Source organism: Hwangdonia sp. (genome assembly GCF_048381975.1).
Taxonomy (GTDB): Bacteria; Bacteroidota; Bacteroidia; order Flavobacteriales; family Flavobacteriaceae; genus Hwangdonia; species Hwangdonia seohaensis.
In genome coordinates this window covers 1-57,671 of the sequence record NZ_JBLWYT010000006.1, presented here as the reverse complement: position 1 = coordinate 57,671, position 57,671 = coordinate 1, and the positions used below count along the sequence as shown (strand labels likewise).

The following is a 57,671-nucleotide window of genomic DNA, read 5'->3' as shown; positions in this document are numbered from 1 at the left end:
CTTTTGCTGATTTTTGTTTTGCAAACCATTTGGCTGTATATAAAAGAGCTTGCCGGTAAAGATTTGGATATGGTTGTGGTTTTTAAGTTTCTGGCGTATTTTATGCCTAAGCTAATTCCGCTGGTTATACCGCTCACCATACTCTTATCGTCCATCATGGTGTTTGGTAGTTTTGCCGAGAATTATGAGTTTGCCGCCATGAAATCGACCGGGATTTCCCTGCAACGCGCCATGTCGGGACTTAGCATATTTATTGTGGTTTTGGGCTTTACTACTTTTATGTTTTCCAATAACGTTATTCCGTGGGCCGAATACAACTCGCTCAACTTACGAAAAAACATTGCGAAACTTAAACCTGCAATGCTTTTGGCCGAAGGGCAATTTAACGAAGTTGGCGATTACAACATTAAATTTGCAAGTAAAAGCGGTGATAAGGGGCAATATCTTAACGATGTTATTATCCATATTAAAGGCCAAGGTGCAGACAGCCGTACCAATTCACAAATGATAAAATCTGTTTCTGGAGAACTTATAGGTAAAGAAACCTCAAATGTTTTAAAGCTTATTTTATCCGACGGAAATTATTATAATGATATTTATCGTAAAAAACCTGAAGAAAGAAACAAGCAGCCTTTTGCCAAAAGTACATTTGAAAAATACACCATTAATATTGATTTATCGCAAATCAACGACAATGTAGATATTGATGCCAAATCGGATTCCGACAAATACAACATGCTTAATTTAAGCGAATTAAATTATACTATTGACTCGCTTACAAAAAAAAGAAACTCAGCACACAAAACGCTTTCTAAAAGCCTGTACCAACGCACTAATATTACGAGGCTAAAAAACATAGATGTTCCTAAATCAAAAGTAAAACCTAAAAGCGATTCCATTTACAGCGGCGAAATATTGGATTTATTTGAAACCAAAAACAAATCGCAGCTTCTCGATTTAGCGTTAAGAAACATTAAAAGCACGAAGCAGATTATTGAATCGAAACAACTTGAACAGAAATTTGCAAAAAGCAATTACAATAAGCATATTGTGTCCTTTCACGAAAAACTGGCACTCGGGTTTGCATGCGTTATTCTATTTTTTGTTGGCGCCCCACTTGGTGCTTTAATACGTAAAGGAGGTATTGGCTTGCCAATGGTAATTGCCATCGTACTATTTTTAGCCTATCATTTTATTGGGATTTTTGCTATAAACAGTGCAAAAAGTGGTGATTTTAACCCTATACTTGCCAGTTGGTTTTCTACGCTTGTTATGTTTCCGCTGGGTCTGTTTTTAACTAAAAGAGCTACAGAGGATAAAGGCTTGTTTGAAATGGGCAATATTATTGAACCATTGAAAAAAATATTCAATATTAAGCCAAAGGACAGTGTTAGCTACAAGTTTCTTTCTAAATATTCAAATGAAGAATTAATTAACGTTGTTAAGCAATATGAATCCCTCGGGCATAGTGAAAATACACGTTACGAAGCCATTAAAACCTTAAATGCAAGAGGTGTTAACATTGATGAAATGAGAAACCAGGGCGTATCAATCCGTACAGCTTTTGATGCCTCAAAAACCATGTTCAACAATTACATAGCGCATTCAAAATTCGCTATCGTATTATACGGTATTGGGGTTGTTCTTTTAGTATTGTTCTTTGTTTTTAAAAACAACAAAATGCCATCGTTACAGGCGGCATCCATCCAACTTAGCGCGGTTGCTTTGTTTTTATTCATCATTTATTATTTAAAATCCATTTTTAATTTAAACCGTTTTTATAGCCACATCAATAAAAAAGTAAAGATGCCACATATTATCCTTTTAATAATTGGCGTGCCTTTATATATGCTGGTTTATCCTTTTTTAAATGTGAAAATTAACGAGGACTTAAAACAAAATTGTTTAGATAGTTTAAAATAAGCAATATCTTTGCACCATGATTTTAGAACCTATGACCACAAATAAAACTTCGGAATTTAAACTGAATACCATCCACGAAGCTATAGACGATATACGAAACGGCAAAGTTATTATTGTTGTTGATGACGAAAACCGTGAAAACGAAGGTGATTTTGTGGCTGCCGCCGATAAGGTTACGCCACAGATGATAAATTTTATGGCAACCCACGGCAGAGGGCTTATTTGTACACCACTTACCGAAAACCGCTGCAAAGAACTGGAACTTAATATGATGGTGCACAATAACACGGACCCGATGGAAACAGCGTTTACGGTATCGGTAGATTTAAGAGGCAACGGCGTAAGTACAGGGATTTCAGCCAGCGATAGAGCAAAAACGGTTAAGGCGTTAATAGACCCCAATACAAAACCTTTTGAGTTGGGCAGACCCGGACATATATTTCCATTAGTAGCCAAAGAAGGAGGCGTTTTACGACGCACGGGACACACCGAAGCCGCCATAGATTTTGCACGTTTGGCTGGTTTAAAACCTGCTGGCGTTATTGTTGAAATAATGAATGAAGATGGCACCATGGCGCGCTTACCTCAGCTTATGGAAGTGTCCAAAAAGCTTGATTTAAAAATTGTATCGATTGAAGATTTGGTGGCGTACAGAATGCAACACGACTCGCTAATCGATAAAAAAGAAGATTTTCAGATAGAAACTCGTTTTGGAAGTTTTCGTTTAAGAGCGTACCAACAAACCACCAACGATCAAGTACACATAGCTTTAACCAAAGGACAATGGAAAGATAACGAACCCGTACTTACCAGAATTAATTCCACGTTAATTAACAACGATATACTTGGAACACTTACCAATAATATTGATAAGCAATTGGACAATATGTTTAAGCTTATTAACAACAATGGCAAGGGTGCTATTCTGTTTATAAATCAAGAATCGCAGTCTATGAATATTTTAAAGCGTTTGTCTTTTTTGAAGGAAAACCAGAGTCCGAATAAAATTTCAAAAGCACCAAAAATAAACATGGACAATCGCGATTTTGGTATCGGTGCCCAAATTCTGCACGACTTAAATATCCATAAGTTAAACTTGATGTCCAACACAGAACAGACCAAACGCGTGGGCTTGATTGGTTATGGTTTGGAGATTGTAAGCTACGTTAAATATTAAAAAGGAAGCCAATACCGTTAAGTATTAAACTTCCTTTTCCTCAATTAATAGCTGTCTTAAAAACTATTTTACCACTATTTTTTTGGATGCACTTTTATCGTTATTATACACTTTTAGAATATAAATTCCAGACTGTAAGCTTTCAATATTTAATGCTTTGGAGCTGTTAGAGGATTGTAATACTTTTTTACCTAAAACGTTATATAATTCCACTTTATCAATAGCTATTTTGGAAGCTATATGTATAACATCTGAAGCTGGGTTCGGGTATAATTTAAAACTGTCTTTAAGAAAAGAATCCGTACTTAAGGATACAGCAAGAGAATAGTCCATTTCCTCTTTATAATAAGGTTCCCACGCGTTGGCAACCCAACTGTACCAAATATATTCTGTTTTATTATCGTTACCGTCATAGATGCTTAATTCCCTATCGGAGTTTACAAATATAGACCCGTTCCAACTTTGTTGGATGTACTCTGTTTCTAGTGATCCTGAATACGTCGTTAAATATCTTTCAAGCAAATCCCAACCGCTTCCATTGTACGTTTCAACAACCAGTTCCGTTCTCAGTCCATTTGTATATGTTGCCGTGTCGCGTTCATCCAAATCCCACATATTCGTTGTTGTGTTCCAAACACTGGAAATTATTTGTGTTGGCAATCCTGACGTATAAGTGACCTCTAACTTATCTTCATTTACCCAAGCAGTTGTATCCCAATTTTGATAGGTAAATTTAATAACATTCGACCCCGAGTACTCATACAACACTCTATACGCATTTTCGTATAGTAGGGTAATAGCATTGTATGATTGGTCTATTTCTTCTATTAAATTATTCGATAAATCATATAAGAAAATGGTTTGACTTGTGTTTTCCCATTGCAATGTAATGCCATTCCATATTTGTCCTACATCTAAAATAATGTCATTATTAGCATTGTAGGTTTTAACATCTTGATAGGTTAACATCATCCCAGGCATGTTAAATCCTTGCAAAAGTGTTTCTTTTGTACCACCGTTGGCATAGATAAACTGCTCGGTAAGGTTATGCTCCCAATCTGATGCAAACGCATCCCATGCATAAATTCGTTTTTCATCAACTTTATAGGTTTGCGAAAAACTGGTGAAACATATAATAAAAGTAAAAATAAACGTTGGAATGTGTAAAAGTCGCTTCATAATTAATAGCTTTAAATGGATTATACAAATGCCTTGAAATAAATTAAAAAGGAGAGCTTTTTTAATTTAATCTATAAAATCTAAATACAATCAAGGTTAAAAACAACCCTCAATTGCTCTAAAATCTGCTATTAATCAATTATTATGCAATAAGTTGCACCAACTAAAGATATAAATAATTATTAAAAATCCTATTAAAATTATTTTTAAGTTATTGAATTTCCTAGCTCACCCACTTCATCATTAACGCACAGGCAAACGCTGCATAAGTTCCTAAAGCATAACCCAATACAGCCAACAGGACACCAACTGGCGCCAACGATGGATGGAAAGCACCGGCAACCACAGGCGCAGAAGCAGCGCCACCAATATTGGCTTTTGAGCCCACTGCCAAAAAGAAATAAGGTGCTTTTATAATTTTAGCAACAATAAATAGTAAGGCTACGTGAATAATCATCCACACAAAGCCAATGGCAAATAAACTGATATTTTCCACAATCGCGTTCAAATTCATTTTCATGCCTATGGCTGCCACTAAAATGTAAATGAATACCGTTCCTATTTTACTGGCTCCGGCACCTTCGTAACTTTTCATTTTTGTAAACGATAGAAAAACACCAACCGTTGTTGCCGTAATAATGAGCCAGAAAAACGAACTTCCAAGTCCGAAATCAACTAAAACCGGCGCATTTTCCTTTATCCAAACACTTAAATTATCGCCTACTAAATGCCCTATGGAAGTCACACCAAAACCAATTCCCAAAAGAATCATAAAATCATTGAAAGAAGGTACTCTAGCCGTTTCCAAGCTAAATTTTTCCATCTTGTTTTTTAGTGTGGTGATAGACGAATTATCAGCTTTAAAATACTTGTCTATTTTATCGGACTTAGCAACACCAAGCAACAAGAATACCATCCAAACTTCGGCGACCAAAACATCTACTACGGCCATAATACTAAACAGGCTATCGCCAACTTCCCACTGTTCTTTCATGGCCAATTGGTTGGCGCCACCACCAATCCAACTTCCTGCAACGGTAGATAGGCCTTTCCATAATTCGGTGCCTTCAACAGAGGTTAAAATATCTGGTGCCACAAACTTAAAAAACAAAATGGCCAACGGCCCGCCAATCATAACGCCAACGGTTGCTGTTAAAAACATAATTAAGGCTTTTGAACCGAGTTTGAACACGCCTTTTAAATCGATGCTCATAGTTAAAAGCACCAATGAAGCGGGCAGTAAAAATCGAGAAGCCACATAATACAAATTACTACCACCAATAAATTGCGAATACTCCGATGGTTTTATATGATTTACCATTGCATATTCCTTTAAGGTATGCAAATTGGTAACGCCGTCTAAATTGCCGTAAATAGATTGCAGGTGTATTATGGTTGCCGAAACATCAATCCATTTATCGGCAATTAAGCCTACTGAACTTAATATGGACGGAATAAAATAGCACAATAAAAGCGCGGGAATAATGCTGTAAAATTTTGAAAAACGAGGTAAACTAGATGAGTAAAATATTAGGGCCAGTGTTACGGATAAAACACCAAAAATAATGGTGTCGTTTGCAAATAAAGGAACGTCGCTGCTTATTTCTGCTAAATTCATAAAGGGTTGTATAGTTAAAGTGTTTAAAAATATGTGTTTTGTTTAATACTCCTGATTGAAATGGCGTTTAAAAAATCTCCAAACTGCCTTTACCTTCTCTAATAATAATAGGTTCGTCTTCGGATAAATCAATAACCGTTGAGGCTTCATTATCGCCATAACCACCATCAATTACCAAATCGACTAAGTTACTCCATTTTTCCAATATTAATTCAGGATCGGTGGTGTATTCCAAAACTTCGTCTTCATCATGGATAGACGTCGATATAATGGGGTTGCCCAACCGCTTAACAATATCTAAAGCAATATTGTTATTTGGCACTCGAATACCCACTGTTTTGCGCTTTTTAAAAGGATTTGGAAGTGATTTCCCTCCGGGAAGAACAAAGGTATATGGCCCAGGGAGCGCACGTTTTAGAATTTTAAAAGTTGTTGTATCTATTTGTTTTACATAATCGCTTAGGTTGCTTAAATCGTGGCAAACAAACGAGAAATTGGCTTTTTCAAGTTTTACTTGCTTAATTTTCGCAACACGTTCCAAAGCTTTTATATTGGTAATATCGCAGCCCAAACCGTACACGGTATCGGTGGGATAAATTATTAGGCCGCCGCGTTTTAAAACAGCTACCACTTTTTCAATCGCTTTCGGATTGGGATTTTCTTCATATATTCTTAAAAACTCAGCCATAATAACTATCTTGTAATTACGTTTACAAAGTAAATATTATTTTTATAACGAAACCAATAGGATTAAAATAATCTTTAAAACCAAGCAAAAATGATTCTTTTTTCCGCCTAGGTTTTATGTTATGAAAAAACAAACATAACCCATGAATGCACTTAAATCTACTTTTTTAATTCTGATTATAACTTTGGTTGCCTTTAGTTGTTCGAATGAAACAGCAACCGAAGACCCAATAACAAGTTTAGACCCTTCAAAATATTATGAGGAATTAAATATTTCTTACGGCGAGGATGCCGACCAAAAATTCGATTTATATCTGCCCGCCAATAGAACGGCCAATACCAAATTGATGGTTTTAGTGCACGGTGGCGGTTGGTCTGCTGGTGATAAAGCTGAAATGAATCCCATAAAAGATTTGCTACGTCAGGATTTTCCTAACCTAGCCATTGTAAATATCAATTACAGATTGGCAGATGAAAACAACAACCCCTACCCGATGCAAATGGAGGATATTACAACCATCATCAATCATTTAAAAGACAATAAAATAAATTACACCATTTCTGAAGCTATCGGATTTATAGGCACGAGTGCGGGTGGGCATTTATCGTTGCTTTGGAGTTACGCTTTTGATGCCAATACCAATGTAAATATGGTGTGCAGTATTGTGGGACCAACAAATTTAACAGACCCAGCATATTTAAATAATACCAACCCCGTTTTACAGGAATTGTTGGATTTGTACGGCGCAAATGCAACAACGGATTTTTTAGAAGAAGTTAGCCCATTCCATCAAGCTACGGTTTTATCACCTCCAACTATTTTGTTTTATGGCGGACAAGACCCGTTAATACCTACTACACAGGGCACCGATATGCGCGATAAGTTACAAAGCTTGGGCGTTACGCACGAGTTTACTTTATACCCAAATGCGGGACATGGTTGGATTGGATTGGAATTATTGGACACTTGGGTAAAACTTAAAGTTTTCATAAATAACCATTTGTAAACAACCTACCTTGAAGCCAGCTCACGAGCTTTAGTGGAAAAATGCAATAGGTTTAGAACAAACCCCGGAATATTTTAATCTCGATTATCGAGTAAAAATTGTAACATTTCGCGAGTATATTAGTCTTAATAATATGCTAAGGCTTCTTTTATTTATATCGATTTTCACCTTGAATTGCCATTTGGTTTTTGCAACCCATGGCATAAAAAAATCTATTCTCTTTACTAAAGCCGAAATTTTAAATGAATATACCACCAGAATTCCGTTTAAACTCGTCGATCATTTAATCGTGGTTGAAGCTGAATTATTAAACAAAAAAGGCAACTTCATTATTGATACAGGCTCTGAAACCTTAATATTAAACAGCGGCCATTTCCCGAACATGTACGCCAATAACCGCAAATACAAAGAAACTTCCGGTGTTTTGGAAGCCATCGACTACTCCTACGAAAAACAAGTTAAAGAGTTTGTATTGCAAAACTTTAGGTTAGAAAACAAAAGCTCCGATGTTATCGATTTATCGCATATCGAGCACAGCAAAAAAATCAAGCTTTTGGGTATTATTGGCTATAACATCTTAAAAGATTACGAGATTTTTGTCGATATGCACTTAAACCAAATCACGTTAACAAAAGTAGATGCCAATGGAAACAAGCTGGATAAACAGGTGTATTTGGAAAAAATAGTGGATAGCGTCAATTTCAAACTAAAAAAGCACACCATTGTTTTAAACAGCACCATCAATAATCAAAAACTAAAATTTGGTTTGGATACCGCGGCGGAATTCAATCAAATAAGTAAAAACGTCAACAAAAAAGTGCTAAAATATTTTATTCCTAAAAAACGATTGACCTTAATTGGCGCGAGCAATAAAAAAATTGAGGTTATGGCAGGAAAATTGCATCGTGTTAAATTAAACGAAACCATTTATTTTGGCCCCATGTTAACGGTTTTAACCAACTTAAATAAAATGAACGATGCTTTTGGCACCGATTTGGATGGCATTTTTGGCTACGAATTTTTTGCACAAAAAAGAACCATTATCAACTATCAAAAAGAAAAATTATATTTTGTAGATTTCCCATTAAAAACCCAGTGAAAAAACTTATTGCACATATCGCCATTTTAGTTTTTGCTTTTATAAGTTTAAACACATACGCTCAAAAAGATAGCCTTAAAGGCTACAGAATTGAGGGCGATACCATTGTGTTTTCTTTTAATAAAAACGATTACCAAAAAGCAACTCACGATTTTGGCGGCAATAAACGCGATTTTGATGATTTGGAAATAGAAAATGTGGTGGTTTCGGGAGAGTTCAATAATTGGTCTAAAAACAAATGGTATATGACCAAAGTTGACGAAGACCGCTACGAACTGAGAAAAAGCATTCACGATTTTACCGATGAGTTTTCTTGGGAATTCAAATTCGTCATCAACAATGCCTATTGGGCAGAACCCTCGAAAAAAGATGGGAATATTTCCAAAGCCGTAAAAGATGGTCAGCGATTGCACGGGGTTTACAACCTAAAAATGTATGTGGCGTACCCCAACGAAAAAGGCAATGCGCACTTTAAATTAAAAGGTTTTAACAGTGCCAAAAAAGTAATTGTTACGGGTTCTTTTAATAAATGGAACGAAAATTTGTTTAAAATGAACAAGGTTGACGACGGTTGGGAACTCACCCTAAAAATAAAACCCGGCGTTTACGAATACCGTTTTATTGTGGATGGCCATTGGATGGAAGACCCCAATAATATTCATAAAGTGAGGAATGAATACGGCGAATACAATTCGCTAATCGATATAAAGGAATACACCGCCTTTAAATTGAGAGGCTACACCGAAGCCAAAAAAGTAGTGCTTTCGGGTTCGTTTAACAATTGGAACGAACACGAATTGGTTATGGAGAAAAAAGATTACGGTTGGAAATACGTATTGCCGCTTTCTGGGGGCAAACATCACTACAAGTTTATTGTGGATGGCAAATGGGTTTTAGACCCCAATAATGCCGTAAAAGAGTACGATGGCAACGGACATGTTAATTCGGTTTGTATGATTAAGTGATGATTATGTTTTTGATTAATTTCTTAAAAGCTATATTTGAAATTCATTATTTTTAATTAACAAAGACATGTTTTAATATTGAAAAAATATCATTACAAATACTTCATTTCAATATTTATTGTAATCGTTTTTTTTCATTTGATTTTATCAAACAATGAAAAAAGCCATATTTTAGTAACAATTGGCTTTACTGCTACCCTATTTTCTCTCTATCATTTTATGATATTTTTAAATAATCTAGCAAAGCCAAATGCTAGTAATAGCATAATCAGTCTTTTTACTACTCTGCTTTACATCAATATTATTTTAAAAATAAATTACCAATATTATAATTTTATTGCATCGGCACTTTTAATAATAACAGGAATAATTATTTTAAAAAAACTAGATAAAAATAAACACTCACTAATATTTCTATTTCTAATAACAATAAATACAGGGGCATTATTTACCTCAGATACATGGTTATTCAATAGTAAAATGAAGGATGTTGAAATTTGGAATTCACAAATAACATGGAAAAGTTTCAAAGGAGTTCCGGATAAAAAATCAAAATTTGATGCGTATATCTTAACTGAATTTAGAGGTTTAGAAAACAAAGTCTATAATTACCCTCCTGCTATTTTAACATCAATTTTAAAGCCCCATAATTCATGGAGAAAAAAAACTAGAGACACCACTTTTAACCATTTGCTTTTAGAACATGAGCAGCGACACTTTGACATAACGGAAATTCACAAAAATAAAGCACTTGATTCCGTTAATAAATCATGGGGTAAAAATTCCAACGAAATTAAGAAAATAATTAGCTTCTTCAACGAGAAGGAGAATGAATATCAAAAGTATTACGACTCCATTACTAATCATGGATTAGATTCTATTGCGCAAAAAAAAATAAACATAGAACTTTTAAATCAATTAAAATAAAATTGATTACAAATCAGCCCAACAACCTCCAATTTAGCAAAACGCAACGACAGCTTAATTACACCACCGTGCTGAAAATTAATTTCCGCTTTTTTATCGGCACCTTTGCCTTCGATTTGCTATACTTCACCGGTGCCAAACCGGATGTGTTTTACCACATTTCCAACAACCAATTTACTTCAAATAAATTGATGTTACCATTTGTTTTAGCAACAGACTTTAAATTTTTAGGCGTTGTTTCCTAAAATTTTTCATGCGGTTTATTTGCACTACCCAATTTAGGCACTGTTTTTTGAAGATTTTCTTTTCGGTTTTTTTTGCTAACTTAGTTACTTAAACACACAACATTAAAAAACACATGTTAGGGTAAAGGTAAAATGATAGGGGCAAATAAAATATTAGTGTCAATAGATTATTCAATTTGCTCAGAACATGCATTAACATTTTCCGTGAAATTGGCAGATAAATTTATTATTACTAAATGTACTCTTAAATGACAGTAGTAACATAGTTGCACAATTATTTTGATTAAAAGAAACCAAACAAAAAGAGAGTCTTGAAACTAAAAAAAGAATTAGGATTATTTGATGTTTTCGCAATAAGTACTGGATCCATGTTCAGTTCTGGTTTTTTTCTGTTACCAGGACTGGCCGCTCAGTATACCGGACCGTCGGTAATTTTGGCCTATTTTCTTTCCGGGCTTTTAATAATGCCTGCCATGTTTAGTATTGCCGAAATATCTACTGCCTTACCACGGTCAGGTGGCGCATACTTTTTTCTTGACCGAAGTTTGGGACCGATGATGGGTACTATTGGTGGTATTGGAACTTTTATCGCACTACTTTTAAAAACAGCATTTGCACTCGTTGGTATTGGAGCCTATGCTTCCATATTTTGGAATATCCCAATAAAAGAAACTGCAGTGGTTTTCGCACTGGCATTTGCCGTTCTAAACATATTTGGCACCAGTAAATCTTCAAGTATTCAAAAAGTACTTGTGGTTGGCTTACTAGTAGTATTAGGAGCGTTTATCGTCGATGGTTTTTGGAATATTTTCTCGGATACCAACGCTTCCATAGGGTTCAACAAAAGCAATTATACTCCGTTTTTTACCGGAGGATTTCATGGTCTTATTTTTACAACCGGTTTCGTTTTTGTGTCTTATTTAGGACTAACAAAAATAGCAAGCGTTGCCGAAGAAATTAAAAACCCAGAACGCAATATACCCTTGGGCATGGGCTTGTCACTATTGGTTACCGGATTGATTTATGTGTTAGGTGTTTTCGTCATGGTAACTATAATGGGCAACGAAGCACTTTCTAAAGATCTTTCGCCCGTAGCTACTGCCGCGCAACAGTTATTCAGTTGGTTACCTGCCAAAACAGGGTTATATATTATTGTTATTGCAGCTTTATTTGCATTTGCTTCTACTGGAAATGCAGGCTTGCTTGCCACTTCGCGCTATCCATTAGCCATGGGCAGGGACAAATTATTTTCAAAGAAATTTAGCAAAATAAGCCGCTGGGGTACACCAGTTCCGGCCATTATCCTTACGGCAAGTTTAATTATATTGTGTATTATCGTCCTTACTGAAGAAGGCATTGTTAAACTTGCTAGCTCGTTTCAATTGTTCATATTCATGGCCATAAATTTTGCCGTCATCGTTTTTCGCAAAAGTAAAATTGCTTCTTACGACCCCGGATATCATTCCCCCCTTTATCCATGGATGCAAATATTTGGGATTATTTCTTCGTTAGCTCTAATGCTCTATATGGGATGGGCGGCGATAGCATTTACTTTAATTACCATTATTCTAGCATACTTATGGTATATGTTTTTCGTTCGTTCAAAAGTAAAAAGAGAAGGCGCTATTTATCATTGGTTCGCTTTGTTAGGCAAACACCAGCATGATGAACTGGAAAATGAATTTATGATGATTTTAAGGGAGAAAGGTTTGCGACAGAACGATCCGTTCAACCAAACAATTGTTCGTTCACAAGTACACTTTATCGATAACGCTAAATTTGAAGATTTGGTGCAAAATGTAGCAAATTCTATTGCTAAGGAATTAAATGTTGATCGGACTAGCTTAAATGAAGAATTCCTAAAAACAACTCCAATAGAACCTGCCTTGGTAATTCCTGAAGTTTCACTTCTTTATGCAAAAAAACTGGATATAAACCATCCGGTGCTCCACATTGTTCTTTGTAAAAAGGGCATTGAAAAACCAGTTGAAAAACATGGTAAAATCAACAAGGAAAAAATAAAAATATTCTTTTTCCTTGTAAACGATGAAAACAACCCAAAACAGCAACTTCGTATGCTATCAAGTTTAATAGATATTGCGGAACGCGACCACTTTATCAAAGATATTCTTTCATTAAAAATAGCAAGGGAAGTTACCGAGTATCTTTTACATGACAAACAATATATTTCTTTTCCATTAACAAAAGGTGAACCTTCAAATATTTTCATTAATAAAAAACTAATGGAAGTAAAACTTCCTCAGGATGTATTGGTTGTATTTGTAGATCGAGACAACACCTCTTTTGCACCAAAAGGACAGACGGTGCTTCTTGAAAACGATGTTCTTACCATTGTTGGTGAGCCCAAATCAATAAACAAACTGTATGATCAATTCATCATACAGACGTAGACGGTATATTTATTTTTCCGATATTACAATATGTGATTTTCGGATTAATACGACTTATATAAAAAATTGCTTAAAACAGTTTATATCCACAACTCTCGCCAACTCAACACAATCACTACCCAACAACCTCCAACTTAGCAAAACGCAACAATAATTTTTTAACGCCACCGTGTTGAAAATTAATTTCGGCTTTAATATCGGCACCTGTGCCTTCAATTTTTAACACCTCGCCCGTACCAAACCGAATGTGTTTTACCACATTTCCAACCACCAATTTACTGTCGAATAAATTGGTGTTTCCGCCCGTTTTAGAAACAGGTTTTAAGTTTTTAGGTGTCGTTACCTGAAACTTTTCTTGAGGTTTCTTTGTGCTGCCTTTTTTTAACACGGCTTTTTTTGCAGGTTTGTATCTAATTTTATTAGGGCTGACTTTGGAGTCTTCCACATCACCAAAAATATCGGCATCCAACATGGGGTTAAATCGGCGTTCTTCAATAGGCGTTACAATATCCAAATACTGCTCGTCTATTTCTTCAATAAAACGGCTGGGTTCAGAATCAATTAGTTTTCCCCAACGGTAACGCGATAAGGCATAAGTTAAATACGCTTGTTTCTCAGCTCGTGTTAACGCCACATAAAAAAGGCGTCGCTCCTCCTCTAGTTCGCTACGTGTGTTCATGCTCATCGCACTTGGGAACAGATCTTCTTCTAAGCCCACAATAAACACATACGGAAATTCCAATCCTTTAGCTAAATGTATTGTCATTAAAGCGACGTGGTCCGCATCACCTTTATCAGCATCCAAATCGGTTGCCAAAGCCACATCTTCTAAAAACTCCGCTAAATTCCCGGTGGTATCGGCAATTTCTTTTTGGCCTTCAACAAAATCTTTCATACCGTTTAAAAGCTCTTCGATATTCTCCATACGGGTCACACCTTCGGGCGTACCGTCTTTATTGAATTCCCGTATTAAACCACTGGTTCGGGTTACGTGTTCTGCCAATTCAAAAACATCGGCCGTTTGGTTTAAAACCTGGAAACTTTCAATAAGCGTTACAAAATTCTGCAGTTTGGTTTTGGTGCCCGAATTCACTTTTACATCGGTTTTATCGATGTTTTTCATCACCTCAAAAATGGTTCGGTTATAGCCATTTGCCGAAACGATAAGCTTGTCCATAGTGGTTTGCCCAATGCCTCGTGGCGGAAAGTTAATGATACGCTTTAAAGCCTCTTCGTCGGCAGGATTGATAATAAGGCGCAAATACGAGAGCACATCTTTTATTTCCTTGCGTTGGTAAAAGGACAATCCGCCATAAATCCGATACTTAATATCGCGTTTACGCAACGCATCCTCAATGGCGCGCGACTGTGCGTTGGTACGGTATAGAATAGCAAAATCACTGTTTTTTAATTGGTGATTCATTTTGTTTTCAAAAATCGTACTGGCCACATAACGGCCTTCATCGCCATCGGTTAGGGAGCGGTGCACTTTTATTTTTTCGCCTTCGTCGTTGGCCGTCCAAACTATTTTTTCAAGCTTGGTTTGATTTTTATCGATTATGGAATTTGCGGCATTGACTATGTTTTTTGTAGAACGATAATTTTGTTCCAATCGGAATACTTTCACATCATCATAATCCTTCTGAAAATTTAAAATATTATTGATGTTCGCGCCACGGAAAGCGTAAATACTTTGGGCGTCATCACCAACGACGCATATATTTTGAAATTTATCCGATAAGGCACGCACGATTAAATACTGCGAATGGTTGGTATCTTGGTACTCATCCACCAAAATATACTTAAATCGGTTTTGGTATTTTGCCAGAACTTCTGGGAAACGCGTTAAGAGTTCATTGGTTTTCAAAAGCAAATCATCAAAATCCATCGCGCCCGCTTTAAAACAACGCTCGACATATTCTTTGTAAATATCGCCCATCCTTGGGCGGCGCGCCATAGCATCGGCTTCTTTTAATTCTGGATTTTGAAAATAAGCACGCACCGTTATCAAACTATTTTTATACGATGAAATTCGCGAGCGCACCTGTTTGTATTTATAAATATCTTTATCAAGACTCATTTCCTTAATAATCGAGGCAATCAATCTATCGGAATCCTGTGTATCGTAAATCGTGAAATTGCTCGGGTAACCCAACTTATCGGCCTCGGAGCGTAAAATTCTGGCAAACACCGAGTGAAAGGTGCCCATCCATAAATTCTTCGCTTCACTGGCGCCAACTATGGTAGCAATACGCTCTTTCATTTCCCGCGCCGCTTTATTGGTAAAGGTTAGCGACAAAATATTAAAAGGGTCAATCCCCTTACTCATCATATAAGCAATGCGATAAGTTAGCACACGCGTTTTACCGGAACCCGCGCCAGCGATAACTATCATGGGGCCTTCAATTTGAATAGTGGGCTCTAATTGCGCGTCGTTTAACTGATTTAAATACTTGTCCAATTCATTTTCATTTTAAGCTGTGAAATTAACCATTGTTAGGCTTTTACCGAAGCTGAATTATCAATAATTATAAACAATTAACACTTATATCTGCTTTAATTAATTTTTGAATATCTTTAGGCTTGAATTTTTAAAATACGCTGGCCTTTAAATATGAAATATCTCTTTTTAATATGTATTTTTTTTGGAATTTTTAAATCTTTCAGTCAAACTAATTTAGAACAACAATTTATAGATATTGAAGAAAAAGTGATTGAATGGCGCAGACATTTCCATGAAAACCCCGAACTTTCAAATAGGGAATTTAAAACTGCCGAAACCATTGCAAACCATTTAAAAAGCTTAGGATTAGAAGTTAAAACCGGTGTGGCGCATACGGGCGTGGTGGCTATTTTAAAAGGAAACAAACCCGGAAAAGTAATTGCCCTACGTGCCGATATTGATGCGTTGCCCGTTACCGAAAGAAATGATTTAGCATTTAAATCTAAGGTAAAAACAACATTTTTAAATACCGAAACCGGAGTGATGCATGCTTGCGGCCACGATACGCACACGGCCATTTTAATGGGCGTTGCCGAAATTCTTTCTAAAAACAAAAACAAAATTAAAGGCACGGTAAAATTTATTTTTCAACCTGCGGAAGAAGGCCCGCCACCGGGTGAAGAAGGTGGCGCAAAACTGATGATTAAAGAAGGTGTACTGGAAAACCCAAAAGTAGATGCTATTTTCGGGTTGCACATTCGCTCGAATTATGAGGTTGGCACCATTCATTATAAAAAAGGCGGCATTATGGCATCGGTTGAGCGTTTTGTAATTAACGTTAAAGGTAAACAGACCCACGGTGGCAGGCCGTGGCAAGGTGTTGACCCCATATTGATTTCGGCAAAAATTATTGGTGGCTTGCAAACCATAATCAGTCGAGAATCCAAATTAGTTGATGAAGCTGCAGTAATTACCGTTGGGAAAATTACCGCTGGCACGCGCTTTAATATCATCCCAGAAACCGCTGAACTTATTGGAACGGTTAGAACTTTAGACCCACAAATGAGGGAGCATATTGAAAAACGCATTACAGAAATGGTTACCACTTTAGCAAAAGCCTATGGTGGCGAGGCTACTATTGATTTTCAGAATTTTACAGCAATTACCTATAACGATGCCGATTTAGTTGATAAGATGCTACCCACGCTACAAAGGGTTGCTGGCACTGAAAACGTGCGTTTAAGAAAAGCAACAACCGGCGGCGAGGATTTTTCGTATTACCAAGAAATTGTTCCCGGGTTTTATTTCTTTTTAGGTGGCATGACACCTGGCAATACTGAGGCGTTCCCACATCACACTCCCGATTTTAAAATTGATGAAAGTGGCTTACTTTTGGGTGTAAAAACATTAACAAATATTACTTTTGATTTTTTAAATAATTAACCAAACACAAAACCACTCAAATTTTTATGGACGCAGAACGTATTATAGATTTATTTTTATTCGCCATTCCATCGTTAATCGTCGGACTTATTGCTTATTATTTTTTTAAAGAACACACTAAAAACGAAGATGGCCGAAGACGCTTTTTATTGAAAAAAGATTTACAGGTATCGGCAATGCCATTACGCCTTCAAGCCTATGAAAGACTCGCTTTATTTTTAGAGCGGATTTCACCCAACAAATTAATGATTCGAGTATCACCAATTACTTCAAATAAAGATGATTACGAGCAGTTACTTATACAAAATATTGAACAAGAAATGGAGCACAATTTATCGCAGCAAATTTATGTGAGCGAGAAATGTTGGAGCATTATTTCAGCTGCAAAAAGCGCCACGATTCAATTGATACGAAAAGCGAGTTTACTCGAAAAAACCGATACCGCCAACAAACTAAGGGAAGTGGTTTTAACCGAAATGATGGAACGACGGGCACCAAGCGATGCTGCCTTGTCTTTTATAAAAGAAGAGGTTTCAGATTTATGGTAAGCTGTCTTGCATACGCAACTCATTAGAACGCGCTTCCTCGGCTTTTTGCTTGGCATAAAAATAACCCTGTTGCCACCAAGAGGTCATTAATTTTTTATTGAAAATCAAAGAGTTTTCAGTAAGTTTTGATGGTGTATAATACAAGTTAAGCTTTACGTCTTTATTTTTTGCTGCCAATTTTCCTATAAGAATATCACTGCGCTCGACCTGATCCAATAGATGTCCAAATAAATTCAACATTAAAGAAAAGGGGTTTTTCCCAAGCACTTTATTGTACGCCATACTTTCAGATTCCAAAATAATGGCATCAATTTCTGTGGCGCCCCTTAAAATAGCTTCACGAATGGGCACCACACAACCAAAAGCACCATCGGCATATTCAAAGCCGTTCTTTTTTACCAAAGACATAAAAGGAATGTAATTGCACGAAATCCAAATCCAATCGCAAAACTCTTCATAATTAAAGTCTTTTATCGATTTATATTCCACTCGGTTTTTAGAAAGATTGGAAACCGTAACCACCACATCGTCTTTAGTTTCGCGTATCAATTTAAATTCATCGTAGGTAAAATGTTTTTTCAAATAACGCCTCAACGCTTTACTTTCGCCAAAGGTCCGTTTCATCTTTATAAATTGCCAAAGTGAATTTATAAAGTCTATCGACACAAACTCCCTGTCTCCTTTTTTACGAACCACAAATGGATTTACACTAAAAATATTGCTTTGGTTGACGTTGGTAAATACCTGATGGATTTTATCAATCTTTCCAACTGCCAAGTGCGGAATCAACAAGCTTCCGGTAGATGTTCCTAAATACATATCGTATTCCCTACCTTCTTCTTTAATTAAATATTCGGCAACACCGCCCGCGTAAGCGCCTTTACTACCTCCTCCGGAAATGACCAATGCTTTCATATTTAATTTTCTATCTGGTTAAGTTCTTCATTTTTAAATTTGGCGAAATTATATCCACCCTGCCACCATTCCGTCATTTTTTCTTTGTCAAATATCAATGAATTTGTGGTTAAAACCGTTGGCGCATAATAAAAATTAATGATTGCGTTATTGTGCGACGCTACAAACTTACCGATTTTTATATTTTGCGACTCAATACGATCGAGCATAAAACTAAACATATTTGTAATTAATGAAAAAGGGTTTTTTGAGGGCATTCTGTTTAATAGCGTCGTTTCGGTTTGTAAAATAATGGCATCGACTTCTTTAGCTCCGCGTCGAATGGCTTCTTCAATGGGCACCATATTTCCCATACCACCATCGGCATATTCGCATCCATTTATTTTGTACAAACTCATAAATGGGGTGTAATTGCACGATACCCAAATCCAATCTATAAACTCTAAATAATCAAATTCTTTTAAGGATTTGTACTCGACCTGATTGAGCGATAAATTAGAAACCGTGACCACAATATCCAAACCCGAATTTTTTAATTCCAAAAACTCTTCTTTTAACAAGGTTTCCTTAATCAATCGTCTTAAGCTATAACTTTCACCAAAGGTTTTGCTTCCTCTAATAAAGTTTAAAACGACGCTTAAATGCCTAATTCCTATGTTTTGTACACCGTGTTTTTTCTTGATTACAAAAGGGCAAACATCAAAAATACTATCGGTTGTTACATTGGTGTAAACACTTTTTATTTTATCTATTTTGTTAAGCGCCAAATGCGACACCAACAAACTCCCTGTTGAAGTGCCAATAAACAATTGATATTGACGTTTTAAATCTTCAATTAAATACTGAGCAACGCCACCCGCAAATGCACCTTTACTACCTCCTCCCGAAATGACCAATGCTCTCATTTTAATTTTTAATGTAAATATAAATAAGAACGAAGATATAAAGGAAATAATCAAATTAAAGTTATGTGGTACGGGTGTGAAAAAAATTACATCCCCGATAATGGGGGTTTTGCAGAAAAACCAAATTGTTATGAACAACAAAATTGAACAGATTGCCACAGTTCGATTGCGCTAAGTGCAGGCTCAAAAAAGTAGGATTCGCAATGCAGAACTTTATTGCCATCTAGTTTTTAATAGCCATGTTTTTCAGTAAATCTTTTGCAAACTTTGAAAACCGCCAATTATGATGCGTGGTGGCTTCTTTTAAATTTTCTTGACAATCATCTCCACAAGACTGAATCCATGCCAAATAGCGAAATGCATTCATTCTGACTTCAAAACCGTATTTAGAACTTGAGTAATCCAACAACTCATTATAGTAAAGTTGATTGTTTTCTGGCTCAAAATCATCGCTTATTAAAGCTAAAGTCAACCACAGCATTCTCACATTTTTATCGCTAAAACCGATAATTCCTTTTGTTTTATTTAGATATTTCTTTTGGTCTTTTGGGAAATTATTCCATAAATTGAATAGTGCTATTTCTATGGTGATATAAGATTTATCATTTAAAAGCGATTCGTAGTCTGCTTTTAATTCCAAAGGGATATCACGCATTGTTCTAGCTATGGCTTGACGGACTTTTAAACTTTTATTAAAAAATGTAGATTTAGAAATATTGCTTCCTAATTGCTCTACTATCCTTCCCTTCAAAAACTCATCACTTGTAACCAATAATATTGTTTTACAAGCTTCAGGGTAACCATCACAGTCAATTGGATAATATCTGTCAAAAGATACCGGATAACCACTATGTATTAAATTATTTAAAATGATATTCTTAAAAAATCTTTTCTCTATTTCATCGTAATTAAGGCTTTTACTTTTAAGCCAAAACTCAACAAACTCACTTAAATCCTCTCCACTAGCCTTCTCAACTTCATTTATAAAATCATTGGTTTCAACATTTTTAAATTGATGCTTCTTTAAATAGTTCTTAATTGCCTTCTTAAAAGCCTTATCACCAACACGTTCTCTTAAAATATGCAACACCCAAGCGCCTTTTTTATAAAACGTTGTGCTACTCGACTTAGGGTCTAAAAGCGAGGTGCTTCCTCCTGCTTTATCTTGTTCTAACAATTCTTGAGCGTATTCGTATAATCGCCAATAGTAATAATCGTCTCCAAAAATATCGCGTTCTGCCAATAACGCGTAATAGGTTGCAAAACCCTCTTGGAGCCAATGGTGCGTGCCGGATTTTGCCGTAACCAAATTTCCAAACCACTGGTGCGCTAATTCGTGCGCATTGACGTTTACGTAGTTTTTATCGACAAACCCAATAGAATCTATCACAAAAGAATCCGCAAAAATGGTAGTTCCCGTGTTTTCCATTCCGGCATACAGAAAATCTTTTACGGGCACTTGTTTGTAGTTTTGCCAGGGATACGGCACACCGATTTCCTCTTCCAGAAAATCGAACATCTGCCTAGTGTAACGATAGGTAGGCTCAAACTTTAAAATATCTTCCGGATAATAATACATTTCCAAAGGAATTCCGCTTTTTGCGTATTCAACCTTTTTATCGTATTTGCCAATAGCCAAAGCGACTAAATAACTGGACATGGGTTTTTGCATATCGTAGTGCCATGTTGTAGATGATTTGTTGATTCGTTTATCTGTTAATTCCCCATTAGAAATTACCCGATAATCATTTTGAAAAGTGATAGATAAATCGAATTCAATCTTTTCATTCATATCGTCAATACTCGGCAGCCAGTTACTCGTGTATTTGCCTTGTCCTTGCGTCCACACCTGCCCTTTTTGGTGATTGAGCTTCTCGAAATCACCGCTTTCATTTTCCCAATCAATAAAATACATGGCTTTTTTAGGGGTTGTTTCCCAAATAACATCAATTTTATGTTTACCATTTGCTTTAAAAGGATGTTTTATAATCAGCTGTTTTCCGTTGTACAAGCTATCTTCAAACCGTTCATCTAATTGGTATTTAATGTTGTCAAAATCTTTAGCATCAATAAAAATGGAATCGATATTTTTTAAAATTTCAAATTCATAAGTAACACGTCCCCTAAGTTCTTTTTTCTTTAAATCCCCAAAAACAATTTCAGCTTTAGCACTTTTAAAATCAACATATTCAGCTTGTTGAGAGAACCCAAAAAAACCAATAAAAAACAAAAAAAGAACCACTAAGTTTTTCATATTTAAACCACAACAAGTATTAGACCAAAATAGCACTTTTAATCTTAATTGAAATACACTAAATTCGCTTTTATGAGTGTTAACCTTCAAACTCCCATTGATTATTTAAAAGGCGTTGGCCCAAATCGTGCCGAATTGTTGCGCAAGGAGTTGGGCATTTACACATATCAGGATTTAATCAACTTATTTCCAAATAGATATATTGACCGAACACAGTATTACAAAATCAACCAATTGCAACGCAATAATGCCGATGTACAGGTTATTGGCAAAATAACTGGGTTTAAGGAGGTGGCACAAAAACGGGGAAAACGCTTGGTGGCGACCTTTCAAGACGATACCGGCACCATGGAACTGGTTTGGTTTAGAGGCCATAAGTGGATTCGAGAAAGCTTAAAACCAAACAAACCTTATGTGGCGTTTGGCAAAACCAATTGGTTTAGCGGGAAATTTAATATGGCCCATCCCGATTTGGAGCTATTGGAAGACCACGAAAAAAACTTAAGTTCAGGGATGCAGGCTATTTATCCGTCCACCGAAAAATTATCAAATAAAGGGATTAGCAATCGGGTGATGAGCAAAATCATGCAACAATTATTTTTAGAAACCCAAGGACGATTTGCCGAAACCTTATCGGAAAATTTGCTTTCCGAATTAAAATTAATTTCAAAAAAAGAGGCGCTATTTAATGTGCATTTTCCGAAGGACCAAAGCCTACTTTCCAAGGCTCAATATCGATTGAAATTCGAGGAATTATTTTATATTCAATTGCAATTGATTCTGAAAAACCTCATCCATAAATCCAAAATTAAAGGTTTTCCTTTTGAAAAAGTTGGCGATTATTTCAATACTTTTTTTTCAACCCATTTGCCCTTCGAATTAACCAATGCACAGAAACGCGTTTTAAAAGAAATTCGTGCCGATTTAGGTAGCAATGCCCAAATGAATCGACTATTGCAAGGGGATGTGGGTTCCGGCAAGACCATAGTCGCGCTCATGTCAATGTTAATAGCACTTGACAACGGTTTTCAGGCGTGTTTAATGGCGCCGACTGAAATTTTGTCAGTCCAACACTATAACGGATTAGTCAAGCAATGTAAAAGCCTAAATATCAGTATTAAACTATTAACAGGTTCAACTAAAACTTCAGATAGAAAAAAAATTCATGAATCATTAGAAAATGGCCAATTACAGATACTTATCGGCACCCATGCCCTACTTGAAGATAAGGTAAAATTTAAGAATTTGGGACTCGCCATTATCGATGAACAACATCGTTTTGGGGTAGCGCAACGATCAAAATTATGGAAGAAAAACACCTCGCCTCCCCACGTTTTGGTAATGACCGCCACACCAATTCCACGAACCTTGGCCATGTCGCTTTATGGCGATTTGGACATCTCTGTAATTGACCAATTACCCCCCGGACGAAAGCCTGTAAAAACGGTTCATCGATTCGATAAAAACCGACTGAATGTATTCCGGTTTATCCGAGATGAAATCGATAAAGGCAGACAGATTTATATCGTCTATCCGTTAATTCAAGAAAGTTCGGCCATGGATTATAAAGATTTGATGGATGGTTACGAAAGTATTTCCAGAGACTTCCCTATGCCAAAATATCAAATTTCCATTGTTCACGGAAAAATGAAACCTGCCGATAAAGATTACGAAATGCAGCGTTTTATAAAGGGCGAAACCCAAATTATGGTAGCCACAACGGTTATTGAGGTTGGTGTTAACGTACCCAATGCCTCGGTGATGATTATTGAGAGTGCAGAACGTTTTGGCCTATCGCAACTCCATCAATTGCGCGGTCGTGTGGGGCGTGGTGCAGAACAAAGCTATTGTATTTTAATGACTGGCCATAAACTGAGTAACGATAGCAAAACGCGCTTAGAAACCATGGTTAAAACCAATGATGGCTTTGAAATTGCCGAAGTAGATTTGCGTTTACGTGGTCCCGGAGACCTTATGGGAACCCAACAAAGTGGGGTTTTAAATTTAAAAATTGCCGATATTATCAGGGACAACGATATTTTACAAAGTGCCAGGTTTTATGCTAAAAAGGTGCTTCAAAACGATCCGGCGCTATCAAAACCGCAAAACGTGGTTTTGCTTAACACGTACAAACAATTGGGCAAATACAAGAATATTTGGAATTATATTAGTTAAAAAGCCCAATCGGATGGGATTGAGCCTTAAAAACTGATTGTAGTTTGATTGATGATTTTTGATTGATGATTCTTTTACATGACCCCCAACTCTTTTAAAAGCTTTTCTGAATTGGCCTTGACATTGGCTGGCGGATTAAGCGACAACGACTTTTTTAAATTTTTAATGGCATTTTTGTTATCGCCCATAATTTTATAACACTCGCCCAAACTGTCGTAACAATTCGCATTATTTGGGTTGTTGGCAATGTTTTGTTTAAAGTATTTTAAAGCCCGTTCAAAATCCTTTGCAGCAATCATTTGATACCCCAAATTATTCAATTGATTGGTGTTTGCCATGGCCGCAGCTACATCCATCAATGCAGCATATTCGTCTGTTTTTCCTAGTTTATTAAGTATTTGCCCTTTAAGCGCTACATTATTAAACGTTTTTTGACTAAAGAATTGTCCAGCAATAGCGGTATCAACCCAACTTAAAGCTTCATTAAGATCACCGCCGTTGTTTAAGGCGAAACGTGCCGCTTGTTCCCAGTTTTGACGTTGGAATCCATCCTGACCTTTAAATTTGGTTCTAAAATCGTTCAACACAATATCCGTAACATCAAATGAAACATTAATGGGGAATCCTTTTTTCTCCCAAGCCAAAGTTGCCGTTGCAGAATTCGCATCAACATTATTAAATTCAAAGGTCAGTAATTCGTGATGCGGCACGGTAATCGTTTTAATATCGGCCCGTAAAGCATCTTTACTTTTATCGTAGAAAAAACTACCCCAAGCTTCTGCATCGTACGATAAAATAAGGGTTGCGGTATCGTCCGCTTTCACTTCTAAATGCAAACCGTAAGTCCCCGCTTTTATAGGTTTGCCTTCAACTTTGGCATCATGCGTAAACGTAATGGTAGTGTTTTCGTTGGCCCCAGCACGCCATGGCGCCTCGGTGGCCGTACCGAAACCAAGGTTATTCATGCCATAAGGCACTAATTTCCCCCAGACTTCCCGACCGTTTACACTTGGTCTTGAATAGGATATTGAAACATCTGAAACACCTACACGCTGCGAAACCGTTGCCTGTTGGCTACCTCGCGGTGTGTTTAATTGGGCAAATGCACTGAAACTAAAAGTAAGCACCAGTAGCATACAAAATGTGGTAAGTTTGTTGTTTTTCATTTTTGATTGTCTTTAGTTTGTATCTCAAGGTAGACACAAATTAAAACCGTTGGTGTTAGCGTTTTGTTAAAGAAACGCAGGCAACTGTTAATTAACTATTTATTAAGAAGAATTTACAGCACAAAACATCTCAATGAGATTGCTTAAATTTGCTAGCCCTATATAAAAAAAAGAATGATACACATTCACGAAAAAACATTACAGGATTTAGAATTTTCTAACGTTTTACAGCAGGTCAGCGAGCATTGCGTTACACCATTGGGGAACGATGAAGCGCTTAAAATCTCACCTTTTAAGAAAAAAGAAGCGCTGCAAGTCGCTTTGCAATTAACCAATGAGTATTTATCTTCTTTTTACAACGACAACCGTATTCCGAACCACGGTTTTGATACGATTGCGAAAGAAATTAAGCTGTTACGCATTGAAAACACCTATCTTGAAGTGCATAGCTTAAAGAAAATTGTATCGATTTCATTGACCACAAACGACATTGTCAACTATTTAAAAAAGTTTGAAGAATACTATCCGGGATTGCACGAATACGCTTCGCATATTGAAGTCACCAAAGTTATTATTGAAAAAGTAGATGCCATTGTTGACCGTTTTGGCGATATAAAAGACAAGGCCTCAACGCTGCTTTTCGATTTACGACAAGCCATAAATAAAATAAAAGGCAAAATAAACGCCACCTTTTCAACCGCTTTAAACACCTATCACAACCTTGAATATTTAGATGATATTCGCGAATCGGTAGTCGATAACAAACGTGTGTTGGCCGTAAAGGCGATGTACAGACGCAAAGTTAAAGGCGCTATAATGGGTGGCAGCAAAACAGGCAGCATAGTTTATATCGAGCCCGAAACCACTTTGCAACATTCGCGCGAGCTTAATAATTTGGAATACGAAGAACACGAAGAAGTGATTCGTATTTTAAAAGAGGTGACTAATTTTATACGTCCGTTTTTACCTTTATTGGAACAGTATCAAGATTTTTTAATTCAATTGGATGTGATTTCCGCGAAAGCGAAATACGCCAAATCCATGAACGGAATCCTTCCCGAAATTACCGAAGACCGAAGCATGTTTTTGCGCGATGCCTATCACCCTCTACTCTATTTGAATAACTTAGAAAAGAAGGAAACCACATTTCCGCAGACTATAGAACTTAAACAAGACAGTAGGATTATTGTTATTTCCGGCCCCAATGCCGGCGGAAAAAGCATCACCTTAAAAACTGTTGGTTTGCTGCAAGTTATGCTGCAAAGTGGTATGCTAATTCCGGTACACGAACGCAGTAAGGTTTGTTTATTTGATAGGATTTTAAGCGATATTGGCGACAATCAATCTATTGAAAACCACTTAAGCACTTATAGTTATCGCTTAAAGCAAATGAATTATTTTTTGAAGAAGTGTAATAAAAACACGCTTTTTTTAATTGATGAATTTGGCACCGGCAGCGACCCGGAATTGGGCGGTGCTTTGGCTGAAACTTTTTTAGAGGAATTTTATCATCGTGAAGCTTTCGGCATCATAACTACGCATTATTCCAACCTAAAAATACTGGCCAACGAGCTACCTTTTATGCTGAACGCCAATATGTTATTTGACGAGCGCACATTGGAGCCCCTTTTTAAACTCGTTATCGGTCAAGCCGGAAGCAGTTTTACCTTTGAAGTGGCACAGAAAAACGGTATTCCGTACAGTTTAATCAATCGCGCCAAAAAGAAGATTGAACGCAGCAAAATCCGCTTTGATGCCACCATTGCTAAGCTTCAAAAAGAACGCTCTAAACTTGAAAAAACAGGGCAATCGTTAAAACTAAATGAAAAGAAAAAGCTTGAAGAAGCCGATAAATTAGAGGAAATCAATGCGAAAATCCAAAAGAAATTGGAAAGCTACCAAGAGTTGTACGATAGCAATCAACGCTTAATATATCTCGGACAAAAACTAAACGATATAGCCGAAAAATATTTTGAAAACAAGCAAAAAAAACCTTTAATGGACGAGTTTTTTAAACTGGTTCAAATAGAAAATTCCAAACGCAAAAAAGTTTCCGCGAAAGCGAAAAAAGCAATCAAGGCAAAAGAGAAACAAGTAAAACAAGAGGCCGAAAAAAAAGTGGAGGTTATTAGAAAAAAGAAAAAGGCCGCCAAACAAAAAGCCATTGCAGAGCCCAAACAAAAAGCCGTATTAAAAGTGGGCGACCGCGTTAGGATGGAGGATGGACGCGCCATTGGTAGCATTGACAAAATTGAAAAAAACAAAGCCACAGTTAACTATGGCTTGTTTACTACCAACGTAAGTTTAGAGCAGTTGGAATTGGTTGAGGCAAAAAAATAACAGCCAGCACCAAGTTGTTGAATCTACAACTTTAGGTGCCAACTGTATTGACTAAAAATAATGTACTTATTAATAAATTCTCCAGAAATAATAATAGGCCCTAAACTCACTACCTGGTAATTCTTCTAAATCTATACGTACATAATCAATATCATCTTTATCCAGATTACCATCATTATTTATATCCATTATTTGATTTACATCCTTTAAATACACCTTCCTCGTTTCTTTCCCAAAATATTCCGGATCAAAAGCCCCGTTACTTTCATAAAACTCTGCATAGAGCTTAATATAATCATTATTAACATCCGGCTTATAGAGTTCTACTTCTGCAAACTTATTATTAATGCCCACAAATTGATCTTCTTCAACCTCTAATGCCGGATCTGAGTTGTAGTGTTTTTTAAATTCCTCAACAACCTCTCCTCCTTGATAGATACCAATTTCTATGTCTCCGTAAATCTCTAAATTGTTTTCACCTTCATGCTTTTTAGGTTTAATGCCATGCAACCCAATATAAAATCTTTGATATGCTTCATAACAGGTTCTTATATTATATTCACTAGACAGTACCACGTTAGCCACTGGAAACCCTTTTCTAACATACCTTAGCGTATATCCTAATGGCGCACCAGGTGAATCGATTGAATACTCACCTCCCTCAGTGATATAATTGTACACACCTTCTGGTCCGGTAACAACTTGTGCCGCATCACCAGAAGAACCTCCAACAACCAAAGCTTTAACAGTTGAACTGTTCCAAAAGCTCTGATGCTCACCTTGTCCGTTTACTTCCCCTCCTGAAAAAGCCGCGTTAAATGCTGCTTGTGTATCTGTAAACTTAGAGTTAGTCTCAACAGTATATATTAACATACGCCCGTATTTTACTGATGAAACAATTACAGGGCTTGTAGAATTTAAATTGGGAACATCTGTAAACAGTTTCCCTGGGTTTTCACTCTCCTCGATTGTTAAATCGATAGTATAGTATACCTGCAAATACTTGATAATATACTTATATTTTTTTTCTGAGCTATTGAAGTTAAATGACCCTGAGACACTATTTTTTCCTTTGGTATAGCTTGCTCCTAGAGCAATATTTAAGTGTTCCTCTGAATAAACTTCTTCTGTAGTAAAATTAACTTTTGCTGCTGTAGAACCTGTTACACCTTGTTGCAACATATCTTTTACACCTTCTCTAACCGTATTAATATTAGGATTTTCAATACGAGCAGAAGGCTTACCATTTAAGTTTTCTAATGAAACAGATAAGGTTATTGGGGCTCTACCCCCAGTAATACCAATATATTCTCCAGTAGGAATAGATTCGCCTTTTAGCATAGCGCCCGGATAAATAACATCACTGGTAGGATCTAACAAAATCATTTCACTAAAACCAGGCGACATTTTATATTTTTTTACAACACACTCATTAGTTTGTCCGTCGCGTTCTGGATTACTTTCTTCTATAAGTTCTACTCCCGAAACTTCTGGTTGATTAAATTCTGATAAACCTGCCAATAAATCGTTTATAGTTTGTATGATTTCACCTGAGGCCTTTCCATTATCAACACTTTCCTCACTACATCCTGTGAAGGAAAATAGTGTAAGAACAAAAAGTGTTGTGTAAATACTTTTTTTGATTGTTAATAGCTTTGTTTTCATAATTTCTAATTTTTGTGATTCAACACTTCAAAACTAGATAGGAATGCAACTGAAAACTAATTTTTGGTATGGACAAAGTATGGACAAGGTAGTTTTTACTATTATGGACAAGTTGAAAACCGTAACTAAAAATAAAAAATCAAATAAGTGAAAATCACATACTTAACACAATATTAAGTTTCCTAATGGCTAAAAATTCATAGACACACTATGGACGTAGCACAAATCAAAAAATAGACATATACTATTTTTAATATATTTAAAAATTACCTTTGTAATAGCTTAATTAACTTAATTATGAAAAAATCAACCTCACTTTTATTACTTTTTGCTTTAATTATTTATCCGCTTAATGCACAAAACACAACATTTATAGACAGTCTTAAAAAACAACTTTCAACTCAAAAAGATAATTCAATTGAGAAAGTAAATACGCTAACTTGGTTACATGAAAAATTAATGTTTTCAAAACCAGAAGAAGCTAAATCCTATGCTGATGAAGTTTTATCAATATCAAAAAAAATTAATTACGATGAAGGAATTGCAAAAGGCTATATGCATTTGGGACATTACTTTAGTAATAGAAGTAAAAATGATTCGGCATTATATTACTTACAGAAAGCTAAAGAAAAATTTACTGATTTAGAAAAAACCAGAGGTGTCATTTTTATAAATCATTCTTTGTCTGACATCATGAAAATTAAAGGTAACTATGATGAAGCCATCAAATTAGCAAAAGATAATTTAAACTTAATTTTAAATAATCCAGAACCCAAAAAACTTCAATTTAAACTTATTGGAGGGCAACATGCACTAATTTCAAACATTTACATAAAAAAAGGAAATTACAATATAGCTCTAACCGAAGCTTTAACTGCTTTAAAGTATTTTGAAGAAATTAATCACTTAACACGAAAAGCTGATGTTTTAAAACAAATAGGAGATATTGAACTGATATTAAATAATCCCTCATCAGCTAAAGCATATTTTAATCAGGCTATAAAAATTTATGAAGATTTTGATGATAAAATGTATATGGCCTATGCGTATAACTCGAAAGGACAAGCCAATAAATCATTAGGTATGATTGACAATGCTTTTGAAGATCAAGATCGTGCAGTAGCTTTAGCACGAGAGATTAATGATAAATCATCCTTAAGTGGAGCTTTGATAGATTTAGGTGCATTATACACCATTAAAAACGATTTAAAAAAAGCAAATAAAGTTTTAGATGAAGCTAATAAACTGAGTAAAGAAGAGGATATAAAACAAAATATTATTTATAGTTATTTAGGGCTCTCTGAAGTTATGCATAAGAATAATAAACCAAATGAAGCATTAAAAAAACTTGAAAAAGCCATTTCTATTGCCAAATCCATAGAAGCATTACCAGGACTCCAAGATTTGTATGATTATAAATCTAAAATTTTAGAATCCATCAATAAAAACAAAGAAGCCATTTTCTATTTAAAAGCATCACAAAGTATTAACGACTCCCTTTTTAGTATAAAAAAATCACAACAAATTGAAGAGCTAAAAACCATCTACGCAACCGAAAAAAAAGAAACAGAAATAGCTTTACAAGAAGAAGAAATTAAAACACTTAATGTACAAGCCAAAAATGACAAACTCACAAAAACAGTTTATGGCATTGGTATGTTTTCATTTATCGCCATTGCTGGACTAATCTTTTTTAGTTTTAAACAGCGTATTAAGAAAAACAGAATAGCACGTGAAAAACAAGAGGAAATTTTAAAAAATGAAATAGCCTTTAAAAAGAAAGAGCTGGCATCGCAAACCCTTCATCTCGTTCAAAAAAACACGTTTATTCAAGAACTTAAAGAGAATTTAGAGAAAATAAAGCAATCACCCGAATTATTTAAAGTGGAATTTAGGCGGCTGGTCCTGCTGCTTAAAAAAGAAAGTGCCGAAGATAAAGATTGGGAGATTTTTAAATCCTATTTCTCTGAAGTGCACAACAACTTTGATATTAAACTGAAAGAAATTTATGCAGACATCACTGAAAAGGAAATTCGCCTAGCGTCTTTTTTACGTATGAATCTGTCCACCAAAGAAATTGCCTCTATGCTTAATGTGCTGCCAGAAAGCGTTTTGAAATCGAAATACCGACTAAAAAAGAAACTAAATCTAAACAAAGAAACCGATTTAAATGGGTTTTTAAATAGCCTATAAAGCCGTATCTTTGACCTATGAATTTCGGGCTTCCTAAAGACAAAAAACTAATCCTGTTTGATGGTGTTTGCAACCTATGCAACAACAGTGTGCAATATGTTATAAAACACGATAAAAACAATCAATTTATGTTTACTGCTTTACAAAGTGATGTTGGCAAAGCGGTTATTGAAGCCTATAATATAGATACAAAAAAAACGGATTCCATATTGCTTTACACACCCGAAAAAGGTATTGATTATAAAAGTACGGCAGCATTAAAAATAGCTTCAAAATTAGGGTTTCCCATTAATACAATTAGTGTTTTTTTTATTGTCCCCACCTTTATTCGCAATTGGGCTTACGATTACATAGCCAAAAACAGGTATAAATGGTATGGTAAAAAGGAGGCATGTATGATTCCCACACCCGAATTAAAGAGCAAATTTTTGGAGTAAGTATGTTTAAAAACAAGACTTTTGCAACCAAAAACCTAAAAAAATGACTATAAATTTTAACTAAAAAAGAACATCCTAAAAAAAGCAATTATTAATTGTGCATTATTAATTATTAATTATCTTTGCAGCCAATTTCGGGTCAACCTCTGGCGAGAATCGTGAATGTTGTTCTGAATTAACAATCAATTAAATTTAAAGATATGGAATCTTTAGTAAAATTTGTTCAAGACGAATTTGTAACAAGAAAAGATTTACCGGAATTTGCAGCTGGTGACACAATTACGGTTTATTACGAAATTAGAGAGGGCGAAAAAGTTCGTACTCAGTTTTTTAGAGGTGTTGTAATTCAACGCAGAGGATCTGGTTCATCAGAGACTTTTACAATTAGAAAAATGTCTGGTACCATTGGTGTAGAGCGTATCTTCCCAGTTAATTTACCGGCATTGCAAAAAATAGAAGTTAATAAGCGTGGCGCTGTTCGTAGAGCTAGAATCTTCTACTTTAGAGGACTTACTGGTAAGAAAGCTAGAATTAGAGAACGCAGACGTTAGTAATATTTTTACCAAAACATATAAAGCCTTGACATTTGTCAGGGCTTTTTTTATTAACTTTTGTTAATAAGTGCTGTTTATAAGTGGTTGATATCTAAACGCTTAAAAATTTTTGTTTTTTAAAATGTGGTTATATATTAGCAAAAGAAATTAATAGCAACCTCGGTTGATTTCGTTTAAAAGCGAATTTATATTAAGGTCTAAAATAGAGTAACGTTCTTTATATATAATTGTTTTTTGAGGTTTGGATGTGCCACGTGTATGCGTGTGTGAGCAGAAAACCATGACGCTGTAAAAAGTCCCAGATGCGCAAGTAGATGGAATCTAGTGCAGCCGAAAGCTTGAAAAAGTAGTCGTAACCGAAAGGGAACGCTATTAATAAAGCAATGCTTGGAGTTTACCAATCGTGAAAATAGGTGGTTAACTGCAATGTATCAAGAAAAACAATTTACTGAAGCATTTTGGTAATAGGTCAATACATTTTGAAAATTACAACACAAAATGTTTCATTGAAATAATAGTGCTTGAATTGAAAAGGTTTTATGAAAATTAAAACCACCTTAGTAGCAATACTAATAGATCACGTAACGTTATTTCAAAGAAAGCCATGTCAGAGTAGATTAGATTCTACAGTGATATGGCTTTTGTTTTTTTATAATTTCAACACTTCTTTTTTATCAATTTCTTACAGGTCTTATACTTTTTTAGCATTCTAACAAATCCGTAAAAACTACTCAGTTTCGTCAAGATATTAAAATTCAATTTTTGTATATTCGCATCGCGAAAAACGTTAGCGTTAATTCTACACCAATTATTCGAGTAATAAATCTTTAAAAATCACAAGTTGAATGTCTAAAATTATCTATACAAAAACTGATGAAGCTCCAGCACTAGCAACCCGTTCTTTTTTACCAATTGTAAAGACTTTTGTTAAATCGTCGGGAATTGATATTGAAACCAAGGATATTTCTTTAGCCGCAAGAATTTTATCAACTTTTCCAGATTTTATAAATGAGGACCAACGCGTTTCAGACGATTTGGCTTTTTTAGGAGAATTAGCCAAACAACCTGAAGCCAATATTATAAAACTACCAAATATTAGTGCATCAATTCCGCAATTAACAGCGGCGATAACAGAGTTGCAATCGCAAGGTTTTGGCATTCCTAATTATCCGGACGAGCCCAAAACCGATTCAGAAAAAGACATACAATCGCGTTACGATAAAATTAAAGGTAGCGCAGTAAATCCTGTGCTACGGGAAGGAAACTCAGACAGACGTGCACCAAAAGCCGTAAAAAACTACGCCAAAAAAAACCCGCATTCCATGGGTGCATGGGCCAGCGATTCTAAAACCCATGTAGCAACAATGAGCCATGGCGATTTTGCGCATAATGAGAAATCAGTGACGTTGGAAAACGCTACAACTGTAAAAATAGAACATACCGATACCAAAGGGAACACCACCATTTTGAAAGACAACCTTGCATTGCTACAAGGGGAAATTATTGATGCGTCGGTAATGAGCAAAAGCGCTTTATTACAGTTTTTAGAAGAACAAATTGAAGATGCTAAAACTAAGAAAGTATTGTTTTCATTACATATGAAAGCCACAATGATGAAGGTTTCAGACCCCATTATTTTTGGTCATGCGGTGCGTATCTTCTTTAAAGATGTTTTTGCCAAACATGAGGAAACCTTCGAAAAAATTGGTGTTGACGTCAATAATGGTTTTGGAGATTTGCTCAGCGATTTAAAAAAATTACCCGAGGCTAAGCGTAAAGAAATTGAAGCCGATATTGATGCTGCCTATAAAAACAGGCCAGATTTAGCTATGGTTAATAGCGATAAAGGCATTACCAATTTACACGTGCCCAGTGACGTTATTATTGACGCTTCTATGCCGGCCATGATTCGTACATCCGGTCAAATGTGGAATGCAGAAGGTAAGCAACAAGACACCAAAGCCGTAATTCCGGATAGTAGTTACGCAGGCATTTACACTGCGACTATCGATTTTTGTAAAAAACACGGTGCTTTCGACCCAACAACCATGGGAACCGTTCCCAATGTTGGATTGATGGCTCAAAAAGCCGAAGAATACGGATCGCACGATAAAACTTTTGAAATCCCTTCAAACGGTACCGTACGTGTTATTGACGCATCGGGCAAAACCTTAATTGACCACACTGTTGAGGCCGGAGACATCTGGCGTATGTGCCAAGTTAAGGATGCTCCAATTCAAGATTGGGTTAAATTAGCCGTTACGCGCGCAAGGGCATCTCAAACACCGGCCGTTTTTTGGTTGGACAAAAACAGAGCACATGACGCCGAACTTATTAAAAAAGTAAATACCTATTTAAAAGATCACGATACAAACGGATTGGACATAAGAATATTATCGCCAACCGATGCCACCATTTTTACTTGTGAAAGATTGAAGGCTGGCAAAGACACCATTTCGGTTTCCGGTAATGTTTTACGGGATTATTTAACCGATTTATTCCCCATTCTTGAAGTTGGAACCAGTGCAAAAATGTTATCGATTGTACCATTAATGAATGGTGGCGGATTGTTTGAAACCGGTGCGGGTGGTTCGGCACCAAAACACGTACAACAATTGCTAAAAGAAAACCACTTGCGTTGGGATTCTTTGGGTGAATTTTTAGCACTTGCCGTTTCATTAGAGCATTTTAGCGAAGTAAACCATAACGCAAAAGCTAAAATATTAAGTGAGACTTTAGATGATGCCACCGAAAAACTGTTAGAAAACAGAAAAGGTCCATCGCGTAAAGCTGGCGAATTAGACAATAGAGGAAGCCATTTTTATTTAGCGTTGTATTGGGCACAAGAATTGGCTAATCAAAATAACGATAAAGCATTAAAAGAAGAGTTTTCAAAATTGGCAAAACAATTAGCTGATAACGAAACTGCTATTATTAACGAATTAACCGAGGTTCAAGGCAAACCCGCAAATATTGGCGGTTACTACGAGCCAGACGAAACTTTAATAAACCAAGTGATGCGACCAAGCAAAACGCTTAACAGTATCATTTAACATACATGGATATATTTTGTTAAAAGCCCCTAAAATTAGGGGCTTTTTTTTATTTTTATAAAAAATCGTTTTATGAAACACCTTGTGTTTTGGGCGGCTACTGCCCTATTCTTTTGTAATCTCTCCCTAAATGCACAAGAAAAGTTTACTTTAAGCGGTATCATTTCAGAAGAAAAAAGCAACGAAACCCTCATTGGTGTTAACATTATCTTTCCAGAAACGGGATCCGGAACCACAACCAACGCCTACGGTTTTTACTCCATTACTTTACCAAAAGGCACGTATTCGGTAATTGTAAGCTACTTGGGCTATACTACGATAACTGAAACCATCGAACTGAACAGCGACATTACAAAACATATAAGTTTGGTTGAATCTCTTGAAAATTTAGACACAGTCATCATCACCGAAAACATTGAAAAACTAAGTATAAAAAACCCGCAAATGAGTGTTAATACCTTAACCTCAAGCACTATTAAAGACATTCCTGTCGTTTTAGGCGAAGCCGATATTATTAAAGCTATTACCTTGTTACCAGGTGTTACCAATGCTGGCGAAGCTTCATCTGGTTTTAATGTGAGAGGCGGTTCGGCAGACCAAAATCTGATTCTTTTGGATGAGGCGACCATTTACAACTCCTCTCACCTGTTTGGTTTCTTTTCGGTTTTTAATCCGGATGCCATTAAAGATTTGCGCTTATTTAAAGGTGGTATTCCAGCCCGTTATGGCGGTCGGGTTTCGTCGGTTTTGGATATTTATCAAAAAGAGGGAAACAGTAAAGCGTTTCATTTAAATGGTGGCATTGGCATTGTTGCGAGCAGATTACTTGCCGAAGGACCGATTGAAAAAGACAAAGGATCTTTCCTTTTTGGAGGCAGATCGAGTTATGCACATTTGTTTTTACCGCTTTTCGACATTAATAACATTGCCTATTTTTATGATTTGAACACCAAACTGAGCTATAAGCTAAACGACCGGAATAACATTTATTTATCCGGATATTTTGGTAGAGATGTGTTTAGAATTGAGGACTCCTTTGAAAACACCTATGGCAATTCGGTATTGAATTTTAGATGGAATCATTTGTTTTCAGACAAATTATTTTCTAATTTATCTTTAATCTACTCTGATTATTATTACAATTTAAAGCTCAGTTTTGTTGAGTTTGATTGGATTTCCGGCATCCAGAATTTCAACATTAAATACGATTTAAAACACTATTTAAACGATACATTTAAACTGCAGTACGGGTTAAATAGCATCTACTACAAGTTTAATCCTGGAGAAATAAATCCCACGGTGGAGACTTCGGGCATCAACCCGTTTAAACTTATAGATAAATATGCTTTTGAAAACGCTTTGTATGTAGATGCCGAACATAAAGTTTCAGATAAACTGGCTCTGTCGTACGGTTTAAGGTTTAGTTCGTTTTTTCGGTTAGGGCAAGACGAACTTAATGTTTACGCGAATAATCAACCTGTAGTTTTTAATGAAGATTTTCAAATTTACGAAAAGGCAAATCCTACCGATACAGAAGCGTTTAAGCGTAGCGATGTTATTGCTAAATTCTTCAACTTAGAACCGCGTTTTTCAGCAGCGTATCAAATCAATTCAAATAGTTCTGTAAAAGGGAGCTATAACCGTATGAGTCAATATTTACATTTATTATCGAATACCAACTCGCCCACACCATTGGATGTTTGGACGCCCAGTGGGAAATATGTTAAACCTCAATTGTTAGACCAATACGCTTTGGGTTACTTTAAAAATTTTAAAAATGATGTGTATTCATTGGAAATTGAGACTTTTTATAAAACCATAAAAAACAGGATAGACTATATTGATGGTGCCGATTTAATTGCAAACAACGCCATTGAACAGGTAATTCTTAATGGCAAAGCAAGAGCTTACGGATTGGAGTTTTTATTGAGAAAAAACAAAGGTCGATTTAAAGGCTGGTTGGCTTACACGCTTTCAAAATCCGAACAACAAACAACAGGCAGAACGCCAAATGAGTTAGGCATTAACAACGGTAATTGGTACAACACGCCTTACGATAAAACCCACGACATCTCTTTAACGGGAAGCTTTAAATTGAATGACAAATGGGAAATTAACTCCAATTTTCTGTTCCAAACTGGGCAGCCGGCAACATTTCCAAACGGGCAATATGTTTACAATGGCATTAATATTCCCAATTACGGCGCACGAAATAAAAACAGATTACCGGCGTACAACCGATTAGATGTTTCGTTAAAATATCAACCAAAACAATCAGAAAACAAAAGGTGGAAAAGCCATTGGGTTTTTGGGGTTTACAATATTTATAATCGTAAAAATGCCACCTCAATAAATTTTAGTCAAAGCAAAACAACAGGGTCAAACGAAGCGACACGTTTATCCATATTCGGCATCGTTCCATCGATATCTTATAATTTTAAACTATAGGTTTATGAAACAATTACTATTTACATTATTAATAAACACTTTACTTTTGTCGTGCGAAGATGTTATTCAAGTAGATTTGGAAACGGCCGAAACCAGAATGGTTATTGATGCCTCTTTAAATTGGGAAAAAGGCACCAACGGTAACATGCAACAAATTAAATTATCGCTCACCGCGCCTTTTTTTGATGATAATATTCCACCTGCAACCGGAGCTATTGTAACCGTGACCGATACAAATAATAATACGTTTAATTTTATTGAAGATGGCACAACGGGCATTTACAATAACAATATGTTCATCCCTGTAATTAATGGTGAATATACGTTAAGCATTATCTACGAAAACGATAGGTATCTCGCCACAGAAACACTTAAACCGGTAACTCCAATTGAATTTATAGAGCAAAAAAACGACGGTGGTTTTGCAGGCGACGAAATAGAAATTAAAGCCTTTTATACTGATCCAAAAGATATTGAAAACTTTTATTTATTCGAATTCAGAAAACCCGCCTTAAATACGATAAATCTTGAAGTTTACGATGATGAATTTACAGACGGCAATCAGATTTTTGCTTTTTATTCGGACGAAAACCTTTCAAGCGGCGACTTGTTGGAAATTATCAGTTATGGTATTTCCAGTCGTACTTACAACTATTTGAATATTTTGCTTCAACAAACCGATAACGAATCCGGCGATCCTTTTGAAGCCCAACCAGCAACCGTTAGAGGCAATTGTATAAATGTAACCAACCCAAACAACTATCCCTTGGGCTATTTTAGGGTTTCAGAGACCCACATTTTTTCTTACGTCGTGGATTGAGGTTTTAATTTGTAATTTACTACTATGGCTTAATTTTTGATGCATTGTTAAATGAATTGTAATTTTTTAAGACGATATTAACTAAAATAAAATCTTACAAACAACAATTTTATTTACTTTTATCAACAACCAATCAAGACATAAAATAATATGAATAAAAAAAGAATCGCTTACGTAATTGGCGCAATCGTTTTAATAGTTGTTTCCTATTCGTTTTTTAGTTCCAATACCGATAAAGACGTTTCGCTTACCGCCAAAGTTGTAAAAGGAACCTTTTTAAATGAAGTGCTTATTTCTGGTGAAGCACAATCTACAAGCTCAAAAAAAATTAACGGCCCTACTAATGCTAGGAGATTTGGTATTTTTAATATAAAAATACAAGATTTAGTTCCCGAAGGCACCATTGTAAAAAAGGGAGATTATATTGGCAAGCTAGATGTATCTGAACTTAACGGAAAAATACTTGATGCCCAATTAAATTTGGATAAAGCCCAATCTAGATTCACGCAACAACAACTAGATACCACACTTACCCTAAAACAAGAACGCAATTCCATTAAGGACTTATTATTCAATATAGAAGAAGACAGCTTAGAATTAGAGCGTTCAATTTATGAGCCGCCAGCAACCATAAGATCCTTAGAAATAAAAATTGAAAAAACAGCACGGGATTTAAAAGAAAAAAAAGCAGACTATTCCATAAAAAAGAGGCAAGCCAATGCTAGAATGATTGAGGTGGGCACGGAGGTTTCCAAAATCTCTAAACGCATTGAAGAATTAATGCAGTTGCAAAAAGAATTTACTATTCATTCCGATGACGATGGGATGGTAACTTATATAAGAGAATGGAACGGCACAAAAAAGAAAGTAGGCTCTACGGTATCACCATGGGAACCTGCTATTGCCAGTTTGCCCGATTTAACCAAAATGGAATCAAGAACCTATAGCAATGAGGTTGACATTAGAAAGATTAAAAAAGACCTGCCAGTAAAAATAGGCTTTGATGCTTTCCCCGATATTGAGCTTGACGGTATTGTAACCGAGGTTGCCAATGTGGGAGAAACCAAAGCAGGTTCTGATATTAAACTTTTTCAGGTTTTAATAAAACTAAATGAAACCAACGAGAATATAAGACCTGGCATGACAACATCCAACAAAATACTAATTGATAAAAAGGAAGATGTTTTAATGATTCCTCTGGAAGCCGTTTTTGCCAAGGATTCCATTAGTTACGCCTATGTAAAATCCGGATTGGCCATTGATAAAAAACAAGTTGAGTTAGGGCCATCAAATAACGAAGTTGTAATTGTTCAAAAAGGATTGAAAGAAAATGATATTGTTTATTTAAATAGACCCATAGATTTAGATAATAAAAGTATAACGCTGTTGAAATAAGATGATAGACAAACTACTTTTAGAAAAGCTAAAATCTAATTTCGGTGAAGCTTATTGGTTTATTAAAACGAATAAGGTTAGAACCTTTTTAACGGCATTGGGCATTATTTTTGGTGTTGCTTCGGTAATTACCATGCTTGCCATAGGAAATGGCGCAGAAAAAGAAATTTTAGCACAATTGGAGTTGGTAGGCGTCAACAACATTGTGGTTACCCCGATTCCCGATGAGGAAGATGAAGACGCTAACGAAGCCGATGAAAATGCCAACGAATCTGAGTCAAAACGTTTTTCAAAAGGGCTTGATATCCAAGATGCATTGAGCGCTCAAAGAAACATTCCCAGCATAAAACTTGTTAGCCCAGAAATCATTTTAAACACCTATGTTATTAACAATGGGAGGCAAAACTCGGTTAAACTCATTGGTATTTCCCCTGCATTTTTTGAATCTTCAAATATAAACCTGGAAAACGGTAAGGGTTTTTCAAACTACCAAATTGAGAACGCCCTACCCGTCTGTATTATAGGAAAAAAGGTTGAGAAAAAATTATTCACTGGCGAAAGCGCCTTAGGAAAACAAATTAAAGTTAAAGATGTTTGGCTCAAGGTAATAGGTGTTATTGAAGAGAAATTAATCTCAGATAAAGCCCAGGAAAATTTAGGGATAAGAGATTTAAATGAAGACGTTTATATACCCATAAACACCTTTTTGGTACGCTACAAAGACCGTAAGATAATTAGCGATAAAATAGGTGCCAGAAATAGAAACCAAAATGGCCCGAAACAGAGAATCCCTAGAGGTAATTACCATCAAATTGATAGATTAACTGTACAGGTTTCAAATTCAAATGAGCTAAAAGCAACCGCCGAAGTTTTAAGTAAAATGTTAAAACGAAGACATAACGATGTTTTAGATTTTGAAATTGAAATTCCCATCCAACTCCTTAAACAGCAACAGAAAACAAAACAAATATTTAATATTGTATTAATCATTATAGCCGGAATATCGCTTTTAATTGGCGGTATTGGTATTATGAATATCATGCTTGCTTCGGTACTGGAAAGAACCAAAGAAATAGGCATAATTCGAGCCATTGGTGCCACAGAAGAAGATGTTATTTTACAATTTTTATCAGAATCCGTACTTATCAGTGTTGGTGGAGGTATTATAGGCATTATCCTAGGCATTATAGGGGCTTACGTAATTGAAATAGTTTCAGGGATTGAAACGGTTTTATCGATAAATTCAATTATGATTTCATTCTTTATTGCCGTTGCCGTGGGCTTAATATTTGGAATATTCCCAGCAAAAGCAGCCGCTAATAAAAAACCTATTCAAGCTTTAAGAACCGAATAATAAAATATGAAAAAAATACTCCTTATTATTATCGTTATTTTTCCATTGTTCCATAATGCGCAGTCCAAAAAACTAACACTTAACGAAGCGATTGAAATTGCTAGAAAAAAATCACCGGATTATAAAATCAATTTAAACAGAAACCAATCGAACTATTGGCGTTTCAAGCGTTATAAAGCTAGTTTCTTGCCAGAATTAAGGCTTACCGCAACCCTACCCGAATATCGAAATGCTGTACGTAGAATAACAAATGATGCCGGACAGGATGTTTTTGTAACACAAAATCAATTGCTTATCGATGGCGGTTTATCCATTTCTCAAAGTGTGCCGTACACCGGAGGCACCTTGTCGGTAAACACAAACTTGGAACGCGTTGAGTTATTTGGTCTCGACGATAATATTGGGTATTCCGTTATTCCGTTTTCCATTAATTATTTTCAAAGTTCAATATTGTTCAACGAATTTAAATGGGATAAAAAAATTGAACCGTTAATTTACGAAGAATCCAAAAGAGATTTTATTGAAAACATGGAGCAAATTTCTGTTAGTACCTCGAGGCGCTACTTCGATTTGCTAAAAGCACAAATGCAGTTGGCCATTTCAGAAACCAACTTAAAAAACCAAGACACCTTATTGCAAATAGCAAAAGGCAGATTTAGAGTGGGCAAAATTGCCGAAAACGAGCTGTTGCAAATGGAGTTAAGGTACTTAAATTCAAAAAACAGAGTTACCACAAATACCATCGAATTAAAAAGAGCCTCGCAAAATTTAGCACGATACTTAGAGTTGGAAAACGAAGACTTAACCTTAGATATCCCGGAACAACTTCCCCTTTTTGATGTCGAAATTGAAAAAGCATTAAGTGAGGCACAGAATAACAGAAAGGCGGTTATCGAGTTTAGAAGAAAACGTTTGGAGGCCGAAAAACAAGTCGCCTTTCAAAAAGGAAACAACAGGTTACAATTAGGGATACGGGCCAATTTTGGGATATCGCAAAATGGCGAAGATTTCAACAACCTATTTAGCAACTTTAACAAACAACAAAACGTTACGGTTTCTGTTGGTATTCCAATATTCGATTGGGGCGTATCTAAATCCAGGCGTAAAATGGCAGAAGCCAATTTAGATTTAACCAACAATAATATAAACCAAGATAAGCAAGAGTTTGAACAAGAAATATACCTACATGTACTAAACTGGTCCAACCAAAGGGATTTTTTATTCACCGCTGAAAAAGCAAAAGAAGTTTCAATGAAGCGCTATGAAATTTCCAAAAAAAGATATGTATTAAACAAAGTGGACATTACAAATTTAAATATCGCTTTAGAAGAAAGAGACAAGGCCGTATTTGAATATTTAAACTCGCTCGAAAAATTCTGGAGAGATTATTACATATTAAGGCAACTGACGCTTTATGATTTTATTAATGATAAAAAAATTGAAGTTGAAGATATTCTTTATGATTAAAACTCGCTAATAATTCATACTTTTGAATTATGAATTTTACCAAAACAACCGAACAAGATTCAAACTACAATCATCTCGAAAAGATGAGTGTTAATGAGTTGATTACCAACATCAATAACGAAGATAAAACAGTACCGCTTGCCGTAGAGAAATCGCTGCCGCAAATAGAGGCGCTTATTGAACAAATTGTTCCGAAATTAAAAAATGGCGGACGATTATTTTATATTGGCGCGGGGACAAGCGGACGTTTGGGTATTTTAGATGCCTCTGAATGCCCACCAACATTTGGCGTTTCCCCAGATTTGGTTATCGGAATCATTGCCGGTGGAGACACTGCTATAAGAAATGCCGTAGAATTTGCTGAAGATTCTACAGAATTAGGCTGGCAAGATTTACAACATTATAACATTAGCGATAAAGATGTTGTAGTTGGTATTGCGGCTTCGGGAACCACGCCTTATGTTATTTCAGCGTTAGAAACATGTAATAAAAACAACATTATTACGGGGTGCATTACTTGTAATTACAACAGCCCTTTGGCAGCGGCATCAAAATACCCCATAGAGGTTATTGTTGGACCTGAGTTTGTAACTGGAAGTTCCAGAATGAAGGCAGGAACCGCCCAAAAATTGGTTTTAAATACCATAACCACAACCACCATGGTATTGCTTGGGCATGTAAAGGGCAACAAAATGGTCGACATGCAATTAAGCAATAACAAGCTTGTTGACAGAGGCGTGAGAATGATTATGAACGAAATTAATGTCCCGCAAGAAACAGCAAAACAACTATTGGATAAATTTGGCAGTGTGCGTTTAGCGGTTCAAAATTACAAACATGGAAACCCATAAAACAGATAAAAACATACTGGTTAAAGGTTTAAAAAAAATGGGGATTGCCTTAGCTTGCATGTTTTTAGGCCCCATACTTTTGCATATTGCACTTAGCAATAAAGAAAAACCACTTTATATTCCCATATTGATTATGGGAGGCATAATTTGTGCCTTAGCCATATTTTTTGCTTTCAAAGGCATTAATACGGTATTGGATAGTATGTTTAAAAAAAACAACTCTTAATTTAAGTTGCTAAGTTTTGGTGTTGTTGGATTAACACCAAAATCGGTATCGCTAAAAGGAACCTTCAGCCCTTCCAATATATAATTTATAATGGCGTAATGATGAATGGTATGGCTATTCGCCTGTGCAAAAACAGCCCCTAAAGTATATTGTATTTCAATTTTTCCCAAGCCCAAATCATCAATCACAATTACGGTTTCGTCCATATTAATTTTGGAGTGATTCAATTTATCGATAATTTCATTGAGATAAGCCAACGCGCAATCGCATTTACACTCTACATCCTTACTCCTGCGCCTCGCCGTTAAATCGATTATATTGTCGGAATTCAAATTGAATATGCAATCGTAAAAATCCAAAATATGCCTAATATGAGTACCAATACTTGAATAATAGGGAGCCAAAGACGCGTTACACAATGTATCGTCCTGTAGGCTATCAAGTAGTTTTTTTGATTTTTGTAGTGTTTTTAGAGTAGATTCAATAATAATGTTCATATAATCCAATGTACTAAAATATTTTAAACTTGAAAACTCTTTTGCTTAGTCTTTAATCTCAAAGATACTTACAGCACTGTATTAAAATAAATTTCCTCTTTATAAAACAATTCCTTTTCTGTTTAAAGAAATTCTTTACTAACTTTACAAGAAGCTATTAACCAATACCTTATTTAATTGAAACTTGTTTTATCAATTTTATTTGTTTGCCTATTGCAAAACCTAAGCTCTCAAAATAATTTTAAGGCAGACTCGTTAAACCCTGAAATTAATAAGCAAATAGCGTTTAGTCAATTATCAATAAAAGATGGGCTTTCACAAAACAGTGTGATTAGTATAGCGCAGGATAGTATTGGTTATATGTGGTTTGCCACCCAAGACGGTTTAAACAAATACAATGGGCGTTCGTTTAAAATTTACAACAAACAATTTGAAGATATTACAAGACCAACGTATAGCCGCTTGGGCAAAATATATATTGACAAAAAAAATAAATTGTGGATTATTACCAATTCAGGTAAACTAGAACTTTACACACCACAAAAAGATAGCTTCAAAACGATAAAGCAATTTAATAATGTAAGCACCATTTTTCAAGACGAAAACTACCATACTTACATTGGAACTTACGGCATGGGTTTGTTTAAAATTGATGCTACTTCAAAGGATACAATCCAGTTGTTAAATCCAATTGATTTAAAACGGACGATTAATGCATTTCATCAATTAAATGACCAAATAATCGTAGCGACCTCCGGTGGTGTTTTAAGCCTAAACCAAAATAACAACTATAAAAATTTAACCCAACACCATGCCAACACAACTAATTATAGTGCGATAGCACAAACCCAAGACGGAACACTTTGGTTTGGCAGCTACAGCAAGGGGTTGTATTATAAAAAAACACAAGATGATAAAATTCATCCTTTTAAACAAAATGTAAACATTCCGATTCCTAAAAACCTTAATATTCAAGATCTTTTGGTTGATGACAAAGACCGCTTGTGGATTGCAACCTATGGCAACGGTGCGTATTTGGTTGACTTTAAACAAAATAAACTCACCAATTTTCTAGAGAATAAAACCAACCCGTTTGCCATTCAGTATAATGACATATTATCGTTGTATGAAGATAACACAGGCCTTATTTGGCTGGGTACAGATGGCGCTGGTGCGAATTATTATGATGAGCATTTGGTAAAGTTTAATGTTCTTACCAATAAGCAAATGCCAAAATCCGTCAATATAGATGTGGTACGAAGTATTAGCACAGACCCCGAAGGAAACATGTGGATTGGCACCTCCGGGAAAGGTTTAACATATATTAATAACGATAAAAACATTTACAAAACAATATCAACAAGCAACTCTGATATAGTAAGCAACCGGATTATCAGCTTGTGTTATAATAACGAATCCTTATGGATTGGGCATCAGGTATTTGGGTTAAATATTATGGATTCATCTGGACGTTTTAAATATTTCCCAGAGATATCGAACTACACCATCTGGGGGATGTTGCCTGAAACATCGCAACGCACTTGGCTGTGTACAGAAAATAACGGTTTGGTGCTTTTTGATAAAAATGAAGGCATTATAGAAAAATACAACGTTAACAATTCCGCATTAACCTCAAACAATATAAAAACAGTAGTTAGAGGCAATTTAAACGAACTGTGGATTGGCACAGAAAATAAAGGCGTTTTTAAGCTAAACCAGCAAACCAAACACATTGAAAAACTTAAAGGTATTAATGGCCCTATTAAATCCCTATTATATAAAGATGCTATTTTGTGGATTGGGACCGCTGGAAAAGGGCTAAAAAAGTATGATATTAAATTAAACGAAACATCTGTATTCACCACAGAAAACGGTTTGCCAAACAATGTTATTTATGGCATTTTACCCGATAACGACAACAACCTTTGGCTGAGCAGCAACGGTGGGTTAACCAAGTTTAGCTTAGCCCAAAATGCAGAAACTCCAACTGTTGAAAACTACAACAATTATGATGGCCTACAGGCTTTAGAGTTTAATACCGGAGCCTATTTTAAGTCGCCAAATGGCACCCTTTATTTTGGCGGTCTTGAGGGCGTTAATTGGTTTCATCCAAATCAAATATCATTTAATAAGGTAAAACCTAAAACCATAATTTCAGGTTTCGACATATTCAATAAAAACCAACCGCTCATTCAAAACAAAGCCTTTAAGTTTAAACAAAACACCGTAACATTTACATTCTCAAGCCTGCATTTCTCACAACCCGAACGAAATTTATATAAGTACAAATTAGAAAACCACGACACCGATTGGTCTGCATCAACCAATATAAATACCGCCCATTACACCAATTTAGCACCTAACGATTATGTATTTAAAGTAATTTCTAGTAATTATGACGGAGTTTGGAATGAAGTTCCGGCAACCTACGCATTTACCATTTTAAAACCTTGGTATATAAATACTGCCGCAAAAATTATTTATGGATTGCTTTTATTGTTGTTGATATTTTTAACCTACAGATACTTTAAATGGCGATGGCAGCTAAAGTTACAATTGGAGTTGGAACACGCCGAAACCAACAGGTTAAAAGATTTGGATGAATTTAAAACCAAACTCTACACCAATATTTCGCATGAGTTTAGAACACCATTAACTTTAATTTTAGGGCCAGCGGAAAATCAACTGGCAAAAAAGAAGATTTCAAATACCGATAAAAAAGAACTTTCACTTATCCATCGAAACGCTAAACGCCTTTTGAATTTGGTGAATCAGCTGATGGATTTGGCAAAATTGGAAACCGGTCATTTAAAGTTAAATATTGAAAACGATAATTTAGGTATTCTTTTAAAACAGATAGCATCATCGTTTCAATACAGAGCCGAAAAAAAAGGTTTGCAGTTTAAAACCGATATTTCAAATATCCCAAAGGCTTGGTTTGATAAAGATATCGTAGAAAAGATTGTCACTAATTTGCTGGCCAATGCCGTAAAATACACCCCAAAAAAAGGTCATATTTATTTCAATACAGAGCAACAAAACAATTATGCCATACTTACCATTATAAATAGCGGAAGCACGATTAAACCGGAAGATTTAAGTAAATTATTTACCCGCTTTTATCAGGTAAACGCAAATGCAGATGGCGTTGGCATTGGGTTGGCTTTAGTTAAAGAACTGGTTGCTTTAACCCATGGTTCGCTGGTAACCAGTACGGTAAATAAAGATGAAATTCAGTTTACCGTAACGCTTCCCATTAATAAAGAAGCTTTTGATATAGAAGATATTAGCCCCGACAACAACAAAATTATAAACTCGCAATCTTCTGAAATTAAAAAAGAACTTTCTGAAACCTTTAACGAATCTTCCGAAAAACCGGTTTTGTTAATTGTTGAAGACGATAAGAACGTAAGGCAATATATAGAGTCCATTTTAAAGTCCAATTATAAAATATTAAAAGCAGCAAACGGAAAAATCGGTATAAAAAAAGCACTCGAAACCATTCCAGATATTATTATTAGCGATATAATGATGCCCATTACCAATGGCATCGAGTTGTGTAAAACATTAAAAAACAACATGCTTACAAGTCATATTCCCATAATATTACTTACTGCAAAAGTTGGTGAGGAAAATGAACTTAAAGGGCTTGAAGCTGGTGCCGACGATTTTATTACAAAACCCTTTAAATCTAAAATTTTAATTAAGCGCATTGAAAATTTAATTGAATTAAGGAAGTCTTTACAATCACGTTATTCGCAACATAACATTTCAAAAAACAAAGACATAGCCACCACTACTTTTGACGAGGATTTCCTGAATAAAATTGAAAGCGTTTTAAATGAACATTTATCAAACCCCGAATTTAATGCCGCCAAGTTTAGCAAATTAATGCTGGTTAGCCGCATGCAATTGCACAGAAAACTAGTGGCCCTTACAGGTTTAACCACAACGGCTTTTATACGGTCGCAACGCTTAAAAATGGCCGTATCACTTTTACAAAAATCGGACTACACCATCTCTGAAATTGCCTATCAGGTTGGGTTTAATACACCATCTTACTTTATTAAATGTTTTAAAAAAGCATACCACTGCACCCCAAACGATTACTTGCAAAAAACATAAAACTAAATGGCTTATGTTACAAATGTTCTATGTTTTGTTACATATCTAGCATCAAACAAAGCGGCTTCTCTATAATTTTACATCGCAAAACAACATCAATTAGCGTGTTATGTAATAGTTTAACTTTTCCCCTTTAGTTATTAAATAATGCCTAAGCAAACTAAAATAACCGAAAACGACCATAAAGAACAGCCTATATTTTTAAGTATAGACCATTTAAAAAACGGGCATTACAAACTTAACATTACGCTTAAAAACAAAGTAATAAAATCTATCAAGCTTGATAAAAACATATAAAGACGCTATTAATCAGTGTGCAAAAGGAAATAACAAAAACAACAGTTGGCGTTGTTTCCTTTTCAATTTAAAATCAACTAATCACTTTAAAACTATGGTTATGAAAACAACTTCTATATTTAGTGTTATTTTACTATTTCTAATTTCTGGAATTGGTTATTCGCAATCATTTCAAGACAAACCAGATAACGAAACAGATGGTGAATTTCCATCTAAATGGAATTTAATAAAAGGTTCTGCTCAAATTGACACGTTTCAAGGCGAGAAAGTAATTTCATTATCAAATGGAGGGATAATAACACCTTTATTAAACAGTAAAAACTACTTAACCGATTCATTTACATTAGAATTTGAAGCTTATTTTAATGGGGTTCTAAAAGGCCCTACCGAACAACATTATAGTATTCGCTTTTGGGATGGTAGTGGTCGAATTACCTTCGAAAACAACATTGGAAAAGGATGGTATGATGCGATAAAAATTTTTAGGCACGGTGCTTATCTTTATGGTAATGATGAAATCAATAATAGAAATATAGCACATAATGTCTTTAATAACGATCCCGCCCAAAAAAAAGAAGCCACATGGCGCTTTATTGCTATACTTTATAATAAAGGTTCGCTAAAAGTATATATTGATGGCGAACAGATTATTAATATGCCAAAATATAAGTTTAAGCCTGCCATTATTTCAATTGGAGGTGAAGCCGCAGAGTCTGGTGTTTCTTTTATTCGAGCCATTAAAAATGTAAATATTTCTGGAGTTAATACGAACCAAAATTCAAACACAAATGGAGGAACCAAAATAGTACTTGTAGTTGACAAGGAAACCAACCAAGTACAAAATATAGAATTGTTTGAAAACATGCAAACTCCCAATTTGGTATCTCAAAAATATCCTGACAGTAAATTGTTTTTGGGCGTGCTTTATGGAAATTATGTTGTGCAACCGTTAAAAAACTCATTGTTGTCCTTTAACACAGAAAAGGAATATTTGCCCGGAGACCAATACTTACCGGGGGATCAATACTTACCCGGAGACCAATACTTACCGGGGGATCAATACCTACCGGGAGACCAATATTTACCAGGTGACCAATATTTACCAGGTGACCAATATTTACCAGGTGACCAATACATATCGGGTAATAAACTAAACTTAAGAATTGTAAACACTAAAATACTGTCAACCAAAAAAGGCAAATTACTCTTAAAAGTAGAATAATAATGAAACCAAAACTAATTATCTTATCGCTAATATGTCTTTTATCATGTATTGGTGTTGAAGCGCAATTACTAGATGAGCTAAAAAAAAGAGCCAAAGAAAAAGGTTACCAAACCAGAGAAGTTTCGCTTGACACCTCAGATAATGCAAAGCACAGAGCAACATCTTACGAAGAAGAGGAGCTTATCATCAATTCGGCAAAAGATTTCTTTACCACCGATGTTGTTATGAAACTCTACCACGATAGCGATGCCGTGGTGCATACCCAATACTTTGATGCCGAAACCATAGCGATGCGAACCGAAGTTGCGGGCAACTCAGAAAAGCCGCTTTATCAAGACCGCAAAGGTTTTATATACGGATACGATACTGAGGCAGGACAATACGAAAAAAGAACATTAGCCTCTTCCGGAATGATGGGCTTTATGATGGCGGGCATGATACCGCAAGCCTACAAACTCCCCCCAGAACCTTACATCGAAGCATTTCAAGCTCTGGAAGAAAAAGACTTGGCACTCAGCTTTTTAGTATTGGAGATGGCATTTATATACAAACCCCAGCATTTTATAGACAATGATTATTATATCGCATCAAAAACCAATTGCAACGGTTCTAACAACTGCACAAAATTCAGCTATAATGATGCCGAGTATCCCGGAAGTTATATACTGTTTGATGATCAAGACAGATTAGCGGAATTATACATAAACACAATCAATCCGCAAGTAAAGGAAGACGATCATCCCACGGGAAAATTCGTTTTCTCGTACGAAAACGTGAAAGTAACCCTTCCCGAAGCCATTGAAAAATCTTTAATGCCCGGGCCCTTAGGAAAAATAATCCCCTTAGAAAAAGGTTTGGAGCCTTGGAAACACAATAAAAAAGACAAACAAAAAAACAAAAACTAACTCATTATGAAAACAAAATTTATAATACTATTATCCTTATGCTTCTTTTTTAGCATGCCGGTTAAAGCACAGGATCCAACAAAAAAAATAATGCAAGGCCTGTTAGGCAAAGGTAAATTGGACGAATCAAAATTACCCGAGGCTTACACGTTTGACTGGGAATTTAAAACCGAAATTAGAACAGCAAAAAACGACCCCATGCAGATGGATTATCTCATTAATTCCAATAGCAAGAACTATTTTGGGATGGTAATGTCTTCAAAAGAATTAAAAGGAAAAGGTACGATGCGCATAGTAATGGATTCAAAAGAAAAAATCTCAATCATGTTTATGAACATGAATGGCCAGAATATGGCTCAAATAACAAAAATAAAAGACCAAAAATCCAGTAAAAAAGAACCCAAATACAGCTTTAAGGAAATTGGTACCAAAACCATATTGGGCTATACCTGTTACGGCATGCAAATGGAAAATGCTGATTTTATTACTGATGTCTATTTTACCCTAGATGCACCTGTTAATTTTAGTGCTTTTTTCGCTTTCGCCAATAACAAAAATAGCCCAAAAGGCTTTGATCCTGCGTTATTAAAAGTACTTGAAGAAGATGCGCTATTAATGGAAATAACAGCTGTACACAAAAAGAAAAGTAAAAATAATTTCACGATGACAGCTATAAGTCTTGAAGAAAAAAAGACCGATATAAAAAAAGAAGACTATCAATTTATGAGCTTTGGAATGGGCTTTTAGTCCGTGACTGAAAACATAAAATGCTATTAATCAATAAAAACCAACACAATGAAAAACATACCAACTATTTTACTCGCACTTTTTATTACTGGTTTAAGTTTTTCCCAACCTACCCAACGTAAGGGAATCAATTATAAAGCATTAATTAAAGATAATAATAACAATGCATTAATAAATCAAAATATATCCATTGAGTTTTCAATTCTAGACGGACCGGAAATACAGTTTTTAGATGTGGTTTATGCTGAAACCCACACCACGAGTACAGATGCCAACGGTATAGTAATAGTCAATATCGGCGAAGGCACACCGCTATCTGGATTTGAAGATGGTTACAACCAATTAGATTGGAGAACAACAAGAACTTTCGGTTCCCGCTTTTTAAAAGTCCGTATCGATTCTGGTTCGGGTTTAACAGATATGGGCACTACCGAATTTAAAGTTGTTCCTTATGCTTTGTTTGCAGAACAATCAAACAATAGCGGACTTGAACAACTTGATGAAGGTGGAGGTATTGGGTGGCGTTTAATTGACAGACCTGAAGATTTCTACGGTCCAATCGCCATTGGCGCCGTAGATTTAAGCTATAGTTGGGCATCTTCAACCACTAGAGGTGCTACAGGAAATTATGCAACTGCTGTTGGACTAAATACAACGGCGTCAGGTCAGAGCTCATTTGCATCGGGTGTAGGTACCATAGCTTCACAGGCTCAAGCTACCGCTATGGGAGCTGGAACAGTGGCCTCTGGTCATTCATCAACCGCTTTGGGAATTGGCACTCGAGCCGAAGCTCCCAATTCAACAGCCATCGGGTTATACAACGTTGGTGGCGGTGACCCCTTATTGGCCGCATCAACCGATCCTCTGTTCGAAATTGGGAACGGACAATATATTGATGGCACCAACGATATTCGAAGAAACGCGTTAACGGTATTAAGGAATGGTACCATTACCGCACCAAGTTTCGATATCAATGAAATTACCGACGCCAAAGCGCTTATTACAAAAGAATATGCCGATGCCAATTATTCGGGTGGTTCGGGCGGTGCTTCCACCGGTCTTGAAGCTATTGATGAAGGCAACGGCAGTGGCTGGCGTTTAAAAGGAAGAGACCCTGCCAACCACGGTAACATAGGCAGAGGTGCCATTGATTTAAGTGATGGTTTTGCTCCATCATCAGAATATGGAGCAACAGGGAACTATTCATTTGCTCTTGGCAACAGAAATATAGCATCTAACATTTTTTCCCTCGCCGGTGGTTTTAGCAGTAGAGCCATTGGCTATACTACTTTTTCTTATGGCTACGGCACTTGGGCCGATGCCTATAAGTCAACAGCATTTGGTAACAGGAATTTAGGAGGTGGCGACCCAGACGCTTGGGTGGATACAGATCCATTGTTCGAAATAGGAAACGGCAACGACAACTTTAGGTCTAATGCCTTAACAATATTGAAAAACGGCACGATTACGGCACCAACCTTCGATATCTCTGAAATTACAGATGCCAAATCACTAATTACAAAAGAATATGCCGATGCCAACTATTCGGGTGGCACAGGGGGGGCAACGGGACTTGAAGCTATTGATGAGGGTAATGGATTAGGGTGGCGATTAATTAATAAAGACCCTAATTATTATGACAATATTGGCGCAAACGCAGTAGATTTAAGCACGAACCCCGATGCTGCTTTAAACCTTGGAGCCAGTGGTAGCTCTACCTTTACCACAGGTTATAAAACAAACGCCACCAATTTTGCTGCAACGGCTTTGGGTAATTTTACTACGGCGTCCGGATTTAGTGCTACTTCTATGGGTTTTGAAACCATAGCCGATGATCAATTTAGCACTGTCGTGGGCAGACTTAATGATAACACAACGGCTACAAATATACTGTTTCAAGTGGGTAATGGCAATTCATCCGGAAGATCTAATGCGTTTACGGTAAATTTTGATGGGGTAATCACTGCTCCAAGTTTCGATATAAACGAAATTACAAATGCCAAAGCACTCATTACAAAAGAATATGCCGATGCTACGTACGGCGGAGGTTTAACAGCTCTTAACGAAGGGAATGGCATAGGGTACCGAATTAGTGGCCGCAATCCCGATAATTATGGGCAAATTGGTTTAAATGCAGTTGATTTAAGTACCAATACTTCGGCTTCAATTAGTGCGGGCGCTTTAGGAAGTAGGGCCTTTGCCGCGGGGTCTGGTACAGAGGCCATTGGAAACACTTCAACTGCTTTGGGGTTTTCTACCCAAGCCACAGGAGCTTATTCAACCGCATTGGGCAGCCAATCACAAGCAAACGGTGCCGGTTCTACCGCTTTTGGATTTAGCTCTTTGGCCTCTGGTGATTGGTCAACAGCCATGGGATACAATTCCGAAGCTTCCGGTAATTACGCTTTTGCTCTAGGAAAGGACAATTCTGCTACCATGGAAGGTGCGGTTTCAATTGGAACAAACACCACTGCCAGTGCTAATTTTGCAACAGCTCTGGGCGCAAATACTACCGCATCAGGTATCGTTTCCACGGCAATGGGCAACCTTACTACTGCTTCTGGGCTATATGCAACCGCTATGGGTACAACAACCAAAGCAACTGGCGATTTTTCAACTGCAATGGGCGTTGGCACTACGGCTCACGGCGATTACTCGTTCGCATCTGGGAGTTCAACCATTGGAAACGGCAGTTACTCGGCAGCATTTGGGTCTAATACGGATGCTTATGGCGATTATTCAGTAGCCATGGGACTGGGTACCATTGCCGATGGCCAAAGCAGTTTGGTTATTGGAGAATATAATGATATTCGTCCAGACGTTTTATTTCAAATTGGCAACGGAACTGGTGATGGTACCGGAGGCACCTTTAGAGCCAATGCCATGACCGTTTTCACAAATGGCCATATATTGGCTTTTAGTTATGATTTGCCTTCAGATAGAAGGTTAAAATCAAACATTATTGATTTAAATTATGGATTGCAAACCATTTTAAAACTAAGCCCTGTAGCTTACAATTGGAAAAACAGACCTGAAGAAAGCTCAAAAACATTTGGGTTGATAGCCCAAGATGTTCAACCCATTATAAATGAAATAGTAGATGTTGGTGAAGATAAAAACAAAACCTTGAGCATTAACTATACCGAGTTAATCCCAGTGCTTATCAAAGCCATACAAGATCAGCAAAATATTATTGATAATCAAAATAAGAAGATTAACAATTTATCCGCCCAAGTAGAGCAATTTAAAGATTTAAGCAATCGCGTATCACAACTCGAATCACTAAATAACAAACAACAATGAAAAAGCTTACAACAAGTGTACTGCTTTGTTTTGCCATGCATATTTATGGACAATCAATAGTAAAATATAGTATCGACAGTGGTGGCGCAAGTTCCATAAATGGAAATTTGCAAATGCTATATACCATTGGGGAAGTAAACCTTCAAGAATACAGTGTAAACAATCATTTGGTTTCAGAAGGCTTTATCGATAACTCCATTTTTAAAAGTTTGGAGATGGTTGATGAGACCATACCGGGAAATGCAATTAAAATCTACCCCAATCCCGTAAGCCAGTTTATAAACATAAAATCAACCATTCCATTAAATATTATTCAAATATATGATGTTTTGGGTAGCAAGGTATTAAGTACAAGAAAATCAAAAATCAAAGTGAATCACCTACAATCTGGAATTTATCTATTAAAAATATTTACATACAACAAGCAGGTAACAAAAAAAATAATAATTAAATAATAAAACCATGAAAACACTAACTTCAATTTTTACAATCTTATTTTGTTCAATAACGTTTGGTCAAATATTCCAAGACAATGTGGCTAAAGAGCCTTTAGGTGAATTTCCTAACCATTGGGATGTCATTAATGGTATGGCATCAATAGATCAAGCAGATGGTAATAAAATGATCAGCATTATGCATGGTGGTATTATAAAACCAATAGTTAATGGGCAAACCAACAACTATCTAGGTGATGATTTTACTGTAGAATTTGATATGTTTTTTGGAAAAACTTCATCCATTTACGGACAACGTATTGAAATTAGACTGTGGGAAGGCCAATATGGTTATGGAAAAGGTGACATTTCTTATAAGCCAATAACTTTAAAACGTGATGGATTGGAAACCAGTTGGGCTCATCCACAACCGGGTAGTGCTAAAAACTTCTTGAAAGGTTTATATACTTTAGAGCCCGTTTGGCGCCATGTAAAAATAGAATGCAAAACAGGCAAACTCAAAGTTTTTCTTGATGGTAATTTGGTACTAAACTTTTTGAAGTTTAAAATGAAACCCACTATGATCTCATTTGGAGGAGGTATTAATGATTCTCATTTTGAGGCAAAGGTGGGTATAAACCATGTTAAAATTATTAGTAATATCCAAAAACCTAATGAAGGTACAAAAATTATAATGATTGTAGATAATACAACTAACAGGGTTAAAAACATAGAGCTTTTAGAAACTATGAACGATCCTGAAATAGTAGCCAAAAAGTATCCTAACAGTAATTTTTATAAAGGAATATTATACGGAAACTACTCGGTACTCCCTGCCAATAAAGCCGTTTTAGCTATTGATACAACTGAGAGATTTATACCAGGAGATACTTTCATACCAGGAGATACATTTATACCAGGCGATACTTTTATACCAGGTGATACTTTTATACCAGGTGATACTTTTATACCAGGTGATACTTTTATACCGGGCGATACTTTTAACTTAACCAATACAAAAGCCAAAATAATTAATAATGAAAACGATAAGTTAATATTAAAAATTAATCACAATTAAAACTAAAATTTTATAATGAAAACATTTAAACATTCAGTTATCTTTTTACTTGCACTCATTTCTATTTTTTTTAATTGTAAAAATGAAAAAAAAACAGAATCAATTAAAAATAATATAGCTAAAAATCCATCAAATGTTATTGATATAATAACACGAAGCATGGAGTTTCAATGTACAGATACAATTCCCTCAGGGTGGAACACCTTTAAATATCAAAACCTATCAAATGAAACTCACTTTTTTTTATTAGATAAATACCCTGAAGGCAAAACTATTGACAATACCATAACTGATGTTGCACCGGTTTTTGAAGAAGGCATGAATTTAATCAATCAAGGTAAGCCAGAAGAAGGTTTCGCTGCCTTTGGTAAATTGCCAGCATGGTTTGGAGACATAGTATTTTCGGGTGGTTCTGGATTGATTGCACCAAAGCACACTGCAATTACATCGGTAAAGTTGGATCCTGGTTATTACATCATGGAATGCTATGTAAAAATGTCAAATGGTAAATTTCATACTTCTATGGGAATGGCTAAGCCTGTCATTGTGCTTGAAGAAGATAGCGGTAATACACCTCCAGAACCTACTGTAAATATTGAGGTATCTAATACCGAAGGGATAACTTATGATAAAAACATTACTAAGGGTAAACAAATATTTTCAGTCTTTTATAAAGACCAAAAACAGCACGAAAATTTTATGCAGCACGATGTAAATTTAGTAAAGTTAGAAAATGGTGTTAGTGAAGATGCTCTAGAAGCATGGATGGACTGGTCAAACCCAAAAGGACTCATTACCCCAGTTCCAAAAGGCGTTACTTTTTTAGGTGGAGTTAATGATATGCCAGCTGGAAGTACAGGTTATTTCTATACCGATTTAAAACCTGGTAAATATGCATTTATTTCTGAAGTGCCCAATACCAAGGGCAAAGGTTTATTTAAAACCTTTGAAGTTAAAGATTAATCAACAATATGGTACTAAAAATCTATTCAATGTATTTCTTATATACCTTTTACTTTCTATAGATTATCTCACATGCCAAAGTTTATGCAAAAAAAAAAAAGAGTCTGACTACGTATTGTAATCAGACTCTTCAAAAAAGGCAACGACCTACTCTCCCACAAATGCAGTACCATCGGCGCTAACGGGCTTAACTTCTCTGTTCGGAAT

The 57,671-nt window shown here is 35.8% G+C and carries 41 protein-coding genes (1 of these 41 running past the window's edge); 31 read left to right on the top strand and 10 right to left on the bottom strand.

Annotated features, from left to right (window positions below; translation table 11 throughout):
• Positions 1-1,923, top strand: partial view of an LptF/LptG family permease gene (locus ACN5J7_RS11580; RefSeq protein WP_418604016.1) — the 3' portion only. Its footprint begins 66 nt before the window's first position; 1,923 of the gene's 1,989 nt are visible here — the last part of the coding sequence; its start codon lies beyond the left edge, outside the window; the stop codon is at positions 1,921-1,923.
• A gap of 31 nt (positions 1,924-1,954) precedes the next feature.
• A complete protein-coding gene (ribB, locus tag ACN5J7_RS11575) occupies positions 1,955-3,100 on the top strand; it encodes a 3,4-dihydroxy-2-butanone-4-phosphate synthase (RefSeq protein ID WP_418604186.1) in 1,146 nt (381 codons plus the stop codon).
• Positions 3,101-3,163: 63 nt separating this feature from the next.
• On the opposite strand, the gene ACN5J7_RS11570 is transcribed toward ribB, so the two are convergent.
• The 3 genes from ACN5J7_RS11570 to ACN5J7_RS11560 form a co-directional block, all read right to left on the bottom strand.
• Positions 3,164-4,279, bottom strand: a complete 1,116-nt coding sequence (locus ACN5J7_RS11570) for a T9SS type A sorting domain-containing protein (RefSeq protein WP_418604015.1) — start codon at positions 4,277-4,279, stop codon at positions 3,164-3,166.
• Between the two features lie 223 nt (positions 4,280-4,502).
• Positions 4,503-5,897: a DUF819 domain-containing protein gene (locus ACN5J7_RS11565; RefSeq protein WP_311937624.1), complete on the bottom strand. Its 1,395-nt coding sequence runs from the start codon at positions 5,895-5,897 to the stop codon at positions 4,503-4,505.
• A gap of 67 nt (positions 5,898-5,964) precedes the next feature.
• Positions 5,965-6,585 carry an L-threonylcarbamoyladenylate synthase gene (locus ACN5J7_RS11560; protein ID WP_418604014.1) on the bottom strand — a complete coding sequence of 207 codons (621 nt, stop codon included), beginning with the start codon at positions 6,583-6,585 and terminating at the stop codon, positions 5,965-5,967.
• A gap of 142 nt (positions 6,586-6,727) precedes the next feature.
• On the opposite strand from ACN5J7_RS11560, the gene ACN5J7_RS11555 reads away from it, so the two are divergent.
• The 5 genes from ACN5J7_RS11555 (at position 6,728) to ACN5J7_RS11535 (ending at position 13,238) form a co-directional block, all read left to right on the top strand.
• Complete coding sequence (locus ACN5J7_RS11555) at positions 6,728-7,591, top strand: alpha/beta hydrolase (RefSeq protein WP_311937620.1); 864 nt, start codon at positions 6,728-6,730, stop codon at positions 7,589-7,591.
• A 169-nt stretch (positions 7,592-7,760) separates the two neighbouring features.
• Positions 7,761-8,690: a hypothetical protein gene (locus tag ACN5J7_RS11550; protein WP_418604013.1), complete on the top strand. Its 930-nt coding sequence runs from the start codon at positions 7,761-7,763 to the stop codon at positions 8,688-8,690.
• On the top strand, positions 8,687-9,655 hold the full coding sequence (locus ACN5J7_RS11545; protein ID WP_418604012.1) for a glycogen-binding domain-containing protein: 969 nt from the start codon (positions 8,687-8,689) through the stop codon (positions 9,653-9,655). Before ACN5J7_RS11550 ends, ACN5J7_RS11545 begins: the two co-directional genes overlap by 4 nt.
• A gap of 138 nt (positions 9,656-9,793) precedes the next feature.
• Positions 9,794-10,582 (top strand): hypothetical protein, encoded by a 789-nt coding sequence (locus ACN5J7_RS11540; RefSeq protein WP_418604011.1) that lies wholly within the window; start codon positions 9,794-9,796, stop codon positions 10,580-10,582.
• Positions 10,583-11,138: 556 nt separating this feature from the next.
• Positions 11,139-13,238 (top strand): amino acid permease, encoded by a 2,100-nt coding sequence (locus ACN5J7_RS11535; protein ID WP_418604010.1) that lies wholly within the window; start codon positions 11,139-11,141, stop codon positions 13,236-13,238.
• Between the two features lie 115 nt (positions 13,239-13,353).
• Here the strand turns inward: ACN5J7_RS11535 and ACN5J7_RS11530 are convergent, their stop codons facing one another.
• On the bottom strand, positions 13,354-15,699 hold the full coding sequence (locus ACN5J7_RS11530; protein WP_418604009.1) for an ATP-dependent helicase: 2,346 nt from the start codon (positions 15,697-15,699) through the stop codon (positions 13,354-13,356).
• Between the two features lie 153 nt (positions 15,700-15,852).
• Between ACN5J7_RS11530 and ACN5J7_RS11525 the strand changes: the two genes are divergently transcribed.
• Positions 15,853-17,124 (top strand): amidohydrolase, encoded by a 1,272-nt coding sequence (locus ACN5J7_RS11525; RefSeq protein ID WP_418604008.1) that lies wholly within the window; start codon positions 15,853-15,855, stop codon positions 17,122-17,124.
• Positions 17,125-17,150: 26 nt separating this feature from the next.
• On the top strand, positions 17,151-17,672 hold the full coding sequence (locus tag ACN5J7_RS11520; protein WP_311937604.1) for a hypothetical protein: 522 nt from the start codon (positions 17,151-17,153) through the stop codon (positions 17,670-17,672).
• Here ACN5J7_RS11520 and ACN5J7_RS11515 read toward each other — a convergent pair.
• The 3 genes from ACN5J7_RS11515 to ACN5J7_RS11505 all read right to left on the bottom strand — a co-directional run bounded on the left by ACN5J7_RS11515 (position 17,664) and on the right by ACN5J7_RS11505 (position 21,746).
• The gene (locus ACN5J7_RS11515; protein ID WP_311937601.1) at positions 17,664-18,587 is read right to left on the bottom strand and encodes a patatin-like phospholipase family protein; all 924 of its coding nucleotides are present in this window, start codon (positions 18,585-18,587) and stop codon (positions 17,664-17,666) included. The two genes, ACN5J7_RS11520 and ACN5J7_RS11515, sit on opposite strands and share 9 nt — an antisense overlap.
• A gap of 2 nt (positions 18,588-18,589) precedes the next feature.
• Positions 18,590-19,492, bottom strand: a complete 903-nt coding sequence (locus ACN5J7_RS11510) for a patatin-like phospholipase family protein (protein ID WP_418604007.1) — start codon at positions 19,490-19,492, stop codon at positions 18,590-18,592.
• Between the two features lie 223 nt (positions 19,493-19,715).
• Positions 19,716-21,746: a M1 family metallopeptidase gene (locus ACN5J7_RS11505; RefSeq protein ID WP_418604006.1), complete on the bottom strand. Its 2,031-nt coding sequence runs from the start codon at positions 21,744-21,746 to the stop codon at positions 19,716-19,718.
• Positions 21,747-21,818: 72 nt separating this feature from the next.
• On the opposite strand from ACN5J7_RS11505, the gene recG reads away from it, so the two are divergent.
• Positions 21,819-23,921 carry an ATP-dependent DNA helicase RecG gene (gene recG / locus ACN5J7_RS11500; RefSeq protein ID WP_418604005.1) on the top strand — a complete coding sequence of 701 codons (2,103 nt, stop codon included), beginning with the start codon at positions 21,819-21,821 and terminating at the stop codon, positions 23,919-23,921.
• Between the two features lie 74 nt (positions 23,922-23,995).
• Here the strand turns inward: recG and ACN5J7_RS11495 are convergent, their stop codons facing one another.
• Positions 23,996-25,087 carry a DUF2911 domain-containing protein gene (locus ACN5J7_RS11495; protein WP_418604004.1) on the bottom strand — a complete coding sequence of 364 codons (1,092 nt, stop codon included), beginning with the start codon at positions 25,085-25,087 and terminating at the stop codon, positions 23,996-23,998.
• Positions 25,088-25,261: 174 nt separating this feature from the next.
• On the opposite strand from ACN5J7_RS11495, the gene ACN5J7_RS11490 reads away from it, so the two are divergent.
• Entirely contained in the window at positions 25,262-27,427 is a 2,166-nt protein-coding gene (locus ACN5J7_RS11490; RefSeq protein ID WP_418604003.1) for an endonuclease MutS2, read from the top strand.
• 69 nt (positions 27,428-27,496) lie between these two features.
• Here ACN5J7_RS11490 and ACN5J7_RS11485 read toward each other — a convergent pair whose 3' ends face one another.
• Positions 27,497-29,092 (bottom strand): thiol-activated cytolysin family protein, encoded by a 1,596-nt coding sequence (locus ACN5J7_RS11485; protein WP_418604002.1) that lies wholly within the window; start codon positions 29,090-29,092, stop codon positions 27,497-27,499.
• A gap of 297 nt (positions 29,093-29,389) precedes the next feature.
• On the opposite strand from ACN5J7_RS11485, the gene ACN5J7_RS11480 reads away from it, so the two are divergent.
• The 11 genes from ACN5J7_RS11480 to ACN5J7_RS11430 all read left to right on the top strand — a co-directional run bounded on the left by ACN5J7_RS11480 (position 29,390) and on the right by ACN5J7_RS11430 (position 43,890).
• Positions 29,390-31,285: a tetratricopeptide repeat protein gene (locus tag ACN5J7_RS11480; protein WP_418604001.1), complete on the top strand. Its 1,896-nt coding sequence runs from the start codon at positions 29,390-29,392 to the stop codon at positions 31,283-31,285.
• Between the two features lie 17 nt (positions 31,286-31,302).
• Complete coding sequence (locus tag ACN5J7_RS11475; protein ID WP_311937577.1) at positions 31,303-31,722, top strand: thiol-disulfide oxidoreductase DCC family protein; 420 nt, start codon at positions 31,303-31,305, stop codon at positions 31,720-31,722.
• A gap of 200 nt (positions 31,723-31,922) precedes the next feature.
• Positions 31,923-32,273: a 50S ribosomal protein L19 gene (gene rplS, locus ACN5J7_RS11470; protein WP_311937574.1), complete on the top strand. Its 351-nt coding sequence runs from the start codon at positions 31,923-31,925 to the stop codon at positions 32,271-32,273.
• 848 nt (positions 32,274-33,121) lie between these two features.
• The gene (locus tag ACN5J7_RS11465) at positions 33,122-35,329 is read left to right on the top strand and encodes an NADP-dependent isocitrate dehydrogenase (protein ID WP_311937572.1); all 2,208 of its coding nucleotides are present in this window, start codon (positions 33,122-33,124) and stop codon (positions 35,327-35,329) included.
• 72 nt (positions 35,330-35,401) lie between these two features.
• A complete protein-coding gene (locus ACN5J7_RS11460) occupies positions 35,402-37,777 on the top strand; it encodes a TonB-dependent receptor (protein ID WP_311937570.1) in 2,376 nt (791 codons plus the stop codon).
• Between the two features lie 4 nt (positions 37,778-37,781).
• Positions 37,782-38,597, top strand: coding sequence for a DUF4249 domain-containing protein (locus ACN5J7_RS11455; protein WP_418604000.1), 816 nt, complete (start codon positions 37,782-37,784; stop codon positions 38,595-38,597).
• Between the two features lie 150 nt (positions 38,598-38,747).
• Positions 38,748-39,992, top strand: coding sequence for an RND transporter (locus ACN5J7_RS11450; protein WP_311937566.1), 1,245 nt, complete (start codon positions 38,748-38,750; stop codon positions 39,990-39,992).
• Position 39,993: 1 nt separating this feature from the next.
• Positions 39,994-41,346 (top strand): ABC transporter permease, encoded by a 1,353-nt coding sequence (locus tag ACN5J7_RS11445; protein ID WP_311937565.1) that lies wholly within the window; start codon positions 39,994-39,996, stop codon positions 41,344-41,346.
• 6 nt (positions 41,347-41,352) lie between these two features.
• On the top strand, positions 41,353-42,813 hold the full coding sequence (locus ACN5J7_RS11440) for a TolC family protein (RefSeq protein WP_418603999.1): 1,461 nt from the start codon (positions 41,353-41,355) through the stop codon (positions 42,811-42,813).
• Positions 42,814-42,842: 29 nt separating this feature from the next.
• Complete coding sequence (gene murQ, locus ACN5J7_RS11435; protein WP_311937559.1) at positions 42,843-43,664, top strand: N-acetylmuramic acid 6-phosphate etherase; 822 nt, start codon at positions 42,843-42,845, stop codon at positions 43,662-43,664.
• A complete protein-coding gene (locus ACN5J7_RS11430) occupies positions 43,651-43,890 on the top strand; it encodes a DUF6095 family protein (protein ID WP_311937556.1) in 240 nt (79 codons plus the stop codon). Before murQ ends, ACN5J7_RS11430 begins: the two co-directional genes overlap by 14 nt.
• Here the strand turns inward: ACN5J7_RS11430 and ACN5J7_RS11425 are convergent.
• Positions 43,887-44,387 (bottom strand): DinB family protein, encoded by a 501-nt coding sequence (locus tag ACN5J7_RS11425; RefSeq protein ID WP_418603998.1) that lies wholly within the window; start codon positions 44,385-44,387, stop codon positions 43,887-43,889. The two genes, ACN5J7_RS11430 and ACN5J7_RS11425, sit on opposite strands and share 4 nt — an antisense overlap.
• Before the next feature lie 213 nt (positions 44,388-44,600).
• Here ACN5J7_RS11425 and ACN5J7_RS11420 point away from each other — a divergent pair, with 213 nt between their 5' ends.
• The 9 genes from ACN5J7_RS11420 (at position 44,601) to ACN5J7_RS11380 (ending at position 57,464) form a co-directional block, all read left to right on the top strand.
• Positions 44,601-48,512: a hybrid sensor histidine kinase/response regulator transcription factor gene (locus tag ACN5J7_RS11420; RefSeq protein ID WP_418603997.1), complete on the top strand. Its 3,912-nt coding sequence runs from the start codon at positions 44,601-44,603 to the stop codon at positions 48,510-48,512.
• A 147-nt stretch (positions 48,513-48,659) separates the two neighbouring features.
• Positions 48,660-48,809, top strand: coding sequence for a hypothetical protein (locus tag ACN5J7_RS11415; RefSeq protein ID WP_418603996.1), 150 nt, complete (start codon positions 48,660-48,662; stop codon positions 48,807-48,809).
• A gap of 100 nt (positions 48,810-48,909) precedes the next feature.
• Positions 48,910-50,031 carry a hypothetical protein gene (locus ACN5J7_RS11410; protein ID WP_418603995.1) on the top strand — a complete coding sequence of 374 codons (1,122 nt, stop codon included), beginning with the start codon at positions 48,910-48,912 and terminating at the stop codon, positions 50,029-50,031.
• A gap of 2 nt (positions 50,032-50,033) precedes the next feature.
• Entirely contained in the window at positions 50,034-50,939 is a 906-nt protein-coding gene (locus ACN5J7_RS11405) for a hypothetical protein (protein ID WP_418603994.1), read from the top strand.
• Positions 50,940-50,945: 6 nt separating this feature from the next.
• Positions 50,946-51,686 (top strand): DUF4412 domain-containing protein, encoded by a 741-nt coding sequence (locus ACN5J7_RS11400; protein ID WP_418603993.1) that lies wholly within the window; start codon positions 50,946-50,948, stop codon positions 51,684-51,686.
• Between the two features lie 48 nt (positions 51,687-51,734).
• On the top strand, positions 51,735-54,989 hold the full coding sequence (locus ACN5J7_RS11395; RefSeq protein ID WP_418603992.1) for a tail fiber domain-containing protein: 3,255 nt from the start codon (positions 51,735-51,737) through the stop codon (positions 54,987-54,989).
• On the top strand, positions 54,986-55,444 hold the full coding sequence (locus tag ACN5J7_RS11390) for a T9SS type A sorting domain-containing protein (RefSeq protein WP_418603991.1): 459 nt from the start codon (positions 54,986-54,988) through the stop codon (positions 55,442-55,444). Before ACN5J7_RS11395 ends, ACN5J7_RS11390 begins: the two co-directional genes overlap by 4 nt.
• Before the next feature lie 7 nt (positions 55,445-55,451).
• The gene (locus ACN5J7_RS11385) at positions 55,452-56,501 is read left to right on the top strand and encodes a hypothetical protein (protein ID WP_418603990.1); all 1,050 of its coding nucleotides are present in this window, start codon (positions 55,452-55,454) and stop codon (positions 56,499-56,501) included.
• A 15-nt stretch (positions 56,502-56,516) separates the two neighbouring features.
• Positions 56,517-57,464, top strand: a complete 948-nt coding sequence (locus ACN5J7_RS11380; RefSeq protein ID WP_418603989.1) for a hypothetical protein — start codon at positions 56,517-56,519, stop codon at positions 57,462-57,464.
• The last annotated feature ends 207 nt before the right edge of the window (positions 57,465-57,671 follow it).

What these genes read in the sequence shown, in the direction of transcription:
- ACN5J7_RS11380 (WP_418603989.1), top strand. Translation starts at nt 56,517, where the DNA reads ATGAAAACATTTAAACATTCAGTTATCTTTTTACTTGCACTCATTTCT.
- ACN5J7_RS11390 (WP_418603991.1), top strand. Translation starts at nt 54,986, where the DNA reads ATGAAAAAGCTTACAACAAGTGTACTGCTTTGTTTTGCCATGCATATT.
- ACN5J7_RS11445 (WP_311937565.1), top strand. Translation starts at nt 39,994, where the DNA reads ATGATAGACAAACTACTTTTAGAAAAGCTAAAATCTAATTTCGGTGAA.
- ACN5J7_RS11525 (WP_418604008.1), top strand. Translation starts at nt 15,853, where the DNA reads ATGAAATATCTCTTTTTAATATGTATTTTTTTTGGAATTTTTAAATCT.
- ACN5J7_RS11495 (WP_418604004.1), bottom strand. Translation starts at nt 25,087, where the DNA reads ATGAAAAACAACAAACTTACCACATTTTGTATGCTACTGGTGCTTACT.
- ACN5J7_RS11430 (WP_311937556.1), top strand. Translation starts at nt 43,651, where the DNA reads ATGGAAACCCATAAAACAGATAAAAACATACTGGTTAAAGGTTTAAAA.
- ACN5J7_RS11505 (WP_418604006.1), bottom strand. Translation starts at nt 21,746, where the DNA reads ATGAAAAACTTAGTGGTTCTTTTTTTGTTTTTTATTGGTTTTTTTGGG.
- ACN5J7_RS11385 (WP_418603990.1), top strand. Translation starts at nt 55,452, where the DNA reads ATGAAAACACTAACTTCAATTTTTACAATCTTATTTTGTTCAATAACG.
- ACN5J7_RS11570 (WP_418604015.1), bottom strand. Translation starts at nt 4,279, where the DNA reads ATGAAGCGACTTTTACACATTCCAACGTTTATTTTTACTTTTATTATA.
- ACN5J7_RS11490 (WP_418604003.1), top strand. Translation starts at nt 25,262, where the DNA reads ATGATACACATTCACGAAAAAACATTACAGGATTTAGAATTTTCTAAC.
- recG (WP_418604005.1), top strand. Translation starts at nt 21,819, where the DNA reads ATGAGTGTTAACCTTCAAACTCCCATTGATTATTTAAAAGGCGTTGGC.
- ACN5J7_RS11415 (WP_418603996.1), top strand. Translation starts at nt 48,660, where the DNA reads ATGCCTAAGCAAACTAAAATAACCGAAAACGACCATAAAGAACAGCCT.
- ACN5J7_RS11440 (WP_418603999.1), top strand. Translation starts at nt 41,353, where the DNA reads ATGAAAAAAATACTCCTTATTATTATCGTTATTTTTCCATTGTTCCAT.
- ACN5J7_RS11400 (WP_418603993.1), top strand. Translation starts at nt 50,946, where the DNA reads ATGAAAACAAAATTTATAATACTATTATCCTTATGCTTCTTTTTTAGC.
- ACN5J7_RS11480 (WP_418604001.1), top strand. Translation starts at nt 29,390, where the DNA reads ATGAAAAAATCAACCTCACTTTTATTACTTTTTGCTTTAATTATTTAT.
- ACN5J7_RS11485 (WP_418604002.1), bottom strand. Translation starts at nt 29,092, where the DNA reads ATGAAAACAAAGCTATTAACAATCAAAAAAAGTATTTACACAACACTT.
- ACN5J7_RS11515 (WP_311937601.1), bottom strand. Translation starts at nt 18,587, where the DNA reads ATGAAAGCATTGGTCATTTCCGGAGGAGGTAGTAAAGGCGCTTACGCG.
- ACN5J7_RS11520 (WP_311937604.1), top strand. Translation starts at nt 17,151, where the DNA reads ATGGACGCAGAACGTATTATAGATTTATTTTTATTCGCCATTCCATCG.
- ACN5J7_RS11410 (WP_418603995.1), top strand. Translation starts at nt 48,910, where the DNA reads ATGAAAACAACTTCTATATTTAGTGTTATTTTACTATTTCTAATTTCT.
- ACN5J7_RS11395 (WP_418603992.1), top strand. Translation starts at nt 51,735, where the DNA reads ATGAAAAACATACCAACTATTTTACTCGCACTTTTTATTACTGGTTTA.
- ACN5J7_RS11510 (WP_418604007.1), bottom strand. Translation starts at nt 19,492, where the DNA reads ATGAGAGCATTGGTCATTTCGGGAGGAGGTAGTAAAGGTGCATTTGCG.
- ACN5J7_RS11405 (WP_418603994.1), top strand. Translation starts at nt 50,034, where the DNA reads ATGAAACCAAAACTAATTATCTTATCGCTAATATGTCTTTTATCATGT.
- ACN5J7_RS11425 (WP_418603998.1), bottom strand. Translation starts at nt 44,387, where the DNA reads ATGAACATTATTATTGAATCTACTCTAAAAACACTACAAAAATCAAAA.
- ACN5J7_RS11555 (WP_311937620.1), top strand. Translation starts at nt 6,728, where the DNA reads ATGAATGCACTTAAATCTACTTTTTTAATTCTGATTATAACTTTGGTT.
- ACN5J7_RS11465 (WP_311937572.1), top strand. Translation starts at nt 33,122, where the DNA reads ATGTCTAAAATTATCTATACAAAAACTGATGAAGCTCCAGCACTAGCA.
- ACN5J7_RS11560 (WP_418604014.1), bottom strand. Translation starts at nt 6,585, where the DNA reads ATGGCTGAGTTTTTAAGAATATATGAAGAAAATCCCAATCCGAAAGCG.
- murQ (WP_311937559.1), top strand. Translation starts at nt 42,843, where the DNA reads ATGAATTTTACCAAAACAACCGAACAAGATTCAAACTACAATCATCTC.
- ACN5J7_RS11475 (WP_311937577.1), top strand. Translation starts at nt 31,303, where the DNA reads ATGAATTTCGGGCTTCCTAAAGACAAAAAACTAATCCTGTTTGATGGT.
- ACN5J7_RS11455 (WP_418604000.1), top strand. Translation starts at nt 37,782, where the DNA reads ATGAAACAATTACTATTTACATTATTAATAAACACTTTACTTTTGTCG.
- ACN5J7_RS11565 (WP_311937624.1), bottom strand. Translation starts at nt 5,897, where the DNA reads ATGAATTTAGCAGAAATAAGCAGCGACGTTCCTTTATTTGCAAACGAC.
- ribB (WP_418604186.1), top strand. Translation starts at nt 1,955, where the DNA reads ATGACCACAAATAAAACTTCGGAATTTAAACTGAATACCATCCACGAA.
- rplS (WP_311937574.1), top strand. Translation starts at nt 31,923, where the DNA reads ATGGAATCTTTAGTAAAATTTGTTCAAGACGAATTTGTAACAAGAAAA.
- ACN5J7_RS11450 (WP_311937566.1), top strand. Translation starts at nt 38,748, where the DNA reads ATGAATAAAAAAAGAATCGCTTACGTAATTGGCGCAATCGTTTTAATA.
- ACN5J7_RS11460 (WP_311937570.1), top strand. Translation starts at nt 35,402, where the DNA reads ATGAAACACCTTGTGTTTTGGGCGGCTACTGCCCTATTCTTTTGTAAT.